Origin of the sequence: Shewanella sp. NKUCC01_JLK (assembly GCF_019345615.1) — a bacterium.
In the GTDB taxonomy this organism is placed as follows: domain Bacteria; phylum Pseudomonadota; class Gammaproteobacteria; order Enterobacterales; family Shewanellaceae; genus Shewanella; species Shewanella oncorhynchi.
Map to the genome: position 1 here is coordinate 287,925 of NZ_JAHKRD010000003.1, position 55,860 is coordinate 343,784.

The following is a 55,860-nucleotide window of genomic DNA, read 5'->3' on the forward strand; positions in this document are numbered from 1 at the left end:
CTAAGCGGATAAACATCAGGATTTCTGACTGCACATAGGAATGAATGTGCACATCACGCTGCTGATTTAATACTTCGGCCACTGCTTGCAGACGGTAACTTGGGCGCGGAGCGACGGTTTTCTTTTTATCGCTGGAGCGCAGATTATCATAGGTTTTTAAGGCCTTTTCATAGGCGATAGCAGCGTCGAAGGTTTCTTCAAATAACGCTTTTACTCCCATGCGAGTCTGGGGGAAGCGCTGAACAAATTTCTCACCCCAGTTACTCTGTTTGACGTTTTCACCTAAAGCAAATTTGATACTGGCGGGCGCGTTAACAAATTTGAGTTGTTCGGCTGGCTCGCCCCATTTCATTTTGATCAGTTGTGATTGGCCACCGATAGGGTTGGCGCTACCGTGGAGTAATTGCGCGCTGGTGACGCCGCCCGCTAAGGCGCGATAGATTGAAATATCGTCGGGATTAATAATATCGCCAATGCGTACTTCAGAGGTAACTGCGTCTGTTCCTTCGTTAGTACCGCCATTAATGGCGATATGCGAGTGTTCATCGACTATGCCAGCGGTGAGGTGTTTACCTGTTGCATCGAGGACTTGATAACCTGATGGCGTACTTAATTGTTGGCCAATTTTTTCGATGCGGCCATTGGCCATCAAGAGATCAGCATGTTCGAGAATGCCTTGCTTATCCGAGGTCCACAGGGTGGCATTTTTGATATGTAGCTTCTCAACATTAGGGGCTTCTCTCAGTCCGTAAGCGACGTTAGGGAAGGTGAGGTGACTCACTAGGCTCGTGCTGGCTTCATTCTTGGGAGCATGATTGCTTGCTTGGTCTGCATTCTTGAGCTTTGCAGTTTGAGTTAAAGCGACACCGGCAACATTTGTAGTGCGACTTTTTGCATCGACCATACGACCTTGAATGCCGTCATCGGCCATCCACAGCGTAAAGCGGCTAAGGCCGTTAATGCCTGCAGCGCTCAAATCGGCAGTAAAGCTCAATCTTCCGTTATCATCTAACTTAAGTTGAGTGAGTGAGATACTTTGTTCGCCACTGCTTAAATTGCCTTGGATGTTGGGTTTATCACTTTTACTTTCATCATGTAGCGATAAATCTAGCGTGAGGTTATTGAGGCTTAATTGGTAATCCCCCAGTAATCGTGCTTGGGGAAGTGAGCGCAGACTTTGCTCCTGACCTTGCAACCAAACACTGTAGATCTGGCCATCTTTAAAGATATTGCCTTTAGTGATAACAAAGTCAGCCATATAACCGGGCGCGAGTTTACCGGTAAAGTCGGCGGTGCCTGTCATCTCTGCGGCTTGGGTGGTGAGTGCCGCGAGAGCGTTTTCTTCACTTAAACCTTGGGCAATGGCTTGGCGTAGGCGCGGCCAGAAGGCATCGGTCTTAATCCCAAACTGCGTTAACGCAAAGGGGATACCTGCGTTAGCTACCGCCGCAGGGTTGGTTGGTGCACGTTCCCACTGTCTTAAATCCGCCAGTGATACTTCACGATCTGCGTCATCTGTGCCGACATCGGGTGCCTGCGGATAGTTTAAAGGCAAGATCAACGGATAGTTCAGCGCCTTTAACTCATTGATGCGTGAGTATTCTTGACCATTACCAAGTAGGTTGGCTGGCAGTTTATGTTCTTTGAGTAAATGGGCTGCACGTAATTGGTCATTGAGATTTTTGGTTTCAAAGATAATTTGCTTATCGGCTAAATTATCTAAACGCTCAAAGGCGATATTAAATTCGACTTGATTGTTTATTGCGCCATTGGCAGGTTTGTTTTTATTTTGGTTATACCAATTTGCATCGGCAAAGGTTTGCCTAATAAGTGCAATGCTGCCCATTAATGATGAGGGATAATCTTGTTCAGACGAACCTTTATCAAATGCCATAAAAGGTTGACTGCGGGCGCGATAAATCACTTCATTAGCCGTTTTGTCTGCTAATGAAAGGCTGACACCCGTTCCACGGAAGATACCGTCGAGTTTGCTACTTTGCACACTGGTGAAACCATTATTAATCCACTCTTTTGCGCGTTCTTTATTGGGGTAAACGTAATTAAACCATTCTTTTTCAGAATGAATTGCACCATTTTCCGCATTACCACCGATACGCTTTATATCATAGACGGGGCGAGTGAGCTTAAGTTTGGGATATTCGAATTCAATCCCATAATCGGTAAAAGGATCGATAAATCCGGGATAAATTGTATAACCACTCAAATCGATTCTAAATGCGCCAGCGGGAATGTCGTTGTGCTCAATAATGGCTTTAATTCGATTATTTTCAATTAATAAAGTGGCATCGCTTAAACGCTTTCCCGGGGCAATAATTAATTCAGCATGGGTAAATGCAGTGAGTTTACTGGATGTTGTTCCAGTATTGAGTTGGGCAAATGTTGTTTGTGATACTAAGCTAGCGATTATGCTGCAGCTTATCATTATCTTATTGTTTATCTGCATTATTTTATTCAATCGAGTGAGGGTGAACAAAGAGTAACTGAAAGCAGATGTAAATACTAAGGCTGAATTGTAACGTAATTTGAGCGGGAGTGAGGTGCGGAATTAACGGCTGTCGTTTAAGTTTGAAACGATTGATGGATATAAAAAAGCTCGCAAATAATGCGAGCTTTTATGCAAACTGGTGTTGGCAAATTAGCGCCATCACACTTGGTTGGATTAGATTAAGAAATCTTCCATAGAACGACCTTTGTTGATCTCGTTCTTAAATACGGTAGGCATACGGCCTTGGCCAGTCCATTGAACCATTTCACCGTCAACTTCAATTTGGTATTTGGCTGGACGAGGAGCGCGTTTCTTTGCAGCAGCTTTAACAGCTACGCCACCTAAGTCATCAATTGATAAACCAACGGCTTCCATTTGTTGACGGATTTCTTCAATCTTAGCATTACGAGCTGCCATGGCTTGTTCTTCTTCCTCAGCCATAGACTCGCGTTCTACTAAAATTTTATCTAATTTGTCGGCTAAATCACGTAACTCTTCAACGCTAAGTTCTTTTACTGCAGCTTTAAAACGACGGCCGTGAGTTAATATCTCTAAAAATTCGCTCATATCTATTTTCGTCCCACTCTATTTTTAATACAGGATAATGGTGAACAACACCTAAATGATAGAAACTAATATAGCTCGAATCAAATAAAATTATGCGTTTTAAGGAAATTAAATATTATTTATTTTTTGAACTTTTCTTATTCCCTCAAATAAGTGTCCAAAAAAGTGGCCGTTGCAGCGGATTAAAAAATACAAACAGGCGTTTGACTTTGGTTGACGTTAACGTTAACAGGACGTAAAGTTGCTCTATCCTGCATTGGTATTAACCAATGTTTTGTCCATGTACATGAAAGTGTAGGAAGGAAACCCTATGAAAGTATTGGTGCCCGTTAAGCGCGTTGTTGATGCCAATGTGAAGGTCAGGGTCAAAGCTGACAATACAAGTGTTGACACTGCAAACCTAAAAATGGCGTTGAACCCTTTTTGTGAAATCGCAGTAGAAGAAGCGGTTCGTTTAAAAGAAGCGGGTAGCGCTACTGAAGTGGTTGTTGTCAGTATTGGTAATAAAGCCGTGCAAGAACAACTGCGTACCGCGCTTGCATTAGGCGCAGATCGTGCAATTCATATCGATACTGAAGAAGAGCTCGTGCCAGTGTCTATCGCCAAATTGCTCAAAGCGGTACAAGACAAAGAACAAGCAGAGCTGGTGATTTTTGGTAAGCAATCCATCGATGGTGATAATAACCAAACTGGCCAAATGTTTGCCGCGTTAATGGATATGCCACAGGCGACCTTTGCTTCAGAAATCAAATTAGAAGCGAATACATTACAAGTCACCCGTGAAATTGACGGCGGCATGCAAACTCTCAAGCTGCCTTTACCTGCTGTCGTGACCGCTGATCTACGTTTGAACGAACCCCGTTACGCTTCACTACCTAACATAATGAAAGCCAAGCGTAAGCCATTAGAAGTATTTACTGTGGCAGACTTAGGCGTGACGTTAAAGAGTCACCAAACGATTGTGAAGGTCACTCCGCCAGCTGAACGTAAAGCGGGCATCATGGTAGCGTCGGTAGCTGAGCTAGTTGAAAAGTTAAAAAATGAAGCGAAGGTGATCTAATGGCCATTTTAGTATTAGCTGAACATGATAATGCTGCACTGAAACTCGATACGGCAAAAATTGTTACCGCCGCCCGTGCCATAGGCGATGAAGTACATGTCTTAGTTGCGGGTCACCAATGTGGCGCGGTTGTCCAAGCGGCGCAGGCACTACAAGGTGTTAGCCAAGTACTCGTTGCTGATGCCAGCGTGTATGAAGCGCATTTAGCGGAAAATTTTGCCAAATTGCTGGTGGACTTAGCGCCAAACTATGGTCACATTCTGGCCTCGGCTTCAAGTTTAGGTAAGGATACGCTTCCGCGCGTTGCAGCATTATTAGATGTCGCGCAAATCTCAGAAGTTATTACCGTCGTCAATGCCGATACCTTTGTGCGCCCTGTGTATGCGGGTAACGCCTTAGCGACAGTGCAAAGCCATGATGCCATTAAAGTGATAACAGTGCGCGCCAGTGCGTTTGACGCTGCGCCAGAAGGTAACAGTGCGGCTGTGACGACACTTGATAAAGTGTTTGAAGCGAGAACTCAGTTTGTTTCTCAATCGCTGACAGTTTCTGCCCGTCCAGAGTTAGGCAATGCTGGCATTATCGTATCTGGCGGCCGAGGCATGGGCAGTGGTGAAAACTTCGGTATGTTAGAGCAACTTGCTGACAAGCTCGGTGCAGCCGTTGGCGCATCACGCGCTGCAGTTGACGCAGGTTTTGTGCCTAACGATTTACAAGTGGGTCAAACCGGTAAAATCGTTGCGCCAAACTTGTATATTGCCGTCGGTATTTCTGGCGCGATTCAACATTTAGCCGGCATGAAAGACGCTAAAGTCATCGTTGCAATCAACAAAGATCCTGAAGCGCCGATTTTTCAAGTTGCCGATTATGGACTCGTTGCAGATCTGTTTGAGGCGGTTCCTGAGCTGATTACAAGTCTCAGTTGATTTTATCTGTGATCTAGGTCACATTAAGTGGCTTTGCGGTAGCATCTGCTAAGCCGCTTATGTTTTTATGTGCCTCACGCCCGTGCAAGGGCGTTCTTAGAAGTAGAGGCGCGCCAAATATTAGTAGTGATCAGTAGGGTGATTCCGTTGATCGATTGCGAAAGGATTTGGTGCCGAAGTGGTTCGATTTATCACGATCAACTGCTGGGGTTGTACCTAATAGGTGCAGCACTGCCATAGTATTTTCCGATATGGATATTGGGAATAGTTACTATGGAGCGCTACTGATAGGACAGGTGACCTTGGGTATCTATTGCCTTTTCCCACCAGTTCAGTCGCCCTCCATTCGTATTTAACGAAGATAATAATCAATGACTGTTATGAATTATGCCGATTCGGCACTTTCCTTGTTGCCGCCTGCGGTGGCTATCGTGTTGGCGATCTTGACTCGCCGTGTACTGCTTTCTTTGGGGTTAGGTATTTTAATTGGTGCTTTATTGCTCAATCAATTTTCACCTTTAGCAACGGGTGAGTTTGTATTTAATGGCGTTAAAGGGCTTTTTTGGACTGATAAAGGTCTAAATTCGTGGAACTTATATATTCTCGGTTTCTTAATTGTACTGGGAATGATCACAGCGTTAATTACCGTAAGTGGCAGCGCGCGGGCTTTTGCCGATTGGGCTCGTTTACATATACGTAATAAACGTGACGCTAAACTATTGACCATGTTTTTAGGTTGCGTAGTTTTTATTGATGATTATTTCAATAGTTTAGTTGTTGGTTCGGTCGCTCGACCTGTTACTGATCGTTATTATGTTTCCCGCGCTAAGTTAGCTTATTTATTAGATTCTACTGCGGCGCCTGTGTGCGTTATTTCTCCAGTTTCGAGCTGGGGTGCTTATATTATCGCACTCATTGGCGGGATATTAACTGCCCATGGTTTTGCTGATACGGGTCATTTGAGTATTTTTATTCAAATGATTCCAATGAACTTTTACGCAATCTTCTCCTTGTTATTATTACTTTTTGTTGTCTTTATGGGATTAGATGTTGGGCCAATGCGTGAGCATGAGCTCAATGCCCAACGTGGTAATTTATACGATGAGTCTAAAGGATTACCGCCTGGGGCGAACGCGGATTTACCTGAAGCCGAAACCGGTAAGATTTTAGGTCTATTTCTGCCGATTACCGTGTTGGTATTTGCAACCCTCTATTTTATGATTAACAGTGGCGCTCAAGTACTCGCGGCGGAAGGGATTGAATTTAATATTATTTCTGCTTTTGAGAAAACCGATGTCAGTTCATCACTTTTCTTTGGTGCATTAATTGGTCTAGCGGTTTCGCTGATATTGAATTTAGTGCAAGGCGTTGAGAAATTGATGATAGTCAAAGGTATAGTGCAGGGCGCTCGCTCTATGCTGCCGGCGATTTACATCCTGTTATTTGCTTGGACAATCGCAGGGGTGATTGGTCAACTCGAAACCGGTAAGTTTATGGCGAGTTTAGCAACAGGAAATATTCCGTTCGCGTTTTTACCCGCCTTAATGTTTGTGCTAGCAGGTATTACTGCGTTCTCAACCGGTACTAGCTGGGGTACGTTCGGGATCATGTTGCCGATTGCTGCTGATATGGCTATGGGAAGTCACACAGGCATGATGTTGCCTATGCTTGCCTCTGTGCTGGCGGGGGCTGTATTTGGCGATCACTGTTCACCAATTTCCGACACGACTATCTTGTCGTCTACGGGCGCCAGTTGCCACCACATTGACCATGTGGTGACTCAGCTACCTTATGCACTCATTGCGGCGTTTATTAGCTTAGTGGGTTATGTGGCACTTGGATTTACCGAGTCTGTTGTCGCGGGTTTAGTGGCTTGTAGTGTGGCATTTGTGATTAGTATTATCGTACTTAAAATCAAATCTAAAGGCGCAATTAGCTAGACGTTAATTGAAACCTTTCACTGCAAACGTTCACGTCAAATAAGTCAAAATAAATCAGCCAGCATTATGCTGGCTGATTTTTTTGGTTAAGGCTGAGTTTGTCTTTATCTTTAGCCTATCGCATTAAGGCTACCAACTCTTAGCTTAGCGTGCTTGATCTAGACCGCGGCGTTTAAGTAAGCCTTCCGTGGTTGGTTCTTGTCCGCGGAAGTTTTTGTAGGCGTCCATTGGCGCTATGCTATTACCCACTTCACGGATCGTTTTGCGGTACTTCATGCCGATTTCACGATTGAGCCCACCTTGGGTTTGTACATACGCAAACGCATCCGCCGCTAAAATCTCACTCCACATATAAGCGTAATAACTTGCCGAGTAACCGCCGGGGAAGGCGTGGGCAAAATAGGTCGACTTATAACGCGGAGGTACGGCACTGATGTTTAAGCCGTGCTTTTTCAGGGCATTGGCTTCAAAGGTTGGTACATCTTGCAGCGGCGTCTCTGGGCTTAATGAATGCCATTCCATGTCTACTAATGCGGCGGCCATGTATTCCAGAGTGTCAAAGCCTTGGTTGAAGCTGCCAGATTTCAGCAGTTTTTGCAGCAGTTCATCGGGAATGGGTTTGCCCGTTTCGTGGTGTTTCGCGTAGTTCGCTAACACTTTTGGATGGGCGGCCCAATCTTCTTCAAACGTCGATGGAAATTCGACAAAGTCGCGTGAAACCGAGGTACCCGCCAGACTTGGATAAGTCACTTTAGAGAACATGCCGTGGGTGCCGTGACCCATTTCATGGAACATAGTGGTGACTTCGTTATAGCTGACGAATGTAGGTTGACCTTCGGGCGCTTTCTTTATGTTCATCACGTTGACGACCACAGGTTTAGTGCCTTCGAGGAAGGATTGACCGACGAACGAACTCATCCAAGCGCCACCACGTTTACCTTCACGGGCAAAATAGTCGGCGTAGAAAATGGCCATGCTTGATCCATCGGCATTAAACATTTCGTAGGCTTTTACATCGGGATGGTAAACCGGTAAATCTGGGCGTGGTTTTAAGGTGACGCTATAGAGTTCTTTGAGTGTGTAGAATACGCCGTCTTCGAGCACGCGGTTAAATTCGAAGTATGGGCGAATGCTATTGGCATCGAGAGCGTATTTTTCTTGGCGGACTTTTTCTGCGTAAAACTCCCAGTCCCACGGTGCCAGTTCAAATTTCCCACCGGTTTTAGTGATCATCGCTTGAATGTCGGCCGCTTCTTTCTCTGTGTTAGCAACTACCGCAGGCACCATTGAACCAAACATGCTGTAAACCGCTTCGGGTGTTTTGGCCATTTGCGGTGCTAATCGATAACTTGCCCAGTTTTCATAGCCTAATAGTGTTGCGCGCTCGGCTCTGAGTTTCGCTAAACGAGATACGAGTGACGCAGTTTCGTTTTCACCAGTTAAGCCACGGTTCGCTGAGGCTTCCCAAATACGCTGGCGTAGCTCACGGTTTTCCAGTGATGCCAACACAGGTTGGCGAGTGGTGTTGGTTATGTTAATCAGATACTTGCCATCGTGACCGGCCGCTTTGGCATCGTTCGCGGCTGAAGCTATTTCACCGTCGGTTAATCCAGCAAGTTCACTTTTTGAATCCACCACAACGGCGATTTCTTTGGTTAAGCGTAATAAACGCTGAGAGAACTCATTCGTTAGTGTTGATTGTTCTTCATTTAACGCGCGGATTTTAACTTTTTGTTCATCGGTAAGTTTAGCGCCAGCCATGATAAAGCGTTGGTGATATACCTCAACCAAACGTACGGCTTCTGGGGTTAACCCTAAGTTAGTGCGGTCGTTATAGATGGCTTCGATACGGGAAAATAGCGCTGGGTTTAAGTTGATATTATCTGAGTGGGCCGCCATTTTTGGCGCCATTTCCCCTTGGATTTTACGCAGTTCTGGATTGCTGTTTGACCCTGCTAAATTATAAAACACGCTTGATGCACGGTTGAGTAGGGCACCGCTTTTCTCCATAGCCACAATCGTATTATCGAAGGTTGCTGCTGCCGGATTATTGGCTATTGCGATAATTTCTTGGTACTGCTCTGCCATGCCTTGCTCTAGGGCTGGCGCGAAGTGCTCATTCTTGATGAGGCTAAAATCAGGGGCTTGATATTGCAGGTTACTGGCTTGGAACAGCGGGTTTTGGGTTTGTACCGAGATAACGTTAGGTGCTTTAGTTTCTGTGCTGCTGCAACCTGCCATGAATCCGGCGGTGAGAGTGGCGCCGATGGCGATGGCAATAAAACTTTTACGCATAATTGAGTGACTTCCTTTGAATTGTTGTTTTTTTAGGACTGTAACGTTAGTAACTTAAATAGGACTGAAAATGGCTTGTTATCGGGTAATGTCTAAGTAAAAAAGGAGCCTCGCATTAGCGAGACTCCTTTGGCTATTTCCTTGCAGGGAAAATAGGTACCGCTTTTTACTTACTTCTTAATCACGCGATGATGAGATGATTAATTAGCGAGTAAACTTGTGGTATTTATCAATACCAGAACTTCTACCTGTGTCATGACATACTGCACAGGATTCAGAGGTCGGTTGTTTAAACCAGTCAGCAACCTTTGGTATGCTGATTTCACCACCGTTGCTTGCCATATGCGCCTTAGCTGAATCGCTAGTGTGGCAGGCATAACAGTTAGCGGTGACTGGGCTTGTCATTTTGCTACCTGGTTCAGCGATGTATTGATTTGGCACTTTGCTTAAATCAATCGCTTTTTCATGACAGGCAACGCAGCTAGTAGAGGCTTCAATCGCGCCTGCACCGTTAGCGGTTTGCGCTTGAGTTCCATCAGCTTTAACTTCACCGACTTTAGCGCCATTACCCCAGTGCCAGCTGTGCACCATAGGACCAAAACCTGCGCCTAAGGCTGCTGAAGTACGTTCCATGCCGTTGTCATGGCAGGCGATACAAGCTTTACCACCTTCATCGAAGGCACCATTTTTGTGGAACGCAGTGGCATCGTTGTGACAAGTAGTACAGCTGTTAGTACTCGCTATCTCACGACGTTCGAAGCCAGAGACCTTTTGAGTGGTGACAGGGTTAACGACATCTGAGTAAGCCGTAAAGGATATGCCCATAGAACCATCATAACCTGTCGCTCTTAGGCTGCCATTACTTTGGTAGCGTTGCTTGCCATCATATTCCATCCAACCAGCGGTACTGAATGTCACGCGGGCAGAATAAACATAGTTAGCATTCACTGCGCTGATATCTGTCAGTAAATGACAGATATTTTTAGTGCCGTCAGTGTTGTAACCATAGTAGTAGTTAGTACGGTTACCTGGGCGACCCACTAAGCTGCCATTTTCATAGGAATGTAAATAAGCGCCCGCATAAACTACGGGTTTCTTAGCGTCATATACTAGCGGGCTAGAATAGTTAAAGTTGTCTTTAATGCTAAAGACGTTACCATCGGTGTCTTTCACTGTCAGTGTTGTACACCAGCCTGGGGCGGTTACTGCTGCCGCAGCACCTGTCGGCGCATAGTGGTCTGTCTTGGTAGAAATATCATCTACTTTAACAGGTGTTGATAGACTTAATTTATACTTAGCGCGAATCGCTTGGCGTTCGGTTATACCCGCTTTGCTTTCGTGCATAATGCGCAGATCCGCACCATTACTTGGGATAATAGCCCCTGGTACGCCACCACTGTCATGGCAATCAATACAACCTGGTCCAGCTACGTTGATGTTTTTAGGTGCTTCAACGTGACAAGATGTACAGTTTTGTACTGAAAAGTCTTTAGTAAAATCTTGGTGATTGATATGACCAATTTTAGATAGGGTGTTTGTCGCATAGCCACCCGTAGAGAAACCTTCAGCATTGACAACTGCGCGGCTAACTGAACCGTGACACACTAAACAGCCTTCCACGAAGGTGACTTCGCTGTCCATGCCAGTAGCGACATAGCTTGCATGACGACGAGGGCTTGTTGAGTAGTCGATATGGCAAGAGTAACAACTATCAGTTGTGGTTGAATGGGTGCCTTCAGGTTTGTTAACGACCAGAGGTTTAGAGGTCGCAATACCATTATTACCACCGACACGTAACCAAACAATACCTTCAGTGCTTGGATTAACCCCTTTCATTGGTACTTTAAATTGGTAATGACCATCAGCTAAAGCGGTCAATTCAGCGCCGACGGTTGCTTGAGTTGCTTCACCGCCAATATGGACGTTATCTGCAACACCATTTTTATCAGCTTCGGTGCGGTTAGTGATGAAGCCTTTATCTGTTAGTGCAGCCACTTTGGCTTGAGCATTTAACAGTCCGTTGATTAGGTTATTGTTTTCATCTGTAATTTCAAATTCGTAAGTGATACTGCCTTCGCCAAAGCTATAGTTGATCACTTTGACGTTAGTCATAGTAGAACTGGTGACTGGGGGCGGTGTTCCAGGCTCTCCGGGTGTTCCAGGTTCACCGGGTGTTCCAGGGATACCGGGCGTTCCTGGTGCTCCATCTACACCATCTTTACCATCATCGCCACAGCCAACAAGGGCGCCAGTTAGTGCTAAGGCAACTAAATATGCCAGTTTTCTAGAGGTGAAAATTCTCATCATAATCTCCATTTGATCCAATATGCGAATAAAGGACGGAGTGGAGCACTAAAGTTTGCAGGGTAGATTAGTGCTTTGACCGTTGGTCTCAATTTGCAAGCTATCGAATACTTTTCTTTTTTTAATTGAGCACGTTTTGTCTCGAATGAAATATTACTGTTAAATTTGTGTTTGTTTTTTGAGCGCAAGCCCATTTATACCTATTACTTTGGAGGTAGATCGCACTTTTTAAATTTAACTTTTACTAATTTTTCCTTATGAAACAACATTTAAGTTTCAGTTAAGCTTTCATTAACAATTGAGCGGTATCGGGGCGTTTTTTATGTTTTTTGCAGGGAAGAGTATTAAATGAAGTGGACTAGAAATATTTCAGGAGGCGATTGGGGATTAAAATGATTGATAAGTTGGTGTCATTGCAGAATTTCATGATAAAAGCTTAGCGGCTGCTAGTGTTCTGATGTGAAGCGCAATGTTAGACTAGCGCTCAATTTGGCTCTGGTAGCAGACGCGTAAGCGATAACGTTTTTAAAGGGTATAAGTCTTGGCTCAATTGTATTTTTATTATTCGGCAATGAACGCGGGTAAATCCACTTCCCTATTACAGTCATCCTATAACTACCGTGAACGCGGTATGAATACTTTGGTCATGACAGCTTCCATAGATGACAGATATGGCAAAGGTAAAGTGGCCTCACGTATTGGCATTGAAACCGAAGCACAGGTATTTAGTAGCCAAGATGATTTGACTCAAATGATTAGCGATGTGCATCAAGCTACGCCATTAAGTTGTGTGCTGGTGGATGAGTGTCAGTTTTTGAGTAAAGAACAGGTTAAGCAGCTGACGCATGTGGTCGATAATATTGATATTCCTGTACTCTGCTATGGCCTAAGAACGGACTTTCAAGGCGAACTTTTTAGCGGCAGTCATTATTTATTAGCTTGGGCCGATAAATTAGTTGAGTTGAAGACTATTTGTCATTGTGGGCGTAAGGCTAACATGGTGGTGCGTCTTGATGGTGAAGGCAAGGTGATGCGCGAGGGTGAGCAAGTGGCGATTGGCGGTAATGAAAGTTACGAGTCTGTCTGTCGCAAACATTTTCGTGAATTTATCTGGGATGCGCATGAATATGTGGGATGAGGCTTCGTTAATAGTGTGATTATTGAGCGACTCATTCTTTTTGTGCGACTTAAATTAGCTCGTTTTGTTTTTAAGTCATACTGTCTGTTGCCTTAATCGCTGAAAATACCTTGATATCAACAAATTAATATTTGGCAAAATGTACTATCAGCTTAACATTAGTATTGATTAGTGGCGGTTGTGGGTCACAGGCACCCTTCTTTACAGTGAAGTTAGGTTTGATAAAGTGTGGAACATAATGGGTACTAAGACTAATTAATAGAGCCGGATAATGGCTAGATGAGTTTGATATCTTGCTTTACTGAGTGGCAACGGATTTGCTGAGTTGCATGAAAGATGAATATTTTAGTGTTTTTTTGGAGCTGTTTTGCCTAATTCCACATCAGAGATGAAGTTCGAAAATTATCGTCCTCGTCCACCACAACCTGAGCCTAAAGCTAAGGTTAAGCCGCCGCGTAAAGCCAGATCAAAGGGCAGGGTCTGGTTCTTATTTTTCATTCTGATTTGCTGCGCTGCATTGCTGATTGGACTTGAAGTTAAAACTTCGTTTTACCAAGCAAAATTCATCAATCAATATGCTAAGACGCTCACCTATGAATTAGAAAGCTCACCGAGCCAAGCGGTTATTTATCCTAGTTATGGTCCTTTTGATGAGCGCCATGGCTACAGTAAGTTACCTCAGTATATTGATAGGTTATTGCAACGGAATTTTCAGATAACGCAACAAGTGGCGTTTTCGCCAGCGTTGCAGGAATACGCTCAACTTGGATTTTTTCCGCCTTACCATGAAAAGGCCCAATCTGGGTTGACGCTGCTCGATTGCCGCAATACCGATTTATACGAATTTGCCTATCCTAAACGGGTTTATCAGGACGACGATAAGATCCCCAATGAAATCGTTAATACTTTGCTGTTTATTGAAAACCGCGAGTTATGGACGACGGAAGAGAAACTCAATCCTGTGATCGACTGGCCACGTTTTGTGGTGGCAGGTATGAGTCAAATTGCTGAAATGGTTGGTATGAATGTCTCTACCGCGGGTGGCAGTACACTCGCGACTCAGATTGAGAAATTCCGCCATTCTTCCCAAGGTTTAACCTTGAGCATTAAGGATAAGTTACTGCAAATTGGCTCGGCCAGTGTGCGCGTGTACCAACAAGGTGAAAACACTGAACCTGCTCGTAAGCGCATCGTTCAAGATTATCTGAATACCGTGCCATTATCTTCGGCGCCAAATCATGGTGAAGTTCATGGTATTGGTGATGGGCTGTGGGCGTGGTTTGGTACCGATTTCGATACTGCAAACAAGCTGTTAGCATCGCCGCAGATCAAAGGTAATGCCACCAAGCGCGGACAAGTATTCCGACAAGTGGTTGCCTTGATGATCGCCCAACGTCGTCCGTCCTACTATCTATTGCAAGGTCATGAAGATCTTGAAAACTTAGTCGATAGCCATATCCGTTTACTCGGCCAGTATTATTTGATTGATCGTGGCCTACGTGATGCTGCACTCGCGCAGAAATTGCAGTTTAAGGTCGCCAAGCCGCAGCGTAATACCCAATCTGGCGCAGATAAGGGCGTGAACACAGTTCGCATTCGCACCGCAGGCATGTTAAATGTGGGGCTGTATGATTTAGACAGGCTCGATTTGACGGTCAATAGTAGCTTACACAGTGACTTACAGCAGAAAGTCAGTCACTACTTACGCAGTCTGGCGCAAGTGCCTACCGCGGAGAAAGTGGGTCTGCTTGGCGAACGGTTACTCGACCCAAGTCAACTGCAAAACGTGCTGTATAGCTTTACGCTTTATGAGCGCACTGATACCGCCAACCGAGTTAGAGTGCAGACGGATAGCACTGATCAGCCTTTTGATATTAACGAGGGCAGTAAGTTGGAATTGGGCTCAACCGCTAAATTGCGGGTGATGGCGACCTACTTAGAAATCATTGCCGAGATCCACGACAAGTATTCCAAGAAACATGGGATTGAATTGGAATCCATCATTATCGAACCAAGGGATCATTTAACCCGTTGGGCGATTGATTACTTGATTTTAAATCCCGACAGACGTTTAGACCGCATGTTAGATGCGGCGTTACAGCGAGAATATTCGGCCTCAACCAGTGAACAATTTTTTACCGGTGGTGGGTTGCATGTGTTTAATAACTTTAAAAAAACAGAAGATTTAAAAACGCCAACACTTTACCAAGCCCTGCAGGATTCGGTTAACTTGCCGTTTGTGCGCCTTATGCGCGATATCGTGAATTACAGCAGTAGCATGCAAAACGAGGGCAATATGGCCCAGTTGCTGCGTAATGATAAAGATCCGCGCCGTGACGAATATCTGCGGGTATTTGCTGATAGAGAAGGTAATACCTTCGTTACTAAGTTTTATCGCAAGTACAAAAAAGTGGCTTCGAATGAGCGTTTCGACATGTTTTTTGACGGTTTGTCCCAGTCGGAGCAGCAGTTGACGGCGGCGTATCGCTATTTACTGCCCGATGAACCTATGGCGGCATTTAAGGCTTTCTTGAAGCAAAGATTGCCGCAGGTGAGCTATACCGATGGTCGTATTAAGAGCTTATACAACAAGTACGGTCCGGATAAATATAATTTGCCAGATCAAGGCTATATCGCACGGGTGCATCCCTTGGAATTGTGGGTGCTGGATTACCTTAATCATAATCCTGATGCCAACTTGAACGATGTTAAGCAGGCGAGTGAAGCACAACGTCAAGAGGTTTACCGTTGGTTGTTTAGGACGCGGCATAAAAACGCCCGTGATGTACGAGTGCAAGTGATGCTTGAAGTTGAAGCCTTCCTTGACATACATCAACGTTGGGCGCGTTTAGGTTATCCCTTTGATTCTATGGTGCCATCCTTAGGCTCAGCGCTGGGTAGCTCGGGTGACCGACCCGCAGCCTTAGCCGAGCTGATGGGCATTATTCAAAATGATGGCTATCGTTTGCCCACAGTGCGTATCAATCAGCTGCATTTCGCCGCAGATACGCCCTATGAAGTGAGATTGCAGAATCAGAACACCCAAGGTGAGCGGGTAATGCGCCATGAAGTAGCACAAGCCTTAAAAGCCGCGCTGGCGAACGTAGTGCAAAACGGCACCGCACGTCGTTTAAAGGGCATTTTTACCGATGAAAAAGGTGGCATGTTAGCCATAGGCGGGAAAACCGGCACCGGTGATAACCGTATTGTGACTCAGATGCAGCAAGGTAAAAAAGTGGCGACTACGGCGATGAACCGCACCGCGACATTCGTGTTTTATCTAGGTGACAAATACTTCGGTACTTTGACCGCCTTCGTGCCAGGCAGTAAATCCGATGATTTTAGTTTTACTTCGGCGCTGCCATTGCAGGTGATGAAGGGCATGATGCCTATTTTAGCTCCCTATGTACAAACCGAGCAGGGCATGTGCGTGGTAAACGAATAAAGGCATGAATTAATAAGTGCCACGCCAACGACAAAGAGTGTTCCTGATGAACACTCTTTGTCGTTTTAAGGCTTAAATTCTCTATCGATTGAGCTTATTGCAGTGGTTAAGGTGCTTTAGTTAAAGCACTGTGATAAAAGTGCAGCGATTAAGATTACTGCGGCGATAACTGGTAAATTTTTGATTTAGCTTCATCGGTTACGAGATAAATCAGTCCATCTGGTCCTTGCACAACTGATCGCAATCTTTGCCCTAATTCAGTTTTCAGCAGCCGTTCTTCTTTAATTATCTTGTCGCCATCAAGCACTAAACGCACCAGTGTTTTTTCCTTTAGGCTGGCGAGTAACAGATTATTTTGCCACTGTGGAAATTTATCACCTGTGTAAAACATAAAGCCCGCCGTGGCAATCGACGGAACCCATTTGTAGACGGGTTGCTCCATTCCAGCCTTGTGGGTGCCTTCGCCTATTTTGCCGCCGCCGTAATTCTCACCATAGGTAATTACAGGCCAGCCATAGTTTTTGCCCGCCTCATCAATATTGAGTTCATCGCCGCCCTGGGGCCCATGCTCGCCCGTCCACAATACTTTGCTGACGGGATTAATCGCCGCGCCCTGCATATTGCGGTGACCAATAGACCAGATCTCGGGTAAGGCGCCAGCCGCATTGACGAAGGGGTTATCCTTAGGCACTGAGCCATCGGCATGAATACGCACCACTTTGCCTAAATGATTGTCTAATGTTTGTGCGCTATCTTTTTCACTATAGCGATCACCGAGTGTGATAAACAGTGTGCCATCAGGCGCCCACACTAAACGAGATCCAAAATGGTGGCCGCTGTTGACTTTAGGTTGTTGACTAAAAACGCGGGTGAGATTTTCAAGCTTGTTACCATTGAGCGTGGCAAAACTGACCGCTGTGCTATTGAGCGTATCACCTTCAGCGGGTTCTGAATAACTGAAATAGATTTTTTTGCTGCTGGCAAAATCTGGCGCAAGCACGACATCAAGTAAACCACCTTGACCTTTGGCATACATAGGCGGTAAACCCGTTAAGGGTTCACCCACTTTGCCTGCGGTGCTGACAATGCGCATTCTGCCAGCACGTTCAGTCACTAGCATACTGCCGTCGGGTAAGAATGCCATACCCCAGACATTCTCTAACCCTTGGGCTATGGTTTTTACCTGAATATTACCCGTTTCCGTTTTGACGCTAATGGTCCCGGCGCTAGCGGTTTCGGTGTAAATAGCCGGTGAGCATGCAATAAGACACAGGGCAAGATTTAAGGTCCTCAGCTTCAAGGTCATCAGTTTCATCGCTATCCTTAATCACAGTGTTCTCCTATAGGATGGATCAGAGTAACAAGTCAGTCACATAAGGGCAATTTATCGGTGAGACCTTGTATCGAAAACTCGCCTGTCCAGCTTTTATGAGTTTAAGCTTCACAAATCAAAAGCCTAACGTATGAAAACTAACGCATGAAAAACTAGCGCATGAAAAAGCCTAAGGCCATTGCTAAACCGACGATCACAATAAAGCCACGTAGCAAGGGCTGTGAAATACGGTAGGCCAGCGCCGCCCCCACATAACCACCGACAATCGCCATAACGGCAAGCAGCAACAGATATTGCCCATCGATAACATTGCCTGCGGCATAAACCACAACGGCGATGGCGGTGAGCAGGGCTGAAATCAGATTTTTAAGTCCGTTCATCCCATGTAGATTGGTTTGCCCCATCAGGCCAAAACTTGCGAGTAGTATGATGCCTAAGCCACCATTAAAATAACCGCCATAGATACACACAGCCGACAGCATTATCAGTGCCGTTATCGGACTTAACATTGGCGTAGAGGTGTTTTCGCCTTGCTCAGCGATTCTTCGTTTGAGCAACCAAGGGCCAACAATAAAGGCCGCGGTGGCCAGTAGAATCAGCCAAGGGATCAGCTTTGCGAAGACTTGCTCGCTGGTGGTCAGCAAAATACCCGCGCCAATACTGCCGCCAATTAAAGCAATTAAGATCAGATTTTTAAGGCTGAGACTCGCCGGATATTCGATATCCTTTCTAAAACGCCATGCGCTGGCGATATAACCGGGCAGCAGCGCGGCTGTCCCCGTGGCATTCGCCGCAATCGGTGGAACCCCGACAAACACTAACGCTAATAGGGTAATAAAACTGCCACCACCGGCAACCGCATTGAGCATGCCGCCTAAAAAGCCAGCGAGTGCAATAATAAGCCAGTCCATAGATACCGCTCCTTTGGACAATGAGAGAGTTAAACAGAGCGCTAAAAATGTGTCTGTTATTATGAGTCAATCTAAGCACTCACCCTAACAGGATGATTTCGATATTGAAAGTCGCGTAATGATTCGTTACATATCGCCATTCGTGAAGGTGAAAATATAGGATGAGTGAGCAGGCTTTTACTTGCTTAGTGCTAAGGGGCTTGCTCCCAAATGCCAGACATAAAAATAACCGCTGCTATGGCTTCACTTTGCTCGGTAAAAACATCTTCTCCCCAACAGTTTTGTCCACGTTCTTGGTAATAAACATGAAAGGTACTGAGCATAGGTGTTCGAATGCAATACCAACCATCGAAGGTATTCTTAGCAAAATTAACCCAATACTGCGCATCAGCAGCTTGGATTTGCTGAATGAGTAATTCATTTTGCGATAGCAAGGCCACAAGCTCATTCTGGGTGGTTATTTGATGCTCGGCTTTTATAGCCTCGAGAAGATTTTTAAGTTTTATCATGGGATCCTTTTCATTCATCGAGAGTATCTATATCACTTTTAACGAATGGCTGCGGAGATGGAGGATTGGATTAATGCTTCAAAAATATCTGTTTGCCCCGCTGGAATAAGCTGCCTGTGAATTTCACGGCGTTTCGCACTGTCGAATAAGCGCTCCGCAACCCAGCCGGTTAAATAGAGTGAGGACAAGCAGCCACCCGCAGTGGCAATATTGCCATTGATAACAAGAGCAGAGTCTTCCACATTGACGCCCATGGCAACTAGGGCAGGTTTTGCATCGGGGTGAGTCGTTGCCGAGAGATTGTCGAGTAAGCCTAATTTAGCCAAGAAGAATGACCCCGCGCAGATACTGCCAAGCAATTGTCGTGTGGGATCTAATTTAAGGGCGGACATAAACTCAGTATCAACAAGTGCCGCAGGTACGCCTTTGTAACCACTGCTGAATAATACCACGTCGGCATCAGCGACTTCGGCCACATGACCATCGGTTGCAACCGTCATCCCCAAACTCGACCTGTGGCTAGGCTTTGTCCCGAGTACTTTTACTGTCCAATCGGTTTTTGTACGGCCGAGAATATCGCGCATTAAGAAGAAATCGATATCGGTAAATTCATCAAATATCACAATCGCAATCTGGTACATAAGCTTTCCTCTGGCTTATATTGTGGATGACTTAAGGCTTGAATACGCTCAACCTTAAGCCTTGGGTCCTCAATATGAATAGAATCATAATTTTATTGGTTATCCATTTTTTATGAAAATTTGGTTAATCAAAATCTTAACCAGCACTAAACGATGGCAGTCGCTTGGCGAAAATAGCATGGGCATCAAAATCTTGGCTTTGCATTCTGGTTAATGTGTTGGTTAACACCTCATCGGCAGCATCTTCAATCCGCTGTATCCCTAACGTTGCAACATAATCACTAAATGATGTGGATACTTGTTCAAACAAAGCTGTGATATCGCCAAAGGCTGGATGACTGAATTGTGGGTTAGGCAAACCCCTAAGGGATCGCAGTTTCAGCAGCATTAACGCTGTCAATGGTAAATATGTGTGCGGCCCACCATTGAACTCAAAAAAGCACTTTTTATCCCCAATAACTGCTTGTTCTACCTGATGATCACACAGGGTTTGCAGCATAGTGCTGATGAATTCGATATCCTGTGTATCCCAGTTATCTAAAAATGGCGCATAGGGGAAAGGAGCCGTTTTTCGCAGTGTCACTTGCACTTCCGTGGCAGAAGGCGGCTCAATAACGCCCAAATAGCGCCCATACAGCAGCACCAAAAAATCGCCTATAAAACTGTGGGAGCGAATTATCCAGCCTGAGCGCCAAGCCATTGCGTTGGCATAATACAGCTCGTCGGCCTCAGTCTTAAGCCCTGAAAAAAGCATCAGCACCAGCCTGAATACATGGGTTGTATCCCAACTAGCATTAGTAAAACCACCGGTGTTTTCAACCGCAGTGCAGTATTTGTAATAGTCTATGGCGGTATCAAAATAGCCGTAAGCGAGCGAATGCAGCAGCGGTGCCGCCTCGAGCTTGCCTGATTCAATATACGTAAGTTGTGCCGCAAAATTCCAATGACATTCAGGTACTGCGAACTCAGATCCAAATAACTCCCACTGGCGAAAATCATCAGGGTAATCAATATATGCTTTTAATCTCTCGAATTTTTCCGCTATCCCAGTATCAATATAACCAGTCAACAAATACTGGTTGTATTCAAACACGTTTTTTGGATAATCGCGCATCAGCTTGCGGCTTCGGCTGCGTTTATTGAGAAACTTATCTAACATTCTGTGTATCCTTTTTACTTAGCTGGCGTCAAGTTTACCGTAACGGCGCTAAATATGACTATCTGTAGCATTTTTGAAGCAAGCATTAAGCGACTCCGTTGTAGCGATGGTGAACACACATTCGCCAGCAAAGAACCTTACTAACATATGGTGTTATCAGTTTAATGCGCGACATTGTTCATTATTGAATATGCTGGGATGGGGAGTAAACCGCACTCTTGCGTTGGCGACCATCGGAAAAAGGGACTTTTCCGTTGAGCCCCCAAAGATGGATTTACGGCGTGTCGCCAGAGCATTAGTGCTGTTTATGGTGATAAGCTCTCAAAAAGTACCTAGACTGCAAAAGCTCACAAAAAACAAGGTTTGTAGTGAACAAGCTGGTGGTGAATTTTACTCATGGTTCCTCGCTTTCGCGGGGATGACAAAAGCAACAAGGCCCAGAATCATTTTCTGGGCCTTGTTGGTATCGTAAAACGTCGGTTAACGCTCAAAACTCTTTAGGCTTAAAGCTTCAAACTAACTTGAGTTTCAACCTTAGCCGCTATACGTTACTTGCGCATTTTAGAGAACGCTTAAAACACCATTTCTGGTACATGCTCTGGCACGATTAACTTGCCAGCAGTTTTGCTGACGATTTCTTCTACGCTGACACCTGGTGCGCGCTCTAACAAATGAAATGCGCCATCTTTGATTTCGATAAAGGCTAAATCTGTGACGACGCGTTTAATGCAGCCGTAACCTGTTAGCGGCAATTCGCACACGGGTAGCAGCTTAGAATTGCCGTATTTATCGGCGTGCATCATAGTCACGATAATGTTTTCGGCGCCCGCGACTAAATCCATCGCACCGCCCATGCCTTTGATGAGTTTGCCGGGGATCATCCATGAGGCGATAGAGCCGTTCACATCGACTTCAAAGGCGCCGAGTACGGTTAAGTCCACATGGCCGCCACGGATCATGGCAAAGCTTTCGGCGGAGGAGAAAAACGAAGCGCCTTTGACTGCGGTAACGGTTTGTTTGCCCGCGTTGATTAAATCTGGGTCGATGGCGTCTTCGGTAGGGAATTCGCCCATGCCGAGTAGGCCGTTTTCCGATTGCAACATGACTTCCATGCCTTCGGGAATGTAGTTGGCCACCAGTGTTGGAATGCCGATGCCGAGGTTGACGTAGTAGCCATCTTTTAATTCTTTGGCGACGCGCTGAGCCAGTTGTTCTCTTGATAATGCCATGATATCTATCCTTTCTATTTGGCTTTGACGCTTTGGTCTTTATTCTTAGGTTTTTACCCTTAGTTTTAACTTTAGGGAGCTAAGTGCCAATTGCGTTAACTGTGTTTCAAGGTTTTGCCAGCGCCTTTTATTTCGCGGCTTTTACCGTGCGCTGCTCGATACGTTTCTCGAACTTGCCTTGAATAACTCGGTCAACATAGATGCCCGGCGTGTGGATATGATCTGGATCTAGCTCGCCCGGCTCAACAATAAACTCGGCTTCAACCACAGTGATTTTGCCCGCGGTCGCCATCATAGGGTTAAAGTTGGCGGCGGTTTTACGGAACACCAAATTACCCATGGTATCGGCTTTCCATGCGCGCACTAAGGCGAAATCTGCGGTCAGCGACTCTTCTAACACGTAATGGCGGCCTTTGATTTCGCGGGTTTCTTTGCCATCAGCTACCGGCGTGCCGTAGCCCGTGGCGGTGAAAAAAGCCGGAATGCCTGCGCCACCTGCGCGGATTTTTTCCGCTAATGTGCCTTGTGGCGTTAAAATTACGTTCAGTTCGCCAGAGAGCATTTGTTGCTCGAAAGTGGCATTTTCGCCCACGTAAGAGGCGATCATAGTGGCGATTTGGCGATGTTTTAACAGTAAGCCAAGGCCAAAGTCGTCAACGCCAGCGTTGTTTGATATCGCCGTTAAACCGTTAACGCCCATCTTAACCATTTGATTGATTAAGCCTTCGGGAATGCCGCACAGGCCAAAGCCGCCGACCATAATGGTCATGTCGTTTGATAAGCCGTTTAACGCTTCTTCATAGCTGCTGACGACTTTATTGAGTCCTGCCATTGTGATGTCCTTTTATGCTGTATAAAACGCGCGGGAAATAACGCGCGTTTTTAATAACGGTTGTTGGTGTCGTTAATTATTGTTGTTCTATTTTGCTAACAGGGCCGTGGCCACTTTTGAACCGTTTTTACGATTCAACTGCGTGCTGATCGCTTGCCCTGCTAACGCGAGTTTTTGTAAATCGATACCCGTTTCGAATCCCATGCCGTGCAGCATATACAATAAGTCTTCGGTGGCAAGATTGCCCGATGCGCCTTTGGCATAGGGGCAACCACCAAGACCCGCAACCGAGGAGTCAAACACCCGCACACCTAAGTCTAAGCAGGCCAAAATGTTGGCTAATGCTTGGCCATAGGTGTCGTGAAAGTGTAGCGCCAGTTTTTCGACTGGGACGCGCTCAGCCACTGTTTGCAGCATTCTACGGGCTTTTTGCGGTGTGCCTACACCGATAGTGTCGCCGAGCGATATTTCGTAGCAGCCCATTTTGTAAAGGATTTCAGACACACGGGCCACTTCACTGACCGCTATCTCACCTTCGTAGGGGCAGCCGAGCACGCAAGACACATAACCGCGCACCGGAATATTGTGTTTTTTTGCTAATTCCATCAAAGGGATAAAGCGTTCAATCGACTCTTCTATCGAGCAGTTGATATTGCGCTGACTAAAGCTTTGTGAGGCGGCGCCAAATATTGCCACCTCACTCGCTTTTGCATCCAGTGCCAGTTCAAAGCCTTTGACGTTGGGTGTGAGCGCGCTATACACCACGCCGCTTTGACGCTGTATTTGCTTGAGCACATCGGCAGAATCGGCCATTTGTGGCACCCATTTAGGTGACACAAAGCTACCGGCTTCGATACGCTTAAGCCCCGCACCTGCCAGCGATTCAATCAAGGCGATTTTAGCTGCCGTCGGCACTGCGACTTCGTTTTGCAGGCCGTCGCGTGCGCCCATCTCGAAGATACTGACCCTGTCTTTGGCGTTCGCTGCTTGGCTTAGATTGGCTAACGACATCTTAGGCTTCCTTGATCGCGGTTGGCTCGTCTGTCTCTAACGGCTCTACATTGAGCAAGGTTGCGCCATCGGTCACTAGCTCGCCCGCCTTAAAGTAGAACTCAGTGACGATACCGTCAAAGGGGGCTTCGATTGTGTATTCCATCTTCATGGCTTCCATCACCAGCAAACCTTGGCCCGCTTTCACTTGTGTGCCGATATCGACTAAATGGGTCACTACCGTGCCGTTCATGGGCGCTTTTAACTTGTCAGCATTGCTGGCTTGTTCTTCGACCACGAGTGTTTGCACTGCTTTAAAGTGGTAACTGCCAGAGGATAAAAACAGCGTAAAGTCATCACCTTGGGCACTAACGGGCACTTTACTCTTATGGCCGTTGATTTCAGCGAGCAGTAAATCTTGTTTCAGCTCGCCATTGAGTAACCAATCTTGTCCGTGCAGCGGTAGCTGATACATGCCACCTAAATCGAGCATCACTAACTGCTGCAATTCATGGGCATCATCGAGTAGGGCAATATTGTGCTGGCTGCAGCTGTTGAGTCTAAAGCCGCTGACTTGACCCCAAGGCGAGTAAGGATCGGCGCTGTTGACAGCTTGCGCTTTGGCGGCTTCTTTACGGGCAAGCACTTGATACAGCGCGGCAAAGGCAAGGGCAGTGTCAGCTTCGCTTGAAGCTGTGCCAATTAAGGTGTCGCCATAACGGCCAATAAAGTCAGTGCTAAAGTCGGCATTGGCAAACGCTGGGTGTTCGGCAATGTTCGCTAAAAACTCAATGTTGTGCTTAAGACCGCTGATTTGATACGACTCTAAGGCATGCACTAAACGTTGCAGGGCGCGCGGGCGCGATTCATCCCAGACGATAAGCTTGGCAATCATAGGATCGTAGAAGTTACTGATCACATCGTTTTCACGAATGCCCGAATCGATACGCACGTATTTGCTTTGCTCGGGTTCGCGCAAAAAGTTGAGCTTACCGCTGGCGGGTAAAAACTCATTCTGTGGGTCTTCGGCATAAATACGCACTTCAAAGGAGTGGCCGTGAATACGTACTTCATCTTGCTTAAGGGGCAGTGGCTGACCACTGGCGACCATCAATTGCCATTTGACTAAATCTTGGCCCGTTACCATTTCAGTCACTGGATGCTCAACCTGCAGACGGGTATTCATCTCCATGAAATAGAAGCTATTGTCTGTGTCGAGCAGAAACTCCACAGTCCCTGCGCCAACATAATCGATGGCTTTGGCTGCCGCGACGGCTGCTTCACCCATTTGGGCACGCAGTGCATCGCTTAAACCGGGCGCAGGTGCTTCTTCGACCACTTTTTGGTGGCGACGTTGAATCGAGCAATCGCGATCCGATAAATAAATCGCGTTGCCAAAGGTGTCGGCAAACACTTGCACTTCGACGTGGCGTGGTTGGCGTAAATAACGCTCCATCAATAATTTATCGTTACCAAAAGAAGATGCTGCTTCACGGCGTGCCGAGTTTACGGCTTCCATGATTTCGCCTTCATTCTCGACGATACGCATGCCTTTACCGCCGCCGCCATAAGCCGCTTTAATCAGCATAGGGAAGCCGATTTTCAGTGCCTCCGCTTTTAAGGTCGCATCGGTTTGGTCATCGCCGTGATAACCCGGCACTAAGGGCACATTTGCCGCTGTCATAATGGATTTGGCGGCGCTTTTGCTGCCCATGGCATCGATAGCATCACTGCCTGGGCCAACAAAGGCGATGCCAGCGGCTTCACATTTACGGGCAAAGTCGGCATTTTCAGACAAGAAACCATAACCTGGGTGAATCGCTTGTGCGCCCGCTTTTTTGGCGATATCGATAATCAAATCGCCCTTTAAATAGGAGTCTGCCGGCGCGCTGCCGCCTAAATAGAAGGATTCGTCGGCCATGGCGACATGGCGCGCTTCTTTATCGGCATCGGAATATAGGGCAATGGTGCGAACGCCCATGGCATGGGCCGTTTTGATGATGCGACAGGCGATTTCACCGCGGTTAGCAATCAATAGTTTGGTAAACATGTGCTTGGTCAACATCAAAGGGCTCCTTGGGTATCACTTGGCTTTTGCACGGGCTTGGAGGGCGTTGAGTGTGCTTGTTGCCAGTTAGGCTGACGTTTCTCAAAAAAGGCGTTTAAGCCCTCTTGGCCCTCGGTCGATACCCGAATGCGGGCAATACGCTCGCTAGTGTAATCAATGGTTTTTTGGTCTATCACGCCGTCTTCAAGATGCGACAGCAGTGTTTTTACCCATGCCATGCCTTGCGGGCTATTGGCTCGTAACGCGTCAATCATAGGCTTTGCGGCGGCGTCTAAGTCATCGCTGATCTCATGAATGACGTTAAGTTTTAATGCGGTTTCTGCACTAAAACGCTCGGCGGTCAGCATGTAGCGGCGCGATGTGCGGTTACCCATAGCGCGGGCAACGTAAGGGCTAATTACTGCTGGAATTAATCCGAGTTTCACTTCGCTCAAGCAAAAGCTGGCGCGCGTCGTGGCGATAGCGATATCGCAGGCGCAAATCAGCCCCAGTGCGCCGCCAAAGGCTGCACCTTGCACTAGTGCAATGGTGGGCTTAGGAAAGGTATCAAGATCCTGCATCAGTTTTGCTAAGGCTTTGGCATCATTTAGATTTTGCTCAAAGTCCATTTTGGCTTGTTTGCGCATCCAATTGAGATCGGCGCCGGCGCTGAAGTTTTTGCCGTTCGCTTTGAGTACCAGCACTTGGCATTGCTTGTGCTCAGCAAAATAGCTAAGGACGCTAATCATCTCGCTAATCATTACTTCATCGAAGGCATTGTGCACATCGCTGCGATCTAAAATAAGCTCTGCAACGCCGTGATTGAGCGCATGGCTCACGTGCTGTAAGTTGCTTAAATCCTTTTTGCCGCTAGCACTGTTTAATGTGTCTGTCATTATTCTTTCCCCTATCTTCTTGTGTGACATATGTTTTTCACATGTGTCTTTACATACGGAACACACCAAAGCGGGTGTCTTCGATAGGAGCATTTAATGCTGCCGATAGGGCAAGGCCGACCACATCACGGGTTTGCGCTGGGTCGATAATGCCGTCATCCCATAAACGGGCACTGGCATGATACGGATGACCTTCTTTGTCGTACTGGGCGACAATCGGCGCTTTAAAGGCTTTTTCATCCTCAAGCGACCATTCTTCACCTTTACGGGCTAAACCGTCGCGGCGCACTGTGGCGAGAACGCCTGCGGCTTGCTCTCCGCCCATCACAGAAATACGGGCGTTAGGCCACATCCACATCATGGTCGGTTCGAACGCGCGGCCACACATGCCGTAGTTACCCGCGCCGTAGCTGCCGCCGATAATCACAGTAAATTTAGGTACATTGGCGCAAGAAACCGCGGTCACCATTTTAGCGCCGTGTTTGGCTATGCCTTCGTGTTCGTACTTTTTACCCACCATAAAGCCGGTGATGTTTTGTAGAAACAGCAGCGGAATTTTGCGTTGGCAGCACAATTCGATAAAGTGCGCGCCTTTTTGCGCCGACTCAGAGAACAGAATGCCGTTGTTGGCGACAATGCCGACTGGGTAGCCGTGAATACGGGCAAAACCGCATACTAAGGTTGCGCCATAGTTGGCTTTAAACTCATCAAAATCAGAATCATCGACGATACGGGCGATCACTTCTTTAACATCAAAGGGCTTTTTCAAGTCGGTGCCGACAATGCCGTACAGTTCGCTAATGTCAAACTTCGGTGGTTTGACAGGACTTAAGAGTGATTTGATTTCTTTTTGATGATTCAGGCGTGATACCGCGCGGCGGGCAAGCTCTAACGCGTGCTCATCGTTTTGGGCTAAATGATCCGCTACGCCGGAAATTTTAGTGTGCACTTCGGCGCCGCCGAGTTCTTCGGCGCTGACTTCTTCACCTGTGGCCGCTTTGACTAATGGCGGACCGGCTAAGAAGATAGTGCCTTGATCTTTTACGATAATCGATTCATCCGCCATGGCCGGCACATAGGCGCCGCCTGCGGTACATAAGCCCATCACCACTGCAATTTGGGGAATGCCCTTAGCGGACATTTGCGCTTGATTGTAAAAGATGCGGCCGAAATGGTCGCGGTCGGGGAAGACTTCATCTTGGCGGGGCAGGTTAGCGCCGCCCGAGTCGACTAAATAGATACAAGGCAAGTGACAACGGCTCGCAATATCTTGGGCGCGTAGATGTTTTTTAACGGTAATTGGGTAGTAAGTACCGCCTTTAACTGTAGCGTCGTTGGCGATGATCATGCACTCAACACCGCTTACACGGCCGATACCAGCGATAATGCCTGCTGCGGGCACTTCTTCGTCATAAACTTCAAACGCCGCAAATTGCGACAGTTCTAAAAAGGGCGAGCCTGCATCAAGCAGCTTTTCAACCCGCTGACGTGGCAGTAATTTACCGCGAGATAAATGGCGCTCTAGCGCCACAGGGCCGCCGCCGAGTTCGATTTTATTGAGTTTAGTTTTAAGATCGGCCACTAGGGCGGCCATATCGTCTGATTTTGCTTTAAATTCATCGCTACGGGCGTTGATACGACTGCTTATTTGCGTCACTTTGATTGTCCTTATAAAGCGGAAACTCGGTATCACCTTGCTCGAATGGGTGGCGCAAACTGTAAGTTACAGTGAGGTGCTACCCATTCACTTGTGAGAGATTATTTAAACTCGCGTTATTTCGACTCATTGAACAGTTCGCGGCCAATCAGCATGCGGCGAATTTCTGATGTGCCGGCGCCGATTTCATACAGCTTGGCATCACGCAGTAAGCGGCCAGTGGCGTATTCGTTGACATAGCCATTGCCGCCTAGCAGTTGAATTGCATCCAGTGCCATTTTGGTGGCGAGTTCTGCGCTATAAAGAATGGCGCCTGCGGCATCTTTACGGGTGGTTTCACCGCGATCGCAGGATTTTGCCACGTTATAGACATAGGATTTGGCGGCATTCATGCCTGTGTACATGTCGGCTAACTTGCCTTGCACTAGTTGGAATTCACCAATCGATTTACCAAATTGCTCACGCTCGTGGATGTAAGGCACAACGATGTCCATACAGGCATTCATGATCCCCAGCGGACCGCCAGACAGTACGACGCGCTCGTAATCGAGGCCGCTCATCAGCACTTTTACGCCGTTATTGAGTCCGCCTAAAATGTTTTCTTCTGGTACTTCTACATCTTCAAACACCAGTTCGCAGGTGTTAGAGCCGCGCATGCCGAGTTTGTCGAGCTTTTGCGCTTGGCTAAAACCTTTCGAATCACGTTCAACGATAAAGGCGGTAATACCGTGTGCGCCTTTGGTTAAGTCGGTTTTCGCGTAAATGACATAGGTGTGTGCATCTGGACCGTTAGTGATCCACATTTTGTTGCCGTTTAAGATGAATCGGTCGCCTTCTTTACGGGCATGTAGCTTCATCGAAACCACGTCAGAACCCGCGTTTGGCTCACTCATGGCCAGCGCGCCAATATGCTCACCGCTCACCAGTTTTGGCAGGTACTTGGCTTTTTGCGCTGCATTACCGTTACGGTTGATTTGATTGACACACAGGTTTGAGTGGGCGCCGTAACTTAGGCCGATAGAAGCGGATGCGCGGGAGATTTCTTCCATTGCGACGACGTGGGCTAGGTAGCCCATGTTTGCGCCGCCGAACTCTTCGGGTACCGTTACTCCGAGCAGTCCCATTCCTCCAAGCACAGGCCAAAGTTCATTGGGAAAGGCATTGTCGTGATCCACTTTCGCAGCAATTGGGGCGATTTCATTCGCGGCAAAATCCTGCACTGCATCGCGCAGCATATCGACGTCTTCGCCTAGGCCAAAATTCAGACTTGTGTAGAGAGAGTTCATTGCTTGTGTCCTTTCAGATGTTCTAATTTCAGATTGTTATAGTTTTTATGATTTTTAGGTGCTTGAGTCTTTTAAATCTTGTACTTAAATCCGTAGTCGTTATCGCCATCAAATTGATTTGATTTTGTGTCAACGGGGATTTAGGCTTTTGCCGTTTTGTTATCTTCTAAGGCTAAACGGCACTGCTGCTCGGCGGAATTGAGTTCCATCAATACGACTTTGATGTCGTCCATTTGCTGTTGTAGTGCGGACTTCTTTTCTTCCACTAGCGCTAGCATGGTATTGAGCTGTGAGGTGCTGCTCTTGTCGGCATCGTATAATTCGAACAAGCGACGGGTTTCTGCCAAAGAAAAGCCCAAGCGTTTACCGCGAAGAATGAGCTTGAGACGTACCCTGTCTTTGAGGCTATAAATACGGGTTTGGCCGCGGCGTTTAGGTTTAAGCAAACCTTGGTCTTCGTAAAAACGAATACTACGAGTAGTGATATCAAACTCTTTTGAGAGATCACTGATCGAGTAAGTCGTTTGTGGTGTGTTCGTTGCGCTCATTCATGCACCCTAAATAATCAGTTTTAAGCAAGATATATGAAGTTTACGTAAAGGTAAAGATTTTGGCTTTTATTCTGTTGGCAAAAAAGTGTCAATCCCAATTGCCATAAGCCTGTGCAGCGAGATTAAAACGTATGCTTTAAATTAGTGTTCTCACATAAAACCACAAATATCTTCTGGTTATAGGCTAACGTCTAATAGTGGGCTTTAGACCTCCTTGCTAATAATAGAAGCAGGAAGGGGTAGTTATTGCGGCTGACGATGTGAGTCGCAGTCCTGATTGGAGGACATATGTTGACCGAACAGCAAAATGCATCTGTAGCGCAAGCCACAAATCAAAAACAGAACCAACAAAAACATCAAGCGTTGCACCAAGCATCCTTGCTTAATAAAGCCGAATTCTGGGGAGAAGCGGCGAAAACGCTCGATTGGATTAAGCCGGCGCAAACTGTGCTCGATGAATCGCAGGCGCCGTTTTATCATTGGTTCGCCGATGGTGAGATGAACACTTGTTATAACGCCGTTGATCGCCATGTGCTGGCTGGACGTGGTGATCAAGTGGCTATCCAATATGTGAGCCCTGTTACTGATACTGAATACGGCATTAGCTACGGGGAGTTACAGGCTCAAGTGAGCCGACTCGCGGGCTTTATGCAATCTATTGGTATAGGGAAGGGCGACCGTGTGGTGATTTATATGCCTATGGTGCCTGAAACCGCCTTCGCTATGCTGGCCTGTGCCCGCATAGGTGCGATTCATTCGGTGGTTTTTGGTGGCTTTGCTGCCAATGAGCTCGCGACTCGGATCAATGATGCTAAGCCTAAATTGGTCTTGTCGGCATCTTGCGGCATTGAGCCTTCGGGCGTGATCCCTTACAAGCCTCTGTTAGATAAAGCGTTAGCTCAGTCAGTGCATCAGGTTAATCACTGCCTAATTTTGAATCGTAGCCAGTATCAGGCCGATTTACTTGAGGGTCGTGACTTAGATTGGCAAGCCGCATTAGCAACTGCACCTAAGGCCGATTGTGTCGCCCTCAAGGCTACCGATCCCTTGTATGTGCTTTATACCTCTGGCACCACGGGTCAGCCTAAAGGTGTGGTACGCGATAATGGTGGCCATGCCGTGGCCCTGGCTTGGTCGATGCAGCATATTTACGATATTCAAGCGGGTGATGTGTTTTGGGCGGCGTCCGATGTGGGTTGGGTTGTGGGTCATTCTTACATTGTGTATGGGCCACTGCTGGTGGGCGCCACCACCTTAATGTATGAAGGCAAACCTGTGGGAACGCCAGATCCCGGCGCATTTTGGCGCACGATTGCCAAATATAAGGTCAAAAGCTTCTTCACCGCGCCGACGGCCATTCGCGCAATCAAGCGTGAAGATCCTGATGGTGAATATCTACAAGGTGTTGATTTAGCTTGTCTTAAAAATGTGTTTTTGGCGGGGGAGCGTTGCGATCCCGATACCTTAGTTTGGGCACACACTAAGCTCGCTAAACCTGTTATTGATCACTGGTGGCAAACCGAAACGGGCTGGCCTGTCGCAGCAAATTTGATGGGCACAGCGCCAGTTACCATTAAACCAGGTTCGCCAGCTTTACCTGTGCCGGGTTATGCGGTTGAAGTGCTGGACGAATTAGGTGAGCAAGTTGCGGCCAATACTTCGGGTAATGTGGTGATTAAATTGCCTCTACCGCCGGGGACATTGACGACACTGTGGCAAAATGATCAACGCTATCAAGATAGTTACTTGTCTATGTATCCGGGTTACTACTTAACTGGCGATGCGGGTTATACCGATGAAGACGGCTATCTCTACATTATGAGTCGTATCGATGACATCATAAACGTGGCGGGGCACAGGCTATCGACGGGACGCTTCGAAGAAGTGTTATGCCAACACCCTGATGTGGCCGAAGCCGCGGTAATTGGGGTAGATGATGCGCTTAAGGGCCAAGTTCCTCTCGGATTAGTGGTACTTAAGAAAGGCGTGACGATCAGTGATGAAGAGCTGCATAAACAGTTAATTACACTGGTACGCCAAGAAATTGGTCCCGTCGCCTCCTTTAGGTTAGTGAGTGCGATTCAAAAATTACCTAAAACGCGCTCGGGTAAAATTTTACGCGGTACTATGCGAAAAATTGCCGATAATCAGCAATATACTGCGCCAGCGACCATAGAAGATCCACAGACCTTAGAGTTAGTGCATACCGCGCTCACTCGCATGGGTTATGCCGATGCCTTAGTGTAAGAAATAGAGCGTAAAGGCTTTTATAGAAAGAGTGTAAAGGTCTTATAGAGAGTTGAAATATCAAGGCGATAGTAAACTGACCAAGCTTGCTATCACCTTTTTGCGCATGGCATTTCTTATTTCGGCAAAATCAAAGATTGAAATTTTCACCTCAAATTTGCTAGTCTTGCATTCTCATCACGCACAGTTATCACGTAAAATCATCACCTACAGTTTTACTGTAATCAAATGGCTTAGGGACGACCCTAAATACGCCTAATTTAACATGGGGACGACCCCTTTATGGGAGTTCACTATGAGTTGGTTCTTATTAGTTCTTGCGGGGTTATTTGAAATTGGTTGGGCTATAGGGCTTAAATATACCGACGGTTTTACGCGTTTGTGGCCAAGTATCTTTACAGTAGCGTCGATGGCAGTGAGTGTGTTGCTACTAGGACTCGCGGTTAAGCATTTGCCTATTGGTACGGCTTACGGCGTGTGGGTCGGCATTGGTGCTATGGGTACGGCGATTGCGGGAATTATCCTCTTAGGAGAAGGCGTTAGCTTACTTAAAATCGCCAGTTTGATATTGATCTTACTGGGTGTTTTAGGGCTTAAACTTGCTCATTAATTGACGGTTCTACTAGGGCGTGTTGACGTTTTGAGATTAAATTTTGTTCGCTTTGGCAAGCTCGTGATCACGAAACGAGGAGTGACGTGTAGTTATTCTACTCAAATGACGAGTGACAAAGAGCAAGAGCTTGCCAGACGAACCCTTCGGGCAGCGTTTGGCTAGCGTTTCTGCTGCGTTATCGCCCGTTTATGTAGAATAACTACACTGCACGGGCTTTGCCTTGCATAAAAGCCAGCCAACTCGCTGCAAAAACAACCCTGAAACGTCAACACGCCCTAGATAAAATGAGACCTAAACGATTGGTACTTTCGGCACAATCGAAATTGCCAATCGTATGTCTCTGGTAATTAAGTTACAAAGATCGGTATAATTACCCCTCAAAATTGGTTAGCTCTAACCTCTGTGACCCGTGGGAATAATATAATGCAAAACCACAGCAATCTTAATGATATCGGCGTAATTGGCCTTGGTGTTATGGGTAAAAACCTTGCGCTAAACATCGCAGATAACCAATATCACGTCAGCGCGTTTGACCTCGATCCTGTTAAAGTTAATGGTGTTATACAGCAAGAAAAACAGGAACGTGCTGGACTCGAATCTCGCATTCTTGGCTGTGCTAATCTTACCGAAATGTTAGCCAGTCTCACAAAACCCCGTATTCTTGTGCTTTCTGTTCCTGCTGGTGCCCCCGTCGATGGTGTCTGTAGTGCTTTGATTTCTGCCGGAATTGAGTCCGACGATATTGTCATCGACACAGGTAACAGCCTATGGACTGACACTGTTGAGCGTGAAGCGCGATACAAAGGGCAATTTGTATTTTTCAGCTCTGCAGTTTCGGGCGGCGAAGTCGGTGCGCGTTTCGGCCCCTCACTTATGCCTAGCGGCGATATCGATGCATGGCATCACGTGGCACCTATTTGGAAAGCGATTGCCGCTAAGGTTGATGCCAAAACTGGGCTACCTATCGAACGCTTTGAGCCGGGTAATCCCGTGACAGAAGGCGAGCCATGCACGACTTATATTGGCCCCGCGGGTGCTGGCCATTATGTGAAGATGGTGCATAACGGTATTGAATACGCTGACATGCAGTTGATTTGCGAAGCCTATCAAATGCTGCATGACGGTTTAGGCATGAGCGCTGCAGAAGTGGGCGATGTGTTTGAACGCTGGAACAAAGGTAGTTTAAACAGCTATTTGATGGGGATCAGTGCCGAAGTCTTAAAACAAGCCGATCCATTAACGGGTAAACCGCTGGTGGAAATGATCTTAGATAAAGCGGGCCAAAAAGGCACGGGTTTGTGGACGGCCGTGAGCAGTTTACAAATTGGCTGTCCCGCGCCGACGATTGCTGAAGCTGTGTATGCGCGCGCCGTAAGTACCCAAAAATCCTTACGTCTACAACTCAGCCAGAAATTGGCTGGGCCAAATGCACCTGTTATCGATGACGCACAAAAAGCACTGTTGATTGAAGCCCTTGAAAGCGCGTTATATTGCGCGAAAGTGTGTTGTTACGCCCAAGGCTTCCAGTTGATGGCGATGACGGCTCATGAACAAAAATGGCAGTTAGACTTTGCTGAAATTGCAAAAATTTGGCGTGCGGGTTGTATTATTCGCGCGACTTTCTTGCAATCAATCACTCAAGCCTATGAAGACAAATCTGATCTTAGCAATCTGTTGATGGCGGACAGTTTTGCGTCTGCCTTGTCTGAAAAGCAAGGCCTATGGCGTACCGCAGTCGCGACTGCGGTGATGCAAGGCATTCCAGCACCTTGTATTAGCTCGGCTCTGGCGTATTACGACAGTTACCGCTGCGAAACATTACCAGCAAACTTGCTCCAAGGTCAGCGTGACTTTTTCGGTTCCCATACATTTGAGCGTATCGATACCCCTGCTGGCGAGAAATATCACTTAGATTGGAGTGCCAAAGAGCGCACCTTGGCTAAGGTTTAAGCCTAAGGTTTAGCCTGTTATTGAAATGAAAGACGCCCCTTATCGAGGGGCATTTTTGTTTATGGCCGATGACTTTATAAGGGCATATAACTTAGTTACTTCACCTTATTTAAAGCCACTAAAACCAAACCTGAAGCTTGAAGTCTTAAGCATTCAGCTCAGATGAAAAGGCGATCAGCTTTTGCCAGAGTGCTTTGGCGACGGGGCCTAAAGGTGAGTGGGGTTTTCGCATCACATAGTAATCGAGTTGAATGTTGTTTTGCCTTTCACGCAGATCCAGTGCAATCAACGCGCCCTGTTTGAGTGAATCTTCAATCATATAGTGCGGCAGTTTGCCCCAGCCCATACCACTTTGAATAAGCATTTTTTTGGTGTAAAAATCATTAACATACCAACGTCGTTGCCCCGCCTGTACCCCAAACTCAATATTCGCAGTGCCTGAGCCCGTATCTTGGATCACTATTTGGTATTCATTAACGAGCTCTCGTGCGTAGGTCAGTGTTGGATGACGCTCAAGCATGCGCGGCGCGGCAACATCGAGAAGGCTACCGGAAAAAAGATAGGCTAATTCTAAATGGCTCGAACGTATGGGTTCAATTCCGCCCGCAGAGATGATGATTTCAGCTTTATCTTGATTCAGCGCTTCGAGTGCACCAGTTAAAAACTCTTGTTTGAGAATAATTTGGGTATAGGGAAACTCATTTTGAGTCAGCTCTAAAATCGGCAAAATTCGAGCGAGATTAAAGGAGGCTTCAAAAGCTAAGGTGATGCTTGCTTCGTTACCTTTGGCTAAATGCTTCGCTACTTGCTTCATTTCTTGCGCTTCATTCAGTACCCGCAGGGTATGTTGCAGCAGTTTTCGACCTTGCTCAGTGATAGCGAGTCGATAACCTTCGCGATTAAACAGGATAAGATCGAGTTGGGATTCTAACTGTTTGATACTTTGGCTAATGGCGGGTTGGGTTTTATGTAGCTTGTCACTAGCAGCTTTGAGTGAGCCCGCCTCAGCCACGGTTTTAAACATCAGCAGTTGGTCTAAGGTCACTGGGATTGCTCGCAAGTCGTAAATTATTAGTTTATGAGATATTAGATTTTATTCCATATTTATTTATCTTTTATCGGCTCATAATCGATTCCATTCTCGCTCGTCGTCTGCGAATTTATACCCAAGACTGACGGCAAATATCACGTTTAATGGGGTGTGTGCGATGCGATTTTCAAACTTATGTAATACCAAGGGTTCAAGTATCAATGGCTTAGTTGCAGAGGTTGATACACAGAAGTTATTCCTTTGTGCCAATACACTCAATCGCGCCGCTGCAACCGTCACATTGGCGATGAGCATAGTGTTTTTCATCTCGGGATTTGCCAAGTTATTTGGCGTGTCTATGTTCCATGTTCCGTTCACATTAATGAATCTTCCCACTGGTTTTGGTTATTTTATTGGTTTGATGGAAGTGATTGGCGCCCTTGGATTGTGTCTACGTGACTACCGAGTGCTATCGGCGAGCGGTTTACTGGCGATTATGCTGGGGGCGATTTATTTCCACTTTAACTATGAAGCGCCGATTAATGCACTGCCGGCATTGAGCTTATCGGCAGGACTCTTTCTGATTATTAAACTGGATGAAATTATTGAGCGTTTAGTGCGATTTCAGCGGCAGTTGGTGCAGAGTCGTTCCGCATTTTAAGCATGCATTGAAGTGTTGTGTAGAACAGTGAGTTAAGTGAGAAATGCTGAGTTTAAAGCCAGTAGTACAGATATAAGTTAATCAACACGAGAGGATTATGATGCAAGTTAACGCGAGTCGTATGCCTGTGCTATTTGTGCCCCATGGTGGTGGCCCTATGCCTTTGCTCAATGATGTTAATCATAGGGAGTTGCGTGCATTTTTAACTTCAGTAACAGCGCCAATGCCAACTCCGAAGGCGATTGTGTTGATCACTGCCCATTGGGAAGAATCTGTGGTGACTTTGTCGAGTAGCCCAAAGCCAAGTATTTTGTATGATTACTATGGATTTCCACCTGAGGCTTATCAGCTGACATATCCTGCACCCGGTGAGCCAGAATTAGCCGCACAGATTGCGAATATGCTAGCGGATAAGGGCATCGCCGCCCGCTTAGATAGCGAACGCGCATTCGATCACGGTACCTTTGTACCACTTAAGTTGATGTATCCTGAGGCGAATATTCCCGTGGTGCAGATGTCGTTAGTCCACAGCCTCGATCCTAAAACCCATATAGCGATTGGGGAGGCTTTAGCGCCGCTGCGGGACCAAGGGGGGTTGATCGTGGGGTCTGGCATGTCGTTTCACAATATGCGGGCATTTTTCTCAAGCGATCTCACAGTGCAAAGACGCAGTGCAGAATTTGATTATTGGTTGACGCAAACTTTAACGGCAAGTGTTAGTTCTGCCGAGGTAAAAACAGCGTTAACTCATTGGCAATCAGCCCCTGAAGCGCGTTTTAGTCATCCGCGGGAAGAGCATTTATTACCGCTACATGTGTGTTTTGGTGCAGGCCATAATGGTTCATCCCATGCCGAACGCAACTTTAATGGTATTTTGTTAAACACTTTGATCTCTGGTTATATCTGGCAATAAATGGAGGGTAGGATTTCCCTCGTCGATAATAAGCCAAATTGGAGTCGTGCTGCGGCCAATAAAAAAGGTTCGTATCTATCGAAGATATGAACCTTTTTATATTCAGCATTGAGCTGTGGTGTAGCATTAGCTTAGCGGATTTACTCTTATGCGGTAAACACTAAACCTACGCTAAACAAGGTACTGAAAATCATGGTTAACTTAGCTGTGCGGCCGAGTAACGGATTTAAGGCTTCACCAGAAACTGCATAAAAATCGCTACTGAGTTTGCGGGCAATAAGCAGAGATAATCCCGCAAGTAGTACTGGTAAGCCGGGTAAAATACCGAATAAAAAGCCAGCGATGACTAAGCCAAAGGGCAAATAGATTAAAGCTTGATAAAGCACTTTTGCCTGAGCTTCGCCAATACGTACCGCTAGAGTATGCTTGCCCGCTTGGGTGTCGGTACGGATATCGCGAGTGTTATTCACCAACATAATCGCAGCGTTGAATAAGCCAATTGCACAGCCTAATAACCAAGCATTAATAGTCGTATCGCCCGCCTGCAAATAATAACTGCCCACCACTGCAACTAAGCCAAAAAAGACAAATGCCGCGACTTCACCGAGCCCATGGGAGGCGAGGGGATAGGGGCCACCACTGTAGCCAAGAGCACCTAAAATAGCGGCTGCGGCGAGAATGGCGATGGGCCAGCCTCCGTGCCAAATCAGATATGATCCCACGGCAAGCGCCATTAAGAGACATAATATCATGGCATTGCGAACGCTTGTTGGTGAAATTAAACCACTTTGAGTCACGCGAACGGGCCCTAAGCGCTCGTCTGTATCTATGCCGTTTTTAAAATCAAAATAGTCGTTAGCGAGGTTGACGGCGATTTGTAATAAGACAGCACACAACATTGAAGTGGCAGCGATTAACCAGCTGTAACTCTCAAGATGCAGGGCGAGAATGTTGCCTATCAGTAGGGGACCTATGGCCGCGGGTAGCGTACGGGGTCTTATTGCTAAAATCCAAGGATTCATGGCGTCCAGTCGTTATTGGTAAATGGAAATGGTACCGAGCAAGGGCTCAATTAGCGCATAGCATAACAAGATTTAACACGAAAGTGAGCACTATCTAATAAACGCATTTAACAGAGTTTGAATTGGCGCACATATGTTCACTGATGCAGGATGAGATTTGTCGTTAAGTTCAAAGAAAATCAAAAAAGTCTGTGTTTCCATAGTTAATGTTTATGGAGGCTTTGTGCTGTCCATGACATAGGCATAACGCTAAATACTCTGTTTAGTAGATAGCATAGGCGGTTGCTACCCTATGCTCGTTATTTTTTGCCGCTACAACAATGCCGATAAGGACATATTTGGATGCGTTTTGACAATCAGGTGGCATTAGTCACTGGGGCTGCGGCTGGGTTAGGTCGAGCGTATGCCATCATGTTGGCTGAACGGGGGGCAAAAGTGATACTCGTCGACCAGCCGTTATCGTCTTATGAGTCAATTTCCACCGACGGCGCTCAGACGAGCCAAGCTAACTTAGAATTAATGCAGACCTATTGCAGCATTATTAAACTCGGTGGAGATTGCATTTATTTTGTGCTTGATGTGAGTCAGCGAAATGAAGTGAATAGCATGATTGAAGAGGTGATCCTACGCTGGCATCGCATTGATATCTTGATTAATAACGCGGGCGTTTATGGTGCTTGTCCCTTTGAGCACATTAAACTTGAGCAGTGGCAACGGCAATTGGATGTCGATCTCAATGGCAGCTTTTATCTCACTCAAGCTGTTTGGCCTTATATGCAACAACAGCATTTTGGCCGGATAATGATGACAACGGGAGCCTCGGCCTTGTTCGGTGACTTGCACCAAGTTGGTTTTAGTGCAAGCAAGATGGCGCTGGTCGGCATGGTGAATAGCTTATCATTAGAAGGTGAAATCCATAATATTCGAGTCAATAGTTTATGCCCTCAGGCCGTAACTGCGATGACGGCCAAACATTTAGCGAGTGCGATTCAGCCGCTATTTTCCTTTGAATCATTAACTGCTACTACGGCTTTCTTGGTGAGTGAACAGGCGCCAAATGGTCAACATCTACTCGCCGGAGCGGGCAGTGTTAGCCACGGCATGTTTGTCGAATTTCAGCCTATGTATTTTAATGAAGGTCTTTTTACGCCAGATAACCTCGCGCAGCAGTGGCCACAGTTACACCAATCCTTCCCCGTGACTTTGCACTCCTGTGGAGAGGATAAAGTGTTGTCTTGGTCTAAGTTAAGTGCGCTAGAACATCACATTAAAATCGATTGATTCATCATGCTTGTATTTGAACTAAGCCTGCATCTATAGCGATTTAAATGCAGTAAATGGCCGTAGATGCTAACCACAATAAACAACATGATAATCCAGCGTGCCTCGTTTAATTCCTCACCGTTGGAGTGATGATTTGATTGTGAATAATCGATAGAAGACTGGTCAGCCTAAGGCTAACTGAGTTACCCTTTAAGATTAATTGCTAATTACGCAGTAGGATCCCATGAGTCAGGTATTAGACGATCTTTTATCATTACTTTCCCTTGAGCAAATTGAAATTGGCCTCTTTCGTGGTCAAAGCCAAGATCTGGGTTTTGGGCATGTGTTTGGTGGTCAAGTGATGGGCCAAGCACTGAGCGCCGCAAAACAGACAGTAGCTGCTGAGCGTAAGATCCATTCATTACACTCCTACTTTTTACGTGCAGGTGACGAGAAGTTGCCGATTGTTTACGAAGTAGAAAATATGCGTGATGGCGGTAGTTTTAGCGCTCGTCGGGTTAGTGCTATTCAAAAAGGTCGCCCTATTTTTCATATGACCTGCTCCTTCCAAGAACCTGAGGAAGGCTTTAGTCATCAAGCCGCTATGCCGCAAGTGCCCGGACCTGAAGGTTTGTTGAATCAGCAGGAATTGGCGCTGACGATGCGGGATAAAGTACCGCCGAGCATACTTGAAAAGTTTATGGCCGATGCGCCAATTGAGATGCGATTGGTCAATCCACTACACCCTTTTGCGCCTAAAGAAACCGAGCCGTACCGTTATGTTTGGATGAGGGCTAATGGTCCTATGCCAAATGATGCCCATATCCATGAATATTTACTCGCCTATGCCTCAGACTTTAACTTTTTAGTCACGGCAGCTCAGCCCCACGGTGTATCCTTCTTAAGTCCTGGGGTACGAATGGCGACGATCGACCATGCGATGTGGTTCCACCGCCCGATTAATATGGGAGAGTGGTTGCTTTACAGTATCGATAGCCCTAATGCTAGCGGTGGCAGAGGTTACGTCAGAGGGCAGTTTTTCAATCAACAAGGCGAGTTAGTGGCTTCTTCTACCCAAGAAGGCCTGATACGCATGGTAAAAGGACGTTAGTATGTATCTGAAAATAAAATCGTTTATATTGTTCTCTCTCATGGCTGTCTTGCTCAATGGCTGCGTGACTGTAACACCTGAACAACCGATTATCATCAATGGCGCAGCTGGCTATCTAGAGAAGATCCCATTACCTCAAGGCTGCCAAATCATTATTGCCATTATTGATTTGAATACTCCAGGTGTCGTCGTCGCACAAAAAACCTTCAATATCGCCAGAGCACCTGTGCCATTTAAATTTACACTGCCCGCTAAATCGATCGATAAAAGTATCCAATATGGCGTAGTGGCGATGATCAAGTTTCAAGACCAAGTGATCTTCCAAACCTATGACAGGTTCCCAGTTATCAATAATGATAAGTTCACGACAGAAGTGTTAATGAAGGCGGTGATGGCGAATTAACCACTGGCCACAACTGCAATAATATTGTTTTTATATTGATGAAGATTTTGCCCTTTCAATTCGATATTGAAAGGGCTTTTTTGTGGTCAATAATCCGCTTGCTATGCTGTAAATGTGAGATTAAGTATTAATTTGCTCTATACAGGATTAAGAATATTAATGCATAAGTTAGTTAATTTTTATAAGGGGTATCATTTTGTAAAATATTATACAAATACAAAATGCATACAATTTATTAATTTAATGTTTCATTTTTGATTCTTTATTGTTTTATTTGGGGTCTTTTGTGTTTATTTTGTAACTAATGATATTTATAAAAAAGAGTATTTATTTACGGGGATTTATTCTGTTTAACCTAATGCTATTTTTGAGATGACACTTAAGTGTTGAGTTTAACTCTATGATTTAATTTGTATTATTTGTTTTTATCGATTTTTACACTACGAATTATCGTTGGGGCATAAAACAGTCTGATAAAGGTTCTATGGATTTATTTTAACAAGGTATGAGGTCGTTCATCATTTACTGAGTTACGTTCTGTTAATTTGCTGTTTTAATTTGTATCATCGCGTGTTACAAATTGTCGCGATAAAACTCAGTGATCATCATCACAGTAAATTGAATGGTTATTCATAAAAAATGTCAGTTACGGGTGATGTTTTTGGTTGCTGCAGCGTTTTCATGCCATCCAAACCTGAGTTTTATAAATCATACAACTTATAAGAATTAGGGAAGTCACAATGAAAACTAAAATAGCATTAGCAGTGTCTATGGCACTGTTATCGTCGGCGGCAAATGCACAAACCGTATTATCACCTACGGGTGAAACCTTGCAGTTAGATATTCCAAGTGAATTACAAGTCACTTCATTACGCGGTAACGCTGCCGGAGCTGAGGTTAAGTTTGTACCAGAAGCAGATTTAGGTGAGGGTGAATATACTTATATCGTTCGTTTACGCGATAGTTCGGTTGCTAATTACCAAGGAACTATTCCAGGATTAAAAGCGACTAGTTCACAAAGAGTGCAGGTAAACGGTACTTCAAAAGTTGCTGTGAACGGTAAACTTGATGCTTCTAAAGCTGAAGTCAAAAGTTATGTTAGTTATTTGAAAGTAAAACAGAACCGATTTTTAGCTAACGCGAGTGCGGCTATTGGCACCAATCTGCAACCATTAACGACATATCAGTATGCGTTAAACGGTATGGCGGTTCGCATGACTCAAGCTCAAGCGAAGAAAATGGCTCAGTTACCTGAGGTTGCGTTTGTTGAGCGCGAGCGTATGGAGCAAATGGAAACCGATGTCAGTCAAGCGCTTATCGGTTCTCCTAATGTATGGGATGGCAGCGCGACGGGCACGAAAGCCATGGGGGAAGGCGTGATCGTCGGTATTATCGACTCAGGTATTAACTCAGATCATGCTTCATTCGCTGATGTTGGCCAAGATGGCTATGACCACACAAACCCATTAGGTCAAGGCATCTATATTGGTGATTGTAAAACTGATTTCGCGAGCATGTGTAATGACAAGTTGATTGGAGTTCGCAGTTACTCTGAGATAACAAATAACTACGACGATGCAAAAGTGTTTGGTGACACCCCTCCAGCTAAAAATGGTGAGGATTACGGTGGGCATGGTACTCACGTTGCGAGTACCGCAGCAGGTAACATCCTAGTGAATGTGCCTTATGTGCAAGGTGAAACAGGTAAGTTAGAAAGCGATGGCATTGCGACAGGCCTTGAATTTAAACAAATCTCAGGTGTTGCACCACATGCAAACATTATAGCTTATCAAATTTGTAATCCGGGTAATGCGGGCGACACTTATTCTGGCTGCCCGACCGCACCGATTTTAAAAGCCTTAGATGATGCGATTAAAGATGGCGTCGATGTGCTGAACTTTTCTATCAGTGGTGGTGGAAACCCGTGGAATAGTGCGACGGAACAAGGTTTTTTAGCCGCGCGTAATGCGGGGATTTTTGCTGCAGTGGCTGCGGGTAACACACGTGCTGCGACAAGCACGAGCCCTGCGATTAATCAAACACCTTACTCTACGCCTAAAAATGCACCTTGGTATACTTCGGTCGCTAACTCGACTCATAACCGTGACATAGTACGCGCCGTGGAATTTAATGGTAAAAACTATCATTACACTGCTGGTTCTGGTCCGGTTCAAACTGAAGTGCTCAAAGGTGTGCCCCTTTATGCTGGCGCAATCGATGCGACCAATTTTGAAGCCTGTAAACCGTTCCCAGCCGATGCCTTTAAAGACAAGATCGCCGTTTTAAGACGCGGTGTTTGCTCATTCGATATCAAAGTGGCCGCCGCAATGGCCGCTGGCGCTAAGGGTGTGATTGTTTTCAATAGAGATGGTGAAAATAATGCGCGTCTGACTATGTCGGGGCTGGATAAATTGAATATTCCAGCGGTATTTATTGGTGATATTGATGGCTTAGAATTGATTGCTGCTATGGCGGCAAATCCTGCTCTTGAAATCACGCTGTCTCCAACCCCTAAAGTTGCCAGTAAAGAAGCGGATGTTTTATCTGCCAGTTCATTGATTGGACCTAATCTGACTAACGATGTACTCGTACCCTATGTCGCTGCACCGGGCAGTGACATCTACGCAGCTTATTCCGACCAACAATTCGGCCATGATGAAACAGGTACAGATCCTGCTGATTTCACTTTGATGTCAGGTACTTCAATGGCGAGTCCTCACGTTGCCGGTGCTGGTGCGTTACTTAAATCGCTGCATAAGGATTGGACGCCAGACAACATTCGTTCTGCGCTAATGATGACGTCAACGACAGCCCAAGCCATGAAAAAAGCCGATGGTAAAACCGTTGCTGATCCGTTTGACGTAGGAGCCGGTCGTATTCGTGTTGATTTAGCGGCAAAAACGGGCTTAGTGATGGATGAAAGTGCCTTAAACTACGAGATTGCTAATCCTTCGACAGGTGGCGATCCACGTAAGCTAAACATTCCAAGCATGGCTGATTCACGTTGTATCGATACTTGTACTTGGACACGTACTGTTACTGCAACGGCTGATGGTAGCTGGACTGCAAAAGGCGTTTCCGCAACGGATAAATTCGCGTTAACTGTGACGCCAGAAAGCTTTAATCTCAAAAAAGGTGAAAGCCAAACGATTACAGTGACTGCGGATGTGACTGACGTCGGTGCAAGTTGGGGCTTTGGTAACTTAGTATTAACGTCCGATACTTTCCCAACGGCTAATATGCCGATCGTAGCTAAGATAGCTAAACGCGATTTACCTGCTTTGGTTAATGTTTCAGCCTCACGTGATGCCGATGAACGCAATTTGGCGCACTTGAAAGCGGTTGATCTACCGGGTGTTGCGGCGACAGTGACTGCACTTAAATTAAGCGCTACTTATGAATCAAGTGTGAAACAGGATTCAAATACCGATAGTGCATTTGATGATTTGGCCGATGGCGTAAAAGTATTTAGCTTTAATGTTGAAGATAAAGCTTTATATTTCAATGCATCAATCGGTAATACAACCTCTCCTGACTTAGACATGTTTGTGATACTCGATAAGAAAGACGGTAGCAAGCTTTCTATAGCGGCATCTTCTGCGTTTGGCGGTTCAAAGGAAAGTGTATCCATTAAGAACCCAGTGAAGGGTGAGTATATTGTCGTTGTACAAAACTATCAGGCATCTGCAGCCGATGCGGATGATGCCTTTAGTTTGAAACAAGTAACCTTATACGATGAAGCGGGTGATAACTTAACTGCAAATCTTACGGGTGATCATAAAGATTTCAATGTCAACTTAGCATGGAAACAAGCGATGCTAGTGGGAGATGCTGGCATAGCTATGCTGACGCTGACCACCACTGATGACAAAGTCGCACCTGTTAAAATTCCGGTCGTATTTGAGCGCGTTAGTGATGACGTATTACCTCCTCTAGGCAGTACTGTTTCTGGTGAATTAACACCTGGCACCGCTAAAGTGATGAAGACACGTATTGAAGCGAACAAAACGCAAGAAACCCGTGTTTACACCCTAGAGGCGTTATTACCAGAAGGTCACGAAGTGGCTAATATTAGCCATCAAGGCGCACAAGTGGGCAATAAGATCACTTGGACTATCGAAATGGCCTCAGCTGCTGCGGCATTAGATGTCACCTTTGACTTAGTGCCACGTAAGGCGAGTCAAGGCAACATAGTGGCATTGACCAACAAAGTGAATAACGACTCGGCTGAAATCTTGAAGCAGGAGTATCAATTTGATGTTCCAGAAGTGGCGCCAGTAGCTGTGATTGAAGCTCCTGCCACTGTCCAAGAAGGTAAACCTTTGTTCATCGATGCGAGCAAGTCGTCGGATGCCAACAATGATCCTTTGACCTACAAATGGACTCAGTTAGGGGGCGCCAGCTTTAACTTTGACGCTAATGCGGCCAAGCTTAATCTCGTTGCACCAAACGTGAGTGGCTCTGCTCAGACGGTTTCATTCCAACTGACAGTGTCTGATAACCACGGCAATAAAGATTCAAGTGTTGTGTCTGTATCTGTGACTGAAACACCAGCCAAGAAAGATGATGGTGGTGCCTTAGGTTGGTTAAGCTTGTTGTTGCTACCTTTTGCTTTTGGTCGTCGTAAACAAGGCTAAACCCTCAGAGTAAAATCGGAAGGTTTAATGGTAAGAGTGAAGGGCTGATATTGATATCAGCCCTTTTTGTATTTGCTGGTTTGGGTTAGCGATTTGACATTAAAAAATCGACAAAGGCGCGGTCTGCTTGGCTGACGGGGCGCTGCTTTTTCCATGCAATATGGAGGTTTAAAAATACCGGTGGATCGAAGGGTTTGGCTAAAATGTCATCTTTTGAGCTTATCGCCATCTCAAGTACACTGGTGATCCCAAATCCTTGGGAAACAATCTGTTTAATCAGATTAATAAGATTGGTCTCGAAGGCAATATTGGGCTTTTTGCCTAATTCTTTGGCTTGAGAGAGTATCCACTCACGGTGGAAATAACCTGTTTTGAACATCACTAATTCATGGTCGAAAAAGTCATGTAGACTCACAGCGCTATGTTCTGCTAAAGGGTGTTCAGCACCCATGGCGATCACCATTTGCTCACGGATCAACAGCTGACTATCAAATTCGGGTTGTAGGTCTTGGGCGGTAATGATCGCAATATCCACTTCTTCCTGTTGCAACATGCGCAGTGCATCCCGCGTCCCGCCTTCAAACAGTGATAGTTTCAACTCGGGGTATTTATGCCGAAAAGCCATTAAGCGCGAGGGGAGATAGAAAGAACCCAGCATGCCCGGCACGGCAATGCGGACCTCTCCCGAGGTGAGATTGGCCATGGCGCGGATTTGCGCTTCGGCCTGCTTAACTTGTTTTAGGATCAAAGTGGCGTGTTGATGCAGGACTATACCTTCGGCCGTGAGTGTGAGCAGTTTATCATTCTTGTTGCTCGTACGATTGACTAAGGTGACGCCGAGTGCGACCTCTAAGCGCTTGATACTTTGACTTAACGCGGGCTGAGCCATATTCAGTTTCTTGGCTGCGGCGGTAAAGCTGCCGGTATTGGCAAGGGCATCTAAATGTTTGAGTTGGCGAATATCCATTAATCGGGCTCGTACTATTTTATCAGTGGCAAGAAGTGTACTTTTGGTGCGCTATTTCTATAACAAAAATCAATGATTACGATAGAAATTATCTATTATTGTTATGTTATGCCCAGTGATAATCTTTGTCTATCCTATGAGTGATACTTGGTCGAGGCTCCCGTGCAAGCCGTATTAGATACTATGATTGACAATAAACAGCGTGACACCCGATTGATGTGGGCGCTCTGCGTCGCTTCAGTGGTGGTCTATATCAACTTGTATTTAATGCAAGGCATGTTGCCGCTGATTGCGGAACATTTTGCGGTATCAGGCTCTAAAGCAACCTTGATCCTGTCGGTGACCAGTTTTTCCTTAGCCTTTTCATTGCTCTTGTATGCGGTACTGTCAGATCGTATCGGTCGACACACTCCAATTATTGTCAGCTTGTGGTTATTGGCATTGTCTAACTTACTATTAATCTGGGCGCCGGATTTTAATGGATTAGTGCTAGTGCGATTGCTACAAGGTGCATTACTCGCTGCCGTACCTGCGATTGCCATGGCATACTTTAAGGAGCAATTATCACCGAGCACTATGCTGAAAGCCGCAGGTATTTATATTATGGCTAACAGTATTGGCGGGATTGTTGGACGTCTGCTCGGTGGTTTAATGTCGCAGTTTTTATCTTGGCAAGAATCTATGTGGTTGCTGTTTCTAGTGACGTTAGCGGGGGTGGCTTTAGTGAACTATTTGCTGCCTTCACTTGCCGATGCGCAGTCGATGTCCCCCAGTAACACTGAGCCTTCCTTATCAAAACGCGCCCGTTTAGCGCAAGATCTTCATGGCTTTAGTCATCATCTCACCGATGCGCAAATGCGTTTGGTCTACGCGATTGGCGGCTTGACCTTTATGATGATGGTGAATCAATTTAGCTTTATTCAACTGCATTTGATGGCTCCACCCTATGAATGGAGTCGTTTCCAAGCCACCTTGATTTTCCTGTGTTATTCCAGCGGCACTATTGCGTCATATTTTACTGCGAAATGGCTCGCCAAATTTGGCCAACATAAGTTGTATCAGTGGTCTTGGTGCGTGATGTTGCTCGGCAGTTTACTGACCCTGTTTGATACCACTTTGACCATTAGCTTAGGTTTTTTAATGACCGCCTGTGGGTTCTTCCTTACCCACAGTTGCTGTAATTCCTTTGTTGCAATGCGGGCCAGTCGTGATCGAGCTAAGGCGACGTCACTCTATTTATGTTGTTATTACTTAGGTGCTGCGATTGGCGGCCCTTATTTGATGATGTTTTGGCATGAGGCACAGTGGCGAGGTGTGGTGATGGGATCGTTAACCTTATTAGCTTTGATCGCCTTAGCAATCACCCGTTTGCATTACCATCAAACTCATGTCAAACGGGCTTTAGTCTAAAGCTTAAATATGTCCTTTAGTCATCGGAATTAATGTACTGTTTGCGGTCTAAATCGTATTTACGCATTTTGTCGTAGAGGGTTTTGCGGGGCAGTTCTAGCTGCTCCATGGTCTGCTTAATACTGCCCTTGTTGTGGCTAAGTGCTTCTTCAATCAGTACCCGTTCAAAAAACTCTACCCTTTGTAGCAGGGACATACTCGAGTGCAGGCTTGGAGTATTGCCTAACGTGCCAGCAAAGGCGGCTTCTCCGCCCAGCAGCACAAAGCGTTCGGCGAGATTACGTAACTCACGCACATTGCCTGGCCAGTCGTGGGAAGTCAGTATCGCGTTTTGCTCCGCATTTAAGGCAATAAGCGCTTTGTGATAGCGTGCCGATGCGACGCGGGCAAAGTGTAAAAAGAGTAACGGAATATCTTCACGGCGATCTCTCAGGGGAGGGATGGGCACAGTCACCAGATTTAAGCGATACAACAAGTCTTGGCGAAATTCCCCGGTGTCACACAGACCTTTTAAATCGACTTTTGTAGCCGCAATCACGCGAATATCTAAGTTGATGCTCTTGTTAGAACCTAAACGTTCAACCTTACGATCTTCAAGCACTCGCAGCAGTTTTACTTGCAGCGACAGTGGCGTACTTTCAATTTCATCTAAAAATAACGTGCCACCATTGGCATATTCAAATTTGCCAATGCGCATCTTATCGACGCCAGTAAAGGCCCCCGCTTCGGCGCCAAAGAGTTCACTTTCAATCAGGTTTTCGGGGATTGCACCACAGTTTATGGCGACAAAGTTGGCTTGGCTGCGGCTACTGTGGTCGTGTAAATAGCGGGCAACAAGTTCTTTACCTGTACCGGTTTCGCCTTCAATTAACACATCCGCAGGCGTATCTATCACTTGCGTTATGATGTGGCGCATACGGTTGATGCCGACACTGTTACCCAAAATACGAGGGCCCGGTACGCTTTGGCTTTCGAGATCCTTTTTAAGCTTGCGGTTCTCTAAGGTCAGACTGCGTTTTTCTAAGGCGCGTTTAACCACATCGAGTATATGTTCGTTATTAAAGGGTTTTTCGAGAAAGTCGTAGGCGCCTTGTTTTAACGCATTGACTGCCATGGCAATATCACCAAAACCAGTGAGTAGGACAACGGGGAGATCGGGATCTTGCAGACGGATTTGTTGCATTAAGCTGATGCCGTCTAATTGTGGCATGTTGACATCCGATATCACCATTCCCGCCCAATCTTTATGCAGCAACTTAGCGATACCTTTGGGTTCTGTGGTGGCGAGCGCCTTAATGCCCTCCAGTTCAAATAGTTGCACGAGAACTGTGCCTATGTGCGGCTCATCGTCGATGATGAGAACAGAATAATCTTGAATTGAATTGGGCACACTCATAAAACTAACGTTCCTCGAGCAAGTAAATAGGTAAAATAATCTGGAAAATAGCGCCACCCTCTTCGGCATTGGCAACGTTAATTTGGCCTTGCATGGATTCGATAATACGTTGTGAAATCGATAAGCCTAGCCCCAATCCGTGGCGCTCGTTAGTGGTAAAGTAGGGTTCGAAGATTTTCTCCATTTGGCTTTCACGTACACCCGGGCCTGAATCTTGGATACTGATGCAAAACTTATCTTCACTGGTCACGCGGATAACCAATTGGCGTTTAACTGATTGTTGCATAGCGACAATGGCGTTGCTCATAATGTTGACAAACACTTGTTGTAATCTAACCTTATCGCCCCAAACCTGATAGTTGCCGTTGGGTAATTGTACATCGAGTTCAACACCCTGTTTATCAATTGCAGGTTGAACTATGGTCAGGGCTTGCTTGATACAGCGGCCAATATCGGTTGCGCTATCAGCGCCTTGGCTCTTGCGGGTAAAGCTTTTAAATTGCCCAACAATATCGGCTAATCTGTCGGTAAGTTCAATAATAATCTTGATATTATCCAGTGCCTTATCTTGCATATCACGGGCGAGAAAAGTTTGGGTATTTTGGGCATAGCTTCGAAGTGCCGCGAGTGGTTGATTGAGTTCATGGTTAATACTGGCGGATAAACTGCCTATCACTGTCAGTTTTGCCGCTTGGATCAGCTCATCTTGAGTATCTTTGAGTTGATTGTTGGCCTGCTGTAAGTCCTGAGTGCGTTCTTCAACTCGCTGTTCTAATAGGCTTTGCGCTAGTTGCATTCGGTGTAGATTGCGACGGCGCTCGGCGTTAAATAGGATGCTGAGTGCCAGCAAAAGATAAATACTGGCTGACAGTAACATCAGTGCGGGCAAAGAGGTCAGTAAAGGTTTGATTGGCGCTAAGATGTGTACTCGCCAGCCTGCTTTAGCCATTGATTGGTGGATGTCCATGTATTGTTCATGGTCTGTACCCGTTTGCAGTTGGTAAAGCATAGCTTGACTACCACTTTCATAGGGCGGCTTCATCAACAACTCTCCTATGGGACGTTCTGCATAGCGTTTTGAGGCATTAAGGGCATATTGCTTGGCTTGGGTAAGCGGGGTTAGTGACTTTAACCGCCATTCATCGATACTGGAAATAAAGACGATATCCTCAGGATCACTGATAAGGAACTGATACTGACCCGCAATCGCGATACTGGTACTTTGTTGCTCTATGTCGGCAATATTAACTTTGACTATGATGGCCCCAAGTATGCCTTTACCACCTTGTTGATAAATAGGGTAAGAGAAATAAAATCCGCGCTTATCTGAGCTGGTACCCACTGCGTAATAACGGCCTAGATTGCCCGAGATAGCATCTGTGTAATAGGGTCTAAAGGAGTAGTCCTTGCCAATAAAGGAAAAACTTTGTTGCCAGTTACTGGCGGCAATGGCGATACCTAAGGCATCGATCAGATAGATATCGGATGCTTCGGTGACATGCTGAATTTCTTCGAGATATAAATTAAGCTCTTGGACTTTATCAGGATTCTGCTGGTCGTTCAGGACATTGGCGAGCATTGGGTTAGTCGAGAGCACGTGGGGAATACTTTCGTAGCGTGATAGTGCACCATCGAGAAAACTGACTAATTCCTTTAGTTGTTTCTCCGATTGCTTTTGGATCTCGATTTTACCTTGATGCAAATGCACCCAGTAGGTCAGTTTGAGGGTTGCAAATAGGCCTGCAAGTAACACAACGGTCAGAAAGAGGCGTTTCTTGGCCTTAGGCGTCATGGGCAACATGGTGGTTATCCTGATAAAGCAACGGGATCAATAACTGATACTGCGCATAATAAAACAAAGCGAGCCTGACTAGGCTCGCTTAAAATCTATCTGTAATCAAGGGGTAATCTCACAACCTTGAATTGCAGACTAATATCCACGCATCGAATCCAACCATTCAGGTAAGAAGAGTGAAATCTGTGGTACGTAAGTAATCAGGGCTAAGAAGGCTAGCATCACGAGTAACCAAGGTAGAACCGACTGAATCACCCAACCAATACTGCGTCCCGTGATCCCAGCGGTGACAAAGAGATTGAGTCCCACAGGCGGCGTTAGCATACCGATCTCCATGTTCACGACCATTATGATACCTAAGTGAATAGGATCTATGCCTAATTGCGTTGCAATAGGGAACAGAATTGGCGCCATAATGAGTACAATCGCCGATGGCTCCATAAAGTTACCGGCAGCAAGCAACAGTAAGTTAACGATGATCAGGAATCCCCAGGCGGGTAAACCCATGCTAACAATATACTCAGCAATAATGTGAGGGATACGTTCTGTGGTTAATACATGCGCAAATAGCATAGCGTTAGCTATGATAAACAGCAGCATGATACTGACCTTGGCACCATCGCGCACAACATGACGTATGTCTTTGTCGATAGGCGTTTTAATCAGTCCTAAGAACATATGGCCTAAGTTACGCGCAGTTGCTTTGGCTAAGTTTTCACCTTGATTACGCCATGCCACGTCTTTTAATGGCCCGATATCACGGTAGCCAAATACTGCAATAAGGTAAGCATATACACAAGCCACAGCTGATGCTTCGGTTGGGCTCGCAACGCCACCATAGATAGAGCCTAATACGATAAAGATGAGTGCTAATCCACCCATTGCCTTGGCACTTGAAATCCCCAGTTGTTTAACGCCAGGAAAAGGACGTGAGGGCAAGTTTTTAAAGCGGGCAACGATATAAATGACGATCATCAATATAAATCCCATCATTAAACCTGGGATTAAGCCTGCCATAAACATTTTTGCAGCCGATACTTCCGTTGCTGCGGCATACACTAACATGACGATTGAAGGTGGGATCAAAATCCCGAGAGTGCCAGAGGTCGTGATCACGCCTGCAGCAAATTTTTCGGGATAACCTGCTTTTACCATGCCGACTATGACGATAGAACCAATTGCCGCAACAGTCGCAGGAGATGAACCAGAAACCGCAGCAAACAGCATACACGCCATAACGGATGCCATTGCTAATCCACCACGGACATGTCCAATACTGTCCATGGCAAAATCGATAATCCGTCTAGCGACACCACCCGTTGATAGGAAGGCGGATGACAGAATAAAGAAGGGGATAGCGAGTAAAGTGTAATGCTCTGATGAAGACTCATACAGCTTGAGTGCAACTGAAGCTAAGGAGTCATTCGAGAACAATAAAATCGTCAGCATGCTGGAAAAACCTAATGCGATAGCGATAGGCATACCGAGAAACATACATACGAATAGGGCGGTAAATAGGGTTGCAATAGCCATTATTTAGCCTCCTTTTGGTCAGAGACTGGATCTACTTTAGCGTTTTTAGCGCTCTCATCGATTAAATGCATACTTTCTTTCGCTTCATCGGCAAATTGGAAGCCTGAGACTTGGTCACGCAGAATGGCGATAAAGAGTTCGACGAAACGCCAAGTCAACATAAAAAAGCCAATAATTAAAATACTTTGAGATAACCAAATCGGTATTGCGCCATCTTCAATATCGATTTTTAAAGTGTTCCAAGCAAAATCTGGATCGAGGCTTTTTAATATAAATTGTGGGAAATGTATGTCTTCCATAGGCAAACCGATTTGATACATCTGGCTTAAGTAATCCCAACTGCCTTTTAAAAAGAGTCCGCAATAGACGATACAAACAAAGGCGGTAATAAGAGATACTATCTTTTTAGCCTTTGGCGCTAAATTTTTAACAAACGCATCGACACCAATATGGGCACCGACTTTAACCCCATAGGACATACCAAATAACACAAACCAACCGCAAAAGGTTAATGTAAGTTCTTGGATCCAAAGAAAACCCGTGTTGAAGAAGAAGCGAGCGACGACTTCTGAAAACACTAACAGCGTCATCAGAGTGATCAATAAATTGAGCACACCTTCTTCAATATAACCAAATATTCGCGATATCACAGCCATAATCCCCTCGCTGAAATGGTCGCCTAAGCTCGGTTGAGCTTAGGCGACTATCATCATTATTATTTATTTGCAGCTACAGCAGCATCAATCACATCTTTACCGATTTGATCTTCAAACTTAGCCCAAACAGGTTTCATTACCTCAACCCATTTTTGACGTTCAGCAGGAGACAGAGTCACTAACTGTGAACGTTTAGAATCAAGGATTAACTTTTTGTCTTCATTGTCTTTTTCAGCGGCAATCTTGTTACCTAATGCGATAGATTCGTCTAAAGCTTCTTTGATGATCTTACGTTTGTCAGCAGGTAGACCTTTCCAGAAAGTGTCAGAGGTCACGACCATATAGTCGAGAACACCGTGATTACTTTCAGTGATTTGGCTTTGCACTTCATAGAACTTTTGTGAATAAGTATTTGACCAAGTGTTTTCTTGACCATCGATAGCGCGGGTTTGAAGTAGGGTAAATACTTCAGAGAAAGGTTTTTTCACAGGGATTGCACCAACAGCATCAAACTGGGCTGCTAGAACATCAGATGCCATAACGCGGAATTTTAAGCCTTTTGCATCAGCAGGATTTTTAAGTGGTGTATTAGAGGAGAACTGTTTCATACCATTGTGTAAATAACCCAGACCGACAATCCCTTTACGGCTCATGGAGTTCAGTAATGTTTGACCAGCTTCACCTTGTTGGAAACGGTTCACGGCATCCATATCATTGAATAGGAAAGGTAAATCGAATATTTGTAGACGTTTAGTGTAACGCTCAAACTTTGAGAGTGAAGGCGCGACAAATTGTACGTCGTTTAACAGCAGTGCCGCTAGTTCGTTGTTATCCCCAAATAACTGTGAGCTAGGAAATACACTGACTTTGTATTCACCTGGTAAACGTTGTTCAACGAGTTCTTTAAATTTAAGTGCCATTTGGCCTTTAGGTGTGTTTTCTGCCACTACGTGTGAAAACTTAATTTCAATCGGTTCTGCAAATACGTTAAAACTGGTCGCAAATACGGAGGCAACAGCGAGCATTTTGACTAAGGTTTTGAGTGGACGGGTCAATCCAGTTTGTTGATTCAATATCATCTTGAGTTCCTTTTTCTGTTGTTAGGATTTGTCCTCAGTCTTGGTTAGTTTGTTACCAAGTTTGAGTAGGAATACAGCCTTGATTTCCCTGAGGTCTGTCTTACTAAAGGCAAATACCACGCCAACTTACACTGGCTTCTGTAAGTGTTTGGTTACTAAAGTGTAGTTCATTTGATGTTTGTCACACTTTTAGTTTGGTGGGTGAGATCTCGCTCACAGTGATTTTGTGTTTGGGTGGAAACCCACCCATAGTGAAGATCGGCCCCAAATTGACGGCTTTTGTCGTTGCAGATAAATTAAACAAACTTAGTTATTTTGAGATCAAAAAAAGCCGTAAAAGTATGCGATATAACGACAAATACTGTGGTGGGCTGCTTTAGGAGAAGAAGTGTAGGTGAGATGTGAAGTCTATGGAGGTTAAGTCGATAGCTATCGTAGTCAATCAAGACACAATTCATTTGATGCTGTTAGTCATCCTCTAAAAGAATACGTTTAAGGATAGCATCGCTAGGTAACAAGGCTAAATGGCCTTGTTCATCAAAGTACCAACCGGTAATAAAGCCTTTTTGGCGCATGCTGACGAGATTATGCATGACTTCCCGCGCTTCTTTTAGAGCCGTTTGCTCATCGCAGGCGTGGGTATGCTTTAAATAAGTGGCGATATTGGCAAGAGAAGCGGATTGACTGACGCTGGCCATAATGTTGATCTCCAAAAATGCTAAAGCAGAATGAAATCAGGCTGAGTGTCGATAGTGCTTAGTATTTAACGAAATATAAAATGCCGAATAGCATAACTTATCACTCGCTGATTGAGATCAAGCATAGTTGAGTAAGCGCGTGGGTAAAGTTTATTGGGGGAGATATATGGTGGTCGCTACTGGGCTCGAACCAGTGACCCCCTCCTTGTAAGGGAGGTGCTCTCCCAGCTGAGCTAAGCGACCTGGGATATAAC

General features: G+C 45.8%; 41 protein-coding genes, 1 tRNA gene and 1 riboswitch (1 of these 43 cut by a window edge). Of the genes, 15 read left to right on the forward strand and 27 right to left on the reverse strand.

Annotated elements, in window-relative coordinates:
- Nucleotides 1-2,464, reverse strand: partial view of an amidohydrolase family protein gene (locus KO537_RS05310; protein ID WP_219234010.1) — the 5' portion only. The gene continues 626 nt to the left of window position 1, outside the view; the window shows 2,464 of its 3,090 coding nt (coding positions 1-2,464); its start codon is at nt 2,462-2,464; the stop codon falls past the left edge of the window.
- A 216-nt stretch (nt 2,465-2,680) separates the two neighbouring features.
- Entirely contained in the window at nt 2,681-3,073 is a 393-nt protein-coding gene (locus tag KO537_RS05315; protein ID WP_028761125.1) for an H-NS family nucleoid-associated regulatory protein, read from the reverse strand.
- 310 nt (nt 3,074-3,383) lie between these two features.
- Here KO537_RS05315 and KO537_RS05320 point away from each other — a divergent pair, with 310 nt between their 5' ends.
- From KO537_RS05320 to KO537_RS05330, 3 genes are all read left to right on the forward strand, one after another.
- A complete protein-coding gene (locus tag KO537_RS05320) occupies nt 3,384-4,133 on the forward strand; it encodes an electron transfer flavoprotein subunit beta/FixA family protein (protein ID WP_028761124.1) in 750 nt (249 codons plus the stop codon).
- Nucleotides 4,133-5,059 carry an FAD-binding protein gene (locus KO537_RS05325; protein ID WP_131523133.1) on the forward strand — a complete coding sequence of 309 codons (927 nt, stop codon included), beginning with the start codon at nt 4,133-4,135 and terminating at the stop codon, nt 5,057-5,059. The genes KO537_RS05320 and KO537_RS05325 overlap by 1 nt, the downstream gene beginning before the upstream one ends.
- Nucleotides 5,060-5,154: 95 nt before the next feature.
- Nucleotides 5,155-5,351: riboswitch (Lysine riboswitch) on the forward strand.
- Between the two features lie 79 nt (nt 5,352-5,430).
- Nucleotides 5,431-6,999, forward strand: coding sequence for a Na+/H+ antiporter NhaC family protein (locus KO537_RS05330; RefSeq protein WP_028761122.1), 1,569 nt, complete (start codon nt 5,431-5,433; stop codon nt 6,997-6,999).
- 144 nt (nt 7,000-7,143) lie between these two features.
- On the opposite strand, the gene KO537_RS05335 is transcribed toward KO537_RS05330, so the two are convergent.
- Nucleotides 7,144-9,294, reverse strand: coding sequence for a M3 family metallopeptidase (locus KO537_RS05335; RefSeq protein WP_219234011.1), 2,151 nt, complete (start codon nt 9,292-9,294; stop codon nt 7,144-7,146).
- Nucleotides 9,295-9,498: 204 nt separating this feature from the next.
- A complete protein-coding gene (locus KO537_RS05340; protein WP_168824357.1) occupies nt 9,499-11,598 on the reverse strand; it encodes a cytochrome c3 family protein in 2,100 nt (699 codons plus the stop codon).
- Between the two features lie 541 nt (nt 11,599-12,139).
- Here KO537_RS05340 and KO537_RS05345 point away from each other — a divergent pair.
- Nucleotides 12,140-12,736 carry a thymidine kinase gene (locus tag KO537_RS05345; RefSeq protein ID WP_028761119.1) on the forward strand — a complete coding sequence of 199 codons (597 nt, stop codon included), beginning with the start codon at nt 12,140-12,142 and terminating at the stop codon, nt 12,734-12,736.
- Nucleotides 12,737-13,103: 367 nt separating this feature from the next.
- The gene (locus KO537_RS05350; protein WP_173243926.1) at nt 13,104-16,181 is read left to right on the forward strand and encodes a transglycosylase domain-containing protein; all 3,078 of its coding nucleotides are present in this window, start codon (nt 13,104-13,106) and stop codon (nt 16,179-16,181) included.
- A 154-nt stretch (nt 16,182-16,335) separates the two neighbouring features.
- On the opposite strand, the gene KO537_RS05355 is transcribed toward KO537_RS05350, so the two are convergent.
- The 13 genes from KO537_RS05355 to KO537_RS05415 all read right to left on the reverse strand — a co-directional run bounded on the left by KO537_RS05355 (nt 16,336) and on the right by KO537_RS05415 (nt 30,219).
- A complete protein-coding gene (locus tag KO537_RS05355; protein ID WP_219234012.1) occupies nt 16,336-17,496 on the reverse strand; it encodes a PQQ-dependent sugar dehydrogenase in 1,161 nt (386 codons plus the stop codon).
- A 170-nt stretch (nt 17,497-17,666) separates the two neighbouring features.
- On the reverse strand, nt 17,667-18,425 hold the full coding sequence (locus KO537_RS05360; RefSeq protein WP_105252043.1) for a sulfite exporter TauE/SafE family protein: 759 nt from the start codon (nt 18,423-18,425) through the stop codon (nt 17,667-17,669).
- Between the two features lie 191 nt (nt 18,426-18,616).
- Entirely contained in the window at nt 18,617-18,934 is a 318-nt protein-coding gene (locus KO537_RS05365; protein WP_219234013.1) for a cytoplasmic protein, read from the reverse strand.
- 38 nt (nt 18,935-18,972) lie between these two features.
- Nucleotides 18,973-19,575: a DJ-1/PfpI family protein gene (locus tag KO537_RS05370; protein WP_219234014.1), complete on the reverse strand. Its 603-nt coding sequence runs from the start codon at nt 19,573-19,575 to the stop codon at nt 18,973-18,975.
- Nucleotides 19,576-19,711: 136 nt separating this feature from the next.
- On the reverse strand, nt 19,712-20,734 hold the full coding sequence (locus KO537_RS05375) for a hypothetical protein (protein ID WP_219234015.1): 1,023 nt from the start codon (nt 20,732-20,734) through the stop codon (nt 19,712-19,714).
- A 572-nt stretch (nt 20,735-21,306) separates the two neighbouring features.
- Nucleotides 21,307-21,963 (reverse strand): 3-oxoacid CoA-transferase subunit B, encoded by a 657-nt coding sequence (locus tag KO537_RS05380; protein WP_173243940.1) that lies wholly within the window; start codon nt 21,961-21,963, stop codon nt 21,307-21,309.
- 127 nt (nt 21,964-22,090) lie between these two features.
- The gene (locus tag KO537_RS05385; RefSeq protein ID WP_063884906.1) at nt 22,091-22,795 is read right to left on the reverse strand and encodes a CoA transferase subunit A; all 705 of its coding nucleotides are present in this window, start codon (nt 22,793-22,795) and stop codon (nt 22,091-22,093) included.
- Nucleotides 22,796-22,882: 87 nt separating this feature from the next.
- Entirely contained in the window at nt 22,883-23,806 is a 924-nt protein-coding gene (locus KO537_RS05390) for a hydroxymethylglutaryl-CoA lyase (protein WP_173243943.1), read from the reverse strand.
- A 1-nt stretch (nt 23,807) separates the two neighbouring features.
- Nucleotides 23,808-25,850 (reverse strand): acetyl/propionyl/methylcrotonyl-CoA carboxylase subunit alpha, encoded by a 2,043-nt coding sequence (locus KO537_RS05395; protein ID WP_219234016.1) that lies wholly within the window; start codon nt 25,848-25,850, stop codon nt 23,808-23,810.
- Nucleotides 25,850-26,728 (reverse strand): enoyl-CoA hydratase-related protein, encoded by an 879-nt coding sequence (locus KO537_RS05400; RefSeq protein ID WP_219234017.1) that lies wholly within the window; start codon nt 26,726-26,728, stop codon nt 25,850-25,852. Before KO537_RS05400 ends, KO537_RS05395 begins: the two co-directional genes overlap by 1 nt.
- Nucleotides 26,729-26,777: 49 nt before the next feature.
- A complete protein-coding gene (locus KO537_RS05405) occupies nt 26,778-28,385 on the reverse strand; it encodes a carboxyl transferase domain-containing protein (RefSeq protein ID WP_011847235.1) in 1,608 nt (535 codons plus the stop codon).
- A gap of 116 nt (nt 28,386-28,501) precedes the next feature.
- A complete protein-coding gene (locus KO537_RS05410; RefSeq protein ID WP_113940993.1) occupies nt 28,502-29,671 on the reverse strand; it encodes an isovaleryl-CoA dehydrogenase in 1,170 nt (389 codons plus the stop codon).
- Between the two features lie 140 nt (nt 29,672-29,811).
- The gene (locus KO537_RS05415; RefSeq protein WP_006082318.1) at nt 29,812-30,219 is read right to left on the reverse strand and encodes a MerR family DNA-binding transcriptional regulator; all 408 of its coding nucleotides are present in this window, start codon (nt 30,217-30,219) and stop codon (nt 29,812-29,814) included.
- Between the two features lie 291 nt (nt 30,220-30,510).
- Between KO537_RS05415 and KO537_RS05420 the strand changes: the two genes are divergently transcribed.
- The 3 genes from KO537_RS05420 (at nt 30,511) to gndA (ending at nt 35,032) form a co-directional block, all read left to right on the forward strand.
- Nucleotides 30,511-32,469, forward strand: a complete 1,959-nt coding sequence (locus KO537_RS05420) for a propionyl-CoA synthetase (RefSeq protein ID WP_219234018.1) — start codon at nt 30,511-30,513, stop codon at nt 32,467-32,469.
- 295 nt (nt 32,470-32,764) lie between these two features.
- Complete coding sequence (sugE, locus tag KO537_RS05425; RefSeq protein ID WP_011789592.1) at nt 32,765-33,079, forward strand: quaternary ammonium compound efflux SMR transporter SugE; 315 nt, start codon at nt 32,765-32,767, stop codon at nt 33,077-33,079.
- A 426-nt stretch (nt 33,080-33,505) separates the two neighbouring features.
- The gene (gndA, locus tag KO537_RS05430; protein WP_173243955.1) at nt 33,506-35,032 is read left to right on the forward strand and encodes an NADP-dependent phosphogluconate dehydrogenase; all 1,527 of its coding nucleotides are present in this window, start codon (nt 33,506-33,508) and stop codon (nt 35,030-35,032) included.
- Nucleotides 35,033-35,177: 145 nt separating this feature from the next.
- Here the strand turns inward: gndA and KO537_RS05435 are convergent, their stop codons facing one another.
- Entirely contained in the window at nt 35,178-36,077 is a 900-nt protein-coding gene (locus KO537_RS05435) for a LysR family transcriptional regulator (protein ID WP_173243957.1), read from the reverse strand.
- A 163-nt stretch (nt 36,078-36,240) separates the two neighbouring features.
- On the opposite strand from KO537_RS05435, the gene KO537_RS05440 reads away from it, so the two are divergent.
- Entirely contained in the window at nt 36,241-36,723 is a 483-nt protein-coding gene (locus tag KO537_RS05440; RefSeq protein ID WP_173497696.1) for a DoxX family protein, read from the forward strand.
- A 97-nt stretch (nt 36,724-36,820) separates the two neighbouring features.
- A complete protein-coding gene (locus KO537_RS05445; RefSeq protein ID WP_219234019.1) occupies nt 36,821-37,636 on the forward strand; it encodes a class III extradiol ring-cleavage dioxygenase in 816 nt (271 codons plus the stop codon).
- A 146-nt stretch (nt 37,637-37,782) separates the two neighbouring features.
- Here the strand turns inward: KO537_RS05445 and KO537_RS05450 are convergent, their stop codons facing one another.
- Nucleotides 37,783-38,658, reverse strand: a complete 876-nt coding sequence (locus KO537_RS05450) for a 1,4-dihydroxy-2-naphthoate polyprenyltransferase (protein WP_219234020.1) — start codon at nt 38,656-38,658, stop codon at nt 37,783-37,785.
- Between the two features lie 342 nt (nt 38,659-39,000).
- On the opposite strand from KO537_RS05450, the gene KO537_RS05455 reads away from it, so the two are divergent.
- The 4 genes from KO537_RS05455 to KO537_RS05470 all read left to right on the forward strand — a co-directional run bounded on the left by KO537_RS05455 (nt 39,001) and on the right by KO537_RS05470 (nt 46,072).
- A complete protein-coding gene (locus tag KO537_RS05455) occupies nt 39,001-39,939 on the forward strand; it encodes an SDR family NAD(P)-dependent oxidoreductase (RefSeq protein WP_028761098.1) in 939 nt (312 codons plus the stop codon).
- Between the two features lie 226 nt (nt 39,940-40,165).
- On the forward strand, nt 40,166-41,032 hold the full coding sequence (gene tesB, locus KO537_RS05460) for an acyl-CoA thioesterase II (protein WP_028761097.1): 867 nt from the start codon (nt 40,166-40,168) through the stop codon (nt 41,030-41,032).
- A 1-nt stretch (nt 41,033) separates the two neighbouring features.
- Nucleotides 41,034-41,435 carry a YbaY family lipoprotein gene (locus tag KO537_RS05465; RefSeq protein ID WP_168824317.1) on the forward strand — a complete coding sequence of 134 codons (402 nt, stop codon included), beginning with the start codon at nt 41,034-41,036 and terminating at the stop codon, nt 41,433-41,435.
- 740 nt (nt 41,436-42,175) lie between these two features.
- Nucleotides 42,176-46,072, forward strand: coding sequence for a S8 family serine peptidase (locus KO537_RS05470; RefSeq protein WP_219234021.1), 3,897 nt, complete (start codon nt 42,176-42,178; stop codon nt 46,070-46,072).
- Between the two features lie 85 nt (nt 46,073-46,157).
- Here KO537_RS05470 and KO537_RS05475 read toward each other — a convergent pair whose 3' ends face one another.
- Nucleotides 46,158-47,039 carry a LysR family transcriptional regulator gene (locus KO537_RS05475; protein ID WP_028761094.1) on the reverse strand — a complete coding sequence of 294 codons (882 nt, stop codon included), beginning with the start codon at nt 47,037-47,039 and terminating at the stop codon, nt 46,158-46,160.
- A gap of 162 nt (nt 47,040-47,201) precedes the next feature.
- Between KO537_RS05475 and KO537_RS05480 the strand changes: the two genes are divergently transcribed.
- Complete coding sequence (locus tag KO537_RS05480) at nt 47,202-48,449, forward strand: MFS transporter (protein ID WP_219234031.1); 1,248 nt, start codon at nt 47,202-47,204, stop codon at nt 48,447-48,449.
- A gap of 16 nt (nt 48,450-48,465) precedes the next feature.
- Here the strand turns inward: KO537_RS05480 and KO537_RS05485 are convergent, their stop codons facing one another.
- The 7 genes from KO537_RS05485 to KO537_RS05515 form a co-directional block, all read right to left on the reverse strand.
- Entirely contained in the window at nt 48,466-49,845 is a 1,380-nt protein-coding gene (locus KO537_RS05485) for a sigma-54 dependent transcriptional regulator (RefSeq protein WP_028761092.1), read from the reverse strand.
- Between the two features lie 4 nt (nt 49,846-49,849).
- Complete coding sequence (locus KO537_RS05490; RefSeq protein WP_028761091.1) at nt 49,850-51,646, reverse strand: ATP-binding protein; 1,797 nt, start codon at nt 51,644-51,646, stop codon at nt 49,850-49,852.
- 129 nt (nt 51,647-51,775) lie between these two features.
- Complete coding sequence (locus KO537_RS05495; protein WP_028761090.1) at nt 51,776-53,173, reverse strand: TRAP transporter large permease subunit; 1,398 nt, start codon at nt 53,171-53,173, stop codon at nt 51,776-51,778.
- The gene (locus tag KO537_RS05500) at nt 53,173-53,829 is read right to left on the reverse strand and encodes a TRAP transporter small permease (RefSeq protein ID WP_173497702.1); all 657 of its coding nucleotides are present in this window, start codon (nt 53,827-53,829) and stop codon (nt 53,173-53,175) included. Before KO537_RS05500 ends, KO537_RS05495 begins: the two co-directional genes overlap by 1 nt.
- 59 nt (nt 53,830-53,888) lie before the next feature.
- Nucleotides 53,889-54,908 carry a TRAP transporter substrate-binding protein gene (locus KO537_RS05505; protein ID WP_173497703.1) on the reverse strand — a complete coding sequence of 340 codons (1,020 nt, stop codon included), beginning with the start codon at nt 54,906-54,908 and terminating at the stop codon, nt 53,889-53,891.
- A 467-nt stretch (nt 54,909-55,375) separates the two neighbouring features.
- Complete coding sequence (locus KO537_RS05510; RefSeq protein WP_105252063.1) at nt 55,376-55,606, reverse strand: hypothetical protein; 231 nt, start codon at nt 55,604-55,606, stop codon at nt 55,376-55,378.
- A 167-nt stretch (nt 55,607-55,773) separates the two neighbouring features.
- Nucleotides 55,774-55,849, reverse strand: a tRNA-Val gene (locus KO537_RS05515).
- Nucleotides 55,850-55,860 lie beyond the last annotated feature (11 nt).

What these genes read in the sequence shown, in the direction of transcription:
- KO537_RS05315 (WP_028761125.1), bottom strand. Translation starts at nt 3,073, where the DNA reads ATGAGCGAATTTTTAGAGATATTAACTCACGGCCGTCGTTTTAAAGCT.
- KO537_RS05320 (WP_028761124.1), top strand. Translation starts at nt 3,384, where the DNA reads ATGAAAGTATTGGTGCCCGTTAAGCGCGTTGTTGATGCCAATGTGAAG.
- KO537_RS05325 (WP_131523133.1), top strand. Translation starts at nt 4,133, where the DNA reads ATGGCCATTTTAGTATTAGCTGAACATGATAATGCTGCACTGAAACTC.
- KO537_RS05330 (WP_028761122.1), top strand. Translation starts at nt 5,431, where the DNA reads ATGACTGTTATGAATTATGCCGATTCGGCACTTTCCTTGTTGCCGCCT.
- KO537_RS05335 (WP_219234011.1), bottom strand. Translation starts at nt 9,294, where the DNA reads ATGCGTAAAAGTTTTATTGCCATCGCCATCGGCGCCACTCTCACCGCC.
- KO537_RS05340 (WP_168824357.1), bottom strand. Translation starts at nt 11,598, where the DNA reads ATGAGAATTTTCACCTCTAGAAAACTGGCATATTTAGTTGCCTTAGCA.
- KO537_RS05355 (WP_219234012.1), bottom strand. Translation starts at nt 17,496, where the DNA reads ATGAAACTGATGACCTTGAAGCTGAGGACCTTAAATCTTGCCCTGTGT.
- KO537_RS05360 (WP_105252043.1), bottom strand. Translation starts at nt 18,425, where the DNA reads ATGGACTGGCTTATTATTGCACTCGCTGGCTTTTTAGGCGGCATGCTC.
- KO537_RS05365 (WP_219234013.1), bottom strand. Translation starts at nt 18,934, where the DNA reads ATGATAAAACTTAAAAATCTTCTCGAGGCTATAAAAGCCGAGCATCAA.
- KO537_RS05370 (WP_219234014.1), bottom strand. Translation starts at nt 19,575, where the DNA reads ATGTACCAGATTGCGATTGTGATATTTGATGAATTTACCGATATCGAT.
- KO537_RS05375 (WP_219234015.1), bottom strand. Translation starts at nt 20,734, where the DNA reads ATGTTAGATAAGTTTCTCAATAAACGCAGCCGAAGCCGCAAGCTGATG.
- KO537_RS05380 (WP_173243940.1), bottom strand. Translation starts at nt 21,963, where the DNA reads ATGGCATTATCAAGAGAACAACTGGCTCAGCGCGTCGCCAAAGAATTA.
- KO537_RS05385 (WP_063884906.1), bottom strand. Translation starts at nt 22,795, where the DNA reads ATGGCAGGACTCAATAAAGTCGTCAGCAGCTATGAAGAAGCGTTAAAC.
- KO537_RS05390 (WP_173243943.1), bottom strand. Translation starts at nt 23,806, where the DNA reads ATGTCGTTAGCCAATCTAAGCCAAGCAGCGAACGCCAAAGACAGGGTC.
- KO537_RS05395 (WP_219234016.1), bottom strand. Translation starts at nt 25,850, where the DNA reads ATGTTGACCAAGCACATGTTTACCAAACTATTGATTGCTAACCGCGGT.
- KO537_RS05400 (WP_219234017.1), bottom strand. Translation starts at nt 26,728, where the DNA reads ATGACAGACACATTAAACAGTGCTAGCGGCAAAAAGGATTTAAGCAAC.
- KO537_RS05410 (WP_113940993.1), bottom strand. Translation starts at nt 29,671, where the DNA reads ATGAACTCTCTCTACACAAGTCTGAATTTTGGCCTAGGCGAAGACGTC.
- KO537_RS05415 (WP_006082318.1), bottom strand. Translation starts at nt 30,219, where the DNA reads ATGAGCGCAACGAACACACCACAAACGACTTACTCGATCAGTGATCTC.
- KO537_RS05420 (WP_219234018.1), top strand. Translation starts at nt 30,511, where the DNA reads ATGTTGACCGAACAGCAAAATGCATCTGTAGCGCAAGCCACAAATCAA.
- sugE (WP_011789592.1), top strand. Translation starts at nt 32,765, where the DNA reads ATGAGTTGGTTCTTATTAGTTCTTGCGGGGTTATTTGAAATTGGTTGG.
- gndA (WP_173243955.1), top strand. Translation starts at nt 33,506, where the DNA reads ATGCAAAACCACAGCAATCTTAATGATATCGGCGTAATTGGCCTTGGT.
- KO537_RS05440 (WP_173497696.1), top strand. Translation starts at nt 36,241, where the DNA reads ATGCGATTTTCAAACTTATGTAATACCAAGGGTTCAAGTATCAATGGC.
- KO537_RS05445 (WP_219234019.1), top strand. Translation starts at nt 36,821, where the DNA reads ATGATGCAAGTTAACGCGAGTCGTATGCCTGTGCTATTTGTGCCCCAT.
- KO537_RS05450 (WP_219234020.1), bottom strand. Translation starts at nt 38,658, where the DNA reads ATGAATCCTTGGATTTTAGCAATAAGACCCCGTACGCTACCCGCGGCC.
- KO537_RS05455 (WP_028761098.1), top strand. Translation starts at nt 39,001, where the DNA reads ATGCGTTTTGACAATCAGGTGGCATTAGTCACTGGGGCTGCGGCTGGG.
- tesB (WP_028761097.1), top strand. Translation starts at nt 40,166, where the DNA reads ATGAGTCAGGTATTAGACGATCTTTTATCATTACTTTCCCTTGAGCAA.
- KO537_RS05465 (WP_168824317.1), top strand. Translation starts at nt 41,034, where the DNA reads ATGTATCTGAAAATAAAATCGTTTATATTGTTCTCTCTCATGGCTGTC.
- KO537_RS05470 (WP_219234021.1), top strand. Translation starts at nt 42,176, where the DNA reads ATGAAAACTAAAATAGCATTAGCAGTGTCTATGGCACTGTTATCGTCG.
- KO537_RS05475 (WP_028761094.1), bottom strand. Translation starts at nt 47,039, where the DNA reads ATGGATATTCGCCAACTCAAACATTTAGATGCCCTTGCCAATACCGGC.
- KO537_RS05485 (WP_028761092.1), bottom strand. Translation starts at nt 49,845, where the DNA reads ATGAGTGTGCCCAATTCAATTCAAGATTATTCTGTTCTCATCATCGAC.
- KO537_RS05490 (WP_028761091.1), bottom strand. Translation starts at nt 51,646, where the DNA reads ATGTTGCCCATGACGCCTAAGGCCAAGAAACGCCTCTTTCTGACCGTT.
- KO537_RS05495 (WP_028761090.1), bottom strand. Translation starts at nt 53,173, where the DNA reads ATGGCTATTGCAACCCTATTTACCGCCCTATTCGTATGTATGTTTCTC.
- KO537_RS05500 (WP_173497702.1), bottom strand. Translation starts at nt 53,829, where the DNA reads ATGGCTGTGATATCGCGAATATTTGGTTATATTGAAGAAGGTGTGCTC.
- KO537_RS05505 (WP_173497703.1), bottom strand. Translation starts at nt 54,908, where the DNA reads ATGATATTGAATCAACAAACTGGATTGACCCGTCCACTCAAAACCTTA.
- KO537_RS05510 (WP_105252063.1), bottom strand. Translation starts at nt 55,606, where the DNA reads ATGGCCAGCGTCAGTCAATCCGCTTCTCTTGCCAATATCGCCACTTAT.